Origin of the sequence: Cytophaga sp. FL35 (assembly GCF_014349235.1) — a bacterium.
In the GTDB taxonomy this organism is placed as follows: Bacteria; Bacteroidota; Bacteroidia; order Flavobacteriales; family Flavobacteriaceae; genus Euzebyella.
The window spans coordinates 1-57,671 of sequence record NZ_JACSOH010000016.1 but is presented as its reverse complement, the minus strand read 5'-3'; the positions used below and the strand labels follow the sequence as shown (position 1 = coordinate 57,671).

Here is a 57,671-nt window from a genome sequence, read left to right as displayed (position 1 = left end):
GAAACAACCACATTTCTTATCTCCAAAATTCCATTAAAAGATGAATTTGGCAAGGCCAATGGTATTGTAGGAATAAGCCATGATATTACAAGGCTCAAACAAAATGAGGCTAAGTTAAAAGACTTGGTAAATGTGGCCTCCCTTCAAAATAAGAAATTAGTTAATTTTGCGCATATAGTTTCGCACAACCTTCGTTCCCATACGGCCAATTTTTCCATGTTGTTAGAATTTCTGGTGGATGAAAAAGATGAAGAAGAGAAACAGAATATTATAGGAATGCTTACCAATGCCTCCAACAATTTAATGGAGACATTGGAAAACCTTAATGAAGTGGTTGCCATCAATACCAATGTAGGTCTTGAAAAAAAGCCAATTGTTTTAAGGGAGAAAATTGAAGTGGTAGAGCAAAACTTATCAGCATTTCTACAAGGCCATAATGCTACTATTATCAATAATGTTCCATTAGATGCAATCATTAAAGTGGTACCGGCTTATATAGAAAGTATTTTAATGAATTTTATTACCAATGCGGTCAAATATAGTGACCCAAAAAGACCTCCACTGGTAAAATTAAGTTGCCGTAAAACTGCCGGTGCTACAATTTTGTCCATAGAGGATAACGGCTTAGGTATTGATTTGAAAAAATATGGCGACAAGTTATTTGGAATGTATAAGACCTTCCATAACCACAAGGATTCGAGAGGAATAGGCCTATACATAACCAAAAACCAAATTGAGTCCATGAACGGCCGTGTAGTAGTCTGTAGTGAAGTAGGTACTGGCACTACATTCAACATTTATTTTAATGAAGAAGATTGATAGCATTTATATTATTGATGATGACCCAATAACGGTCTTTGGCATGCAAAAAATGCTAAGTCTTGCGGTGGATTGCCCACAAGTAGAATCCTTTGTAAATGGTAAAACTGCTATTGAAGAAATCAAAAAAAACCATGAAAGTACCGGTAAACTACCAGAGGTCATCTTTTTGGACCTCAACATGCCCATTATGGACGGATGGCAATTTTTAGATGAATTTTTAAAAATACCAACTTCCGAAAAAATAAGGGTAAATATCATCACCTCCTCCATAGACCTCCACGATAAGGAAAAGTGGGAACTGTATCAGAAAAAGACCCACCACGTTATTGATTACAACGAAAAACCGCTTTACAAAGCCGAAGTAGCCAGAATTACGAAAAAGGCATAGTACACCAATTCCTTTGGTGGCACAATAACGTAACTTTAACTACACTTCTATCAACTTGTTATAAAGAAGAAAAGGCTTTTGATTAATTTTGTGGCATGATAAATCAAAGGCCACTTACCAAAATCCCATTTCTAACCAGTCTCACTATTATAGCTTCTATTTTTTATATTTCGTGTGAATCTGAAAAAGAAGATAATAGCAAGGAGTACGAAACTCATTTTGAAGCTTCCCAAGGTACAGAAACAGCAACCTACCTTCAGGTTATAGATTTCTATATTCAATTAGCCAAGGAATTTCCAGAAATTAATATGCAAACCGTTGGTCAAACAGACAGCGGTTACCCCCTTCACATAATTACCTACAACCCGGATGGGGACTTTAATTTCCAAAAAATAAACGATAAAAAAACAATTGTACTTATCAATAATGGTATACACCCTGGTGAAAGCGATGGTATTGACGCCACGATGTTATTGTACAGAGATTTGGCTATTGGCAAACTAAAAGCTCCGGAAAGAACGGTATTGGTCACCATTCCAATATATAATATTGGTGGGGCGCTTAACAGAAACTCTACCACTAGGGTAAACCAAAACGGTCCCGTTTCCTATGGTTTTAGAGGAAACACGCTTAATTATGACCTTAATCGTGATTTTATAAAAGCGGACACCAAAAACACGAGATCTTTCTACGAGATTTTTCATTTGGTAAATCCCGATATTTTTATCGACAATCATGTTAGTAATGGGGCCGATTATCAATACACACTAACACATCTATTCACCCAACATAACAAATTAGGCGGTGAACTGGGAGATTACCAACAACAAAAACTTATGCCGGAATTGGAATTAAAACTTAAAAAGGACGATTGGGACATTACACCTTACGTAAACGTTTTTAATAAAGTGCCGGAGAATGGTTTTTCGCAGTTTATGGATTATCCCCGCTATTCCACGGGTTATACCACCCTTTGGAACGTTTTTGGACTCATGGTAGAAACACATATGCTCAAACCCTACAAACAAAGGGTAGAAGGCACCTACGCCCTTATGAAAAATACCATGGATATAGCTGAGGAGAATTTTGATCAAATTAAACAACTACGAACGGAAGCTTTGCACCGTCATAACAACTGGGACTACTACCCTACTCAGTGGGCGGTTGACACCACGAGGGCAACAGAAATAGCATTTTTAGGTTTTGAGGCGGATACGCTAACGAGTGAGATAACGAACTTACCAAGACTTAAGTACGATAGAAATAGACCATTTGAAAAAATGGTAGATTATCAGAATTTTTACAAACCCGTTGATTCCGTAAAGGTTCCAGAGTCCTATATATTGAAAAGAGGATGGTCTAAAGTGACAGAACTCCTTGATTTGAACAATATAGACTATACTACCTTACCAAAAGATACTATCATTACCGTAGAAAGCTATTCCATATCAAGTTTTTCTACCCGAAACACTCCGTATGAAGGACACTATCTACATGACGATACAAAATTGAAGACCTCCACCAAAAAGGTAAAATTTCAGCAGGGCGATATTTATATTCCTACTGACCAGAAAGGAATAAGATATCTTTTGGAGGTTTTGGAACCCACCACTACGGATTCCTTTTTTAATTGGAATTTCTTCGATTCCGTTTTACAACAGAAAGAAGGTTTTTCCCCTTACGTTTTTGAGGACTTGGCATTAAAAATTTTAGAAGAGAACCCAGCATTGCAAGACAGCCTTTCTGCCAAAAAAGAAAACGATCCTACATTTGCTCAAAATTGGTACGCACAGCTAGATTACGTTTATAAGAATTCAAAATATTACGAACAGGCACATAACCAATATCCGGTATACAGGGTACTAAAAAAAGAATAGGAAATTAATCCCCGAACAGGAGTTTAATATTGGGATACGAATTTTGTAGGGCCTTTTGAATTTTCTGTGGGCCCTTCCATTTAACCTTAAAGATACCTTCCTTTTTTTCAGGCTTTAATTTGCCATCGTATTCGGTTTTCATGGCGTACCAATGAACTTCCTTCAACGTATATTTGCCATTGTTGCTAAAAACGTGATAGGTAGTTCTTAGGAAGTTTTCAATTCGCAAATCCTTAACTCCGGTTTCTTCCATAACCTCCCTAACGGCACAATCTTCTATAGACTCCCCCTTGTCCAGCTTGCCTTTTGGCAAATCCCACTTTTCATTCCTGTAAATAAAAAGAACTTCGCCCATTTTATTGGTTACAACGCCTCCGGCTGCAACTACCAATGGTATCTCTTTGGTAAATTTCTTTAGAATCTCTTCATGGTTGGGGTGATAGATATATGCTGCTTCAAGCTTTTTTTTCTTAAGTGCCTTAATGGCAGACTGTATAGAACTTTCGTTGAGGGGAAAATATTCTCCATTACCTGTTTCGGAGAGCTTATTTGTTAGAATCAACGGTAATTCGTTCACAAAAACTTTATACATTTGCGCTATGGTTTTAGACAAAAACACCGCTAAAAAAACAGCCGAGCTTCTGTTGCAAATTAATGCAATAAAGTTGAAACCGGAAAATCCTTTTACATGGGCTTCCGGATGGAAATCTCCCATCTATTGTGACAACAGAATTTTATTGTCCTATCCTGCCATTCGCAACTATATTAAGGAAGAAATGGCTAAACAAGTTGAAAGCCTGTACGGAAAACCTGATATTATTGCCGGCGTTGCCACTGGCGCCATCGGCATTGGTTCCCTAGTTGCAGATGTTTTAGGTCTTCCTTTCATTTATGTACGCCCTGAACCGAAAAAGCACGGTAGACAGAATCAAATTGAAGGAAAGCTTGAAAGTGACCAAACGGTAGTTGTGATAGAAGATTTGATCAGTACCGGCAAAAGTAGCTTAAATGCTATTGAAGCTTTAAAAGCTTCAGGCGCCAATATCAAAGGAATGATTGCGGTTTTCACCTATGGTTTTCAGGTTGCTGATGAAAATTTCGCTGAAAAAGCAATTGAATTATATACACTTAGTGATTATGAACATTTAATTCAACAAGCTTCGGAAACGCATTTCATAAAAGAAGAACAATTAAATACGCTAAGGGAATGGCGAACTAATCCTTCCCAATGGAAAATATAGACAAATGCATATAGAAACTCCAAACACAATTGTACCTAAAGGGGATAAAGAAGTATTTGAATTTCTTACCGATTTGAAAAACTTTGAAAAATTAATGCCTGAAAACATTGATAAATTTCAAGTGATTAATGAGGATAGGTTTCTATTTGCGCTTAAAGGCATGCCAGAAATCGTGCTTCAAAGAAAGCAACAAACTCCAAACAGTCAAATTGTATTAGGGGCCGCTAGCGACAAGTTACCATTTACACTTACGGCCAATATAGCTTCAATTTCTTATGAATCAAGTGAGGTAAGCCTAAGTTTTGAGGGTGAATTCAACGCAATGATGGCTATGATGATTAAAAAGCCTATCACTAATTTTATGGGTACCCTATCTGAAAATTTAGGTAAAATATAATTCTTTCAATAAAGCAGTTTCACTTCTTTAAGACCAAATTCCTTGAGAATATGGTCTTCTAGTTCTATTTGTAGCTTCCCCTGAGGAGACACTCCTCTGATAAAGCCCATAAACATTTGGTCTTCTACATTTTTAAAAGTAGAAGGTTTATTTAACCGAAAAAGAAGCTGGGTATATTCATTCCATATTTCTTGGGGACCATCATTTTCAAATTTTTGAAAATACTTTTTTAATTGTTTCACCACGGAAAAGAGAAGTTCCTCAAGCTCCAAAGTTTTACCCAACAACAATTTTAATGAAGATGCGTTTACTAAAGAACCAAACTTGGTTTGGTTTACGTTCAGTCCAATTCCTAAGATTGCCAATTTTAATTGGGGTCCGGATAGTTGAGATTCAACGAGAATTCCACATATTTTGAAACTGCCTGACAGAATGTCGTTTGGCCATTTTATTCTTAAATCAGGCACACCAATAGATTTCAAAGTTGAATGAACGGCTAAGGAAACAATGACATTTAATAAAAATAAAGTATCTGAAGCCAGCCTCAAATCACTTTTCAAAACACTGAATGTTAGGTTTTTACCAGATTCAACCTGCCAAGAAGAGCCCATTTGGCCTTTACCCTTGGTTTGGTTGTTAGCCGTAACCACGGTAAAATCCGTAAGTACTGTATGGAGCGCCATTTCCTTTAAATAGTCATTAGTGGACTCCGTGGCATTAAGTTTGATTAAATGCATAAACTATGGTTTTCGGTAAATTATACGTCTATTGTACGAAAAACTGAACCGTAAAGAGCAAAAAAATAAATAACTTTGTAGAAACTAAAATTTTTGAATGCAAGAAAGCAAAGCCAGTGCAGATGAATTGATTGCAGTAATCCTACAGGGGATTGAAGAAGTCAAAGGACAGGATATTAGTTTACTCGACTTAAGAGATATAGAAAATACAGTTTGTGACTACTTTATTATATGTAACGGTACTTCTAACACACATGTGAACGCAATAGTAGGGTCTATCCGAAAAACCGTAAGCAAAGCTATTAAAGACAAACCTTGGCATGTAGAAGGAGAAGATAATGCCGAGTGGATTCTTATGGACTATGTGAACGTTGTTGTGCATGTTTTCCAAAAACAAATTAGGGAGTTTTATGACATAGAAGGACTTTGGGGAGATGCCAAAGTTACCTCTGTAGAAAGTAGTTTAAACCAGTAAAAGAGAAGAATGGCCAAAGATAATAACAGTACGAACCCTAAGAAACCTAAATTCAGCTCATGGTGGATTTACGGTATAATAGCGGTATTTTTAATAGGTTTTCAATTTTTGGGTAGTGGTAATTTTGCCAGTACAAAGAAGACCACCACATCTGAGTTACAAGAGTATTTAAGAAATGGTGATGTAAAGGAAATTATGATCATCACCAATACAAGACAGGCAAAGGTCTTCTTAACAGAAGAAGCTTTAGCCAAAGATGTGCATAAAGAGGTAAACGACCAGCCCTTTCTACCCTCTACGGGGGCTACGCCACAATATGTCTTGGATTATGGCGATCTTCAGAATTTTGAGAACGAAATCAAAAACATTAAGAAGGAAAATAATTTAGATACTATTGTTGACTATGATACGGACAACAATTATCTAATGGACCTTCTACTTGGTATCCTACCTTTTGTTTTGATTATTGGTATATGGATATATCTAATGCGAAGAATGTCTGGCGGAGGTGCTGGAGGTGCTGGAGGTCAGATATTTAACATTGGAAAATCAAAAGCCAAACTTTTTGACGAAAAGACAGATACCAGAACGTCCTTTAAGGATGTTGCCGGTCTGGAAGGCGCAAAAGAAGAGGTAGAAGAAATAGTAGAGTTCTTAAAGAACCCGGACAAATACACGTCTCTAGGGGGTAAAATTCCTAAAGGAGCCTTACTCGTAGGACCTCCAGGAACCGGTAAGACGCTCTTGGCAAAAGCAGTTGCCGGAGAGGCCAAAGTACCGTTCTTCTCGCTGTCAGGTTCAGATTTCGTTGAAATGTTTGTTGGGGTGGGTGCCTCTCGTGTACGTGACCTTTTTAAACAAGCCAAAGATAAATCGCCTGCAATAATCTTTATTGATGAAATTGATGCGATTGGTAGGGCCCGTGGTAAAAATAATTTTACAGGGAGCAATGATGAACGTGAAAACACTTTGAACCAGCTATTAACGGAGATGGATGGTTTTGGAACCAATACCAATGTAATTGTATTGGCCGCTACCAACCGTGCAGATGTTTTGGACAAGGCTTTAATGCGTGCCGGTCGTTTTGACAGACAAATTTATGTGGATTTGCCCGATATTAGGGAGCGTAAAGAAATTTTCGAGGTTCATTTAAGACCAATTAAAACTGCAGAAGCGCTAGACCTAGAATTTTTGGCGCGACAAACACCCGGTTTCTCTGGGGCGGATATTGCGAATGTTTGTAATGAAGCTGCTCTAATTGCCGCTAGAAAAGAAAGAAAAGCGGTAACCAAACAAGACTTCTTGGATGCTGTTGATAGAATCGTAGGCGGCCTTGAGAAGAAAAACAAAATAATAACTCCAGGTGAGAAAAAAACCATTGCCTTTCATGAAGCAGGTCATGCTACGGTAAGCTGGATGCTTGAACACGCAGCCCCATTGGTCAAGGTTACGATTGTTCCAAGAGGTCAGTCGCTGGGAGCGGCATGGTACTTGCCAGAGGAACGTTTGATCGTTCGTCCAGAACAGATGCTTGATGAGATGTGCGCCACAATGGGAGGTCGTGCAGCAGAAAAGGTGATTTTTGATAAAATATCTACTGGAGCACTAAGTGATTTGGAAAAAGTGACCAAACAGGCAAGAGCCATGGTAACCATTTATGGTCTCAATGATGAAATAGGTAACCTTACCTATTACGATTCTTCCGGTCAGGATTCCTACGGTTTCAGCAAACCTTACAGTGAGGATACTGCTAAAAAAATAGATGAAGAAATCTCTAAAATCATTGAAGAGCAATACCAGCGTGCTATAACGGTACTTACGGAGAACAAGGATAAGTTGACAACCTTGGCAGAAAGACTTTTGGACAAAGAAGTAATCTTCAAAGAAGACCTGGAGAAGATTTTTGGAAAGCGTCCTTTTGATAAAGAGTTTGACGAAAAAGGTCAAGAAAAACTGGGAGACGTCAGTACTTCAGATTCAGAAATATCCGGAACTTTAGCGCAAGAGGGAGAAGAAAAATAATTCATTTAAATTAACGTTTTCTTTATCTTCGGGAAACGAAATTTTATACAGAGGTTAAAAGACTAAATGGGGCTATTTGACAAATTATTCGGCGGTGGCAACAAAAAGAAGGTTTCTAAGGAAACTGCGGAAACTAGAGGAGCCCATATGCCGGACTTGAACATTCCCGTTGATGAAAAATTTACCATCCACTTTAAAAAGAACGGTGGTAAATTTCTCTATTGTGATTCTTTTTCCGAAATATCACAGGCTTTAAAGAATATCATCAATGAAAATAGTTGGCAAGACCAATCTTTCTTTGCCTTAAGCCCCACCTTAAAAGAGAAGTTCTCAAAAGAAAAGGTAAGGTTTACTGATAAAAGCTCACAAAGTGATGTTTTCTTTACTACATGTGAGCATTTGGTGGCACAGAATGGATCCATTCTAGTTTGCTCTAATCAATTGATGGACAAAAAGCTTAATGAGATTCCCTATAACGTTATTGTATTCGCTACTACTAGCCAACTGGTGGAATCCATAGGGGAAGGGCTAAAAGTCATTAAGAAAAAATATGCAGGAAGTATACCTGCCAATATTACCACCTTAAAACATTTTCAGGCAACCGAGGAAAATTCAGATGATTTTCTAACTTACGGGAGTAGTTCCAAAAATCTGTATCTTTTACTTTTGGAAGACCTGTAAATTATGAGGGAAATTTTAAGGCGTTCCTTAACCGGCGCTGTTTATATTGTTTTATTATTATCCGTTGTCTTTCTAAGCTCAGATGCTTTTGATTTTCTTTTCATGGTATTTGGACTGGCCTGTCTCAATGAATACAAAAAATTAGTTGGCTTAAAAGGATTACATACATACTTTGCCTATCTAGTGCTTTGGTGGGCATTTATATATTTTGTCACTGATATGTGGCCCATATACACCTTACTTCTTTGTACGTTGGCCACTAACTTCGCCCTTTTATTTTATCTTTTTTATAAAAAAGAACGACTTTTCAACACACTTCAAAAATGGCTTATAGGGCTATTTTATATTGGTGGTGGTTTTATTTTCCTTACAATGATTCCTTATACCAATGATGACTTTGTGAAGTTCCTTATAATAGGTATTTTTATCTTGATTTGGGTGAACGACTCATTTGCCTATATAACGGGCAGAGCTTTTGGTCGCCATAAATTATTTAGTAGAGTTTCTCCAAAAAAAACAGTTGAGGGTGCATTGGGAGGATTGCTTTTTGCCATGGGAACCGCTTACTTTTTGGGAAAATATGAACCTATAATTACCCCGGCGCAATGGGTGTTGATAGCAGTCGTTATTGTAGTTGCAGGTAGCCTAGGGGATTTGGTGGAATCAAAATTAAAACGGGCTGCTGGCGTAAAAGACAGTGGGGCCCTATTGCCAGGACACGGTGGTATGCTTGACCGATTGGATAGTTTGGTCTTTGCGGCGCCTTTTGCTTTTTTAACTTTAAAGATTATTGACTATGTTTCATAGAGAGGGTCAGAAAATTATATTGATCACTTTTTTTATTGTCTGCGCCATTATTCTGGCATCTCAATTTTATGTAGACCTGTTATGGCTACGGTGGATATTGCAAATTGCTGCGGTCATTTTTCTTATTCTCATTTTACAATTTTTTAGGAACCCTATGAGGAGGGCCAATAAAACTTTCGATGAAATTTTAGCTCCCGTTGACGGTAAGGTAGTTGTTATTGAAGAAGTAGAAGAAACTGAATACTTTAAGGACAAGAGAAGGCAAGTATCTATATTTATGTCCCCAACCAATGTACATGTAACTCGCTATCCTGCTAGCGGAAGTGTAAAATTTTCCAAATATCACCCTGGTAAATATCTTGTGGCGTGGCACCCCAAATCAAGTACGGAAAATGAACGTACAACAGTAGTTATAAGGACCCCCAAGTTTGGGGATATCCTATATAGGCAGATAGCCGGTGCGTTGGCAAGAAGAATCGTTAATTACGCTGAAGAAGGTGAAAGTGTACAACAAGGGGAAGACGCCGGCTTTATAAAATTTGGCTCTAGAGTCGACTTGTTTTTACCACTTGACTGTGCTGTTACCGTTAAACTGAATCAAAAAGTGGTTGGTGCAAAAACTTGTATAGCTGCAGTTGTAAAAAAGGATGAAGAAGGAGAAATTACATACTGATTTTGCCAAGGCCGTTGAATTCATCAATAGCTACACAGATCCTTTACCGGCAGATTTGTTGCTAAAACTCTACGCCTATTATAAGATTGCCAATAAAAACTTTCGAAGTCCGGACAGTAAAGTTCCCCTAATCAATGCCTTTAAGGCGAATGCCCTTATCCAAGCAAAAAATATGAAGTGTGAAGAGGCAATGAAAGCTTATATTAAATTGGTAAATACCGAAGTACGCAAAATTTAAGTAAATCATTCATATAAATCCTCGATATCTGCCTTACAAATATCAAGTACCAATTGTGACATTTTTTCCGTAACCCCTTTAAAAAACCGTTCGCCCTTCTCAGCGGTCGCCTTTTCCGGATTACCTACGCCCGTATCTTCGCTCACTTGAGACCATTTTCTTTCCGCCCAGGCCCAACCTTCATTAAGTCCTTTAATCTTCCATTTTTTGGCAATCCCCCTACCCCATTTTTCTTTGCCCAATACCAAATCCGGTCGCAAATAAAGCATTAAACTAGTTTCCATCTCATCTGCGTGATCACCTTCCTCCTCAAAATATGACCCCTTATCTATGACCGATGGAAAAAAGCAAAAGCTGATGAACATTTTCGGAAATTTCAAGCCTAACTCCCGTACCAACGGCTTAAAATTATTACCTCCATGTCCATTAAAAATTAGAAGCTTATGAATACCCTGTCTATTCAGCACCTCTACAATATCGGTAAGGATTGCCATTTGAGTACTTGGATTTAGGTTGATATCCAAATAAATATCAGACTGACCCGTATTTACACCAAAAGGAATAATAGGCAATACAATAGGATTCCCTCCTTTTTCATGTGCCAATCGAGCCATTTCGGCTACCATATGCTCGGCTTGAAAATTATCCGTGGCATAGGGCAGATGATAGTTATGGGCTTCAGTAGCTCCCCATGGCAAAATGGCCATATCAAACTTAGCATCCTTAAGATATTCCCAATTGGATTCAGCTAAAATATAGGGTCTCATAAATTGAATTTAGTTAAAGAAACAAGATTGCATATTGCCAAAACCTACAAAACCAAATCCTTTGAGATAGTTGGCCCTTCAAAGTACGTAAAGTAGATGGTGAGGAAAAGGGTAATTATGAAATAAAGGGCAACCATTAGGCTGCCAAAAGGTACATATAGGTCTAAGCCAAACCAATCGCCAATTAAATAAATATAGGTAAGCCCTACGATAGACCGTACAGACTCGATTACCACAGCAACTGGATTGCGGTCCATAAGGCTTGTATAACCATAGATTCCCACAAAGACGAAAGCTCCAAAGATTAGCAATCCATCTACACCAATATGGGTATAGTTATAAAACATAAACCACAACATCAGTAATGTGGCTATCAACTGAAAAATAATGTAACCATTTAACCATACGGAAGTTTCGGTTTTATAGCGTTCAAAATTATAGACGTCCTCAATAATTTCAATAGGATATAAGTCCTTTACATCACTAGGGCGCCAACCTGTGGGCATTATCCAAATTTTAAATTTATCTGTAATATTTTTAGTTCGCCAAGCATCTTGAACCAATCGCCAAAAGTGCTGAAAGTTTATAAGAATAGGATTCCAGGTCCTGGCCGGTTTCAATACTCCATATTGAGGTGGTACATCTTCCAATTCTTCTTGAAAGGTTCCAAACCATCTATCCCATACACAAAGTATTTGACCTAAATTTTTATCAATATATTGAGGATTTATGGCATGATGTACCCTATGCTGGCTAGGCGTTACAAGAACATATTCCAGCCACCCTAATTTTCCAATATGCTGTGTATGGTACCAAAACTGGGCAAACAAATGTACTGGTGCAAGAATGCCTATAACCTCATTTGGCACCCCCAAAAGAGCGGCAGGCACTAAAAACAAACCAAAGAAACCCAATATATTTGAGATGGGTTGCCTTAGGGCACAGGCCAAATTAAACTCTTCGCTACTGTGGTGAATTACGTGTTGGTTCCAGAAAAAATTCACCTTATGGCTTAACAGATGATTCAAATAACCTGCTAGGTCTATGGCAATAAATGCAACCAACCAAACCAGCCAAGACTGCTCTATATTAACCAAGGATAAATGCTCTACCAAAAACGGATAGGAAACTAAAATTAAACCTAACCCAAGGGTATCCTTAATAATATTGGTAAAGCCGGAGCTTATACTTGAAACAGAATCCAAGACATTATGCTTTTGATCTTTTATGAGGTAACCATACCCAATTTCTATTAGCAGAAGAACTACAAAAAATGGAATGGCATACAAGAGAGCGCTTGCATAGGTTTCCATAGTTTCCAAAATTTTACATTCAAGATAATAAAATAACTAGAAATATGACTTAATCTTCCGTGTGTCGTAAAATATAGCCCTTATTGTGAATGTTTTCTATTTTAATTGTAGGATCACGGTCTAAATACTTTCTAAGTCTAGTGATAAAAACGTTCAAACTCTTTTTATTAAAATAATCGTTTTTGCCCCAAATCTTGATTAAAATATCCTTGTGATTGGAAAGTTTATTTTTTCGTTTCAACAAAAAAGAAAGCAACTCACATTCTTTTACGGTAAGCGTAGTTTTTTCTTCTTTGTAAAACAGTTCTTGGTTGATGGAATTAAAACTAAAATTACCAATTTGAATTAGTTCTGGAGCATTTTTATTTTCCTCCGAAGGCGTTAGTCTATTTAATAAATTTTCTATTCTTATGACCAACTCTTCTTCATCAATGGGCTTTTTAAGATAATCTACGGCACCTAAGTAGAAACCTTTTAGTACATCTACCTTAAGCGACTTTGCGGAAAGGAAAATAAATGGAAAATTAGGGAAGTCATTTTTAATCTTCTCAGCAAGACTAAAACCATCCATTTTGGGCATCATAATATCAAATACCCCTAAATCAAAAGATGAACTTTGGGTATGCTTTAAACCCTCTTCCCCGTTCTTGGCCCAAGTAACGTCAAAATTTTTCATTTTTAAATACTCAGAAAGTAAGTACCCCAAGGCCTCGTCATCTTCCACTAATAAAATTTTTCTTTTCTTGTCCATTATTCTAAAATAGGAATTACCACTGTAACCTTGGCTCCTTGCCCTCTCTCACTATCTACTAAAACCTTGCCTTTGTGCCGCTTTATTACTTTGTACACGTAACTCATCCCTAATCCATGGCCTTTTACCGTATGTAGATTGCCATTGGTACCACGATAAAACTTTTTAAACACGTTTTTTCTTTCCTCGCTGGACATTCCCCTTCCATTGTCCGTAACTTCAATAAATAACTTACAATTTTCAGTATGTGCCTTTAATTTAATTATTGGGTCCTCGGCATATTTTTTAGCGTTATCGAGGATGTTGTTAATAGCATTTTCGAGATGAAATACTTCTGCGTTCAAAAGAAAAGATTCCCCCTTAATTTCATAACCAAATTGCGCATTTTCTATGGATACCAAAGTTTTAAAATTAGAGCATATACTCTCTAAATTTGGTTTAAAATCTACCGGAACCAATTCCATGACGGCCTTTCCGGATTCCAAACTTGCCAACTGCAAAACCTTATCTATATGTGTAGATAACCGTTCTACTTGTTGTCTAACAATTGAAAGTACAGGTTTTTGCTTTTGGGAAGCTGTTTCATCCAACAGTTTGGTGGCCAAACCAATGGAGAAAACAGGTGTTTTTAATTCATGTGTTAGATTATTAATGAATTCATTGGTAGTGGTAATAATATTACTTTGCCAATAATAAGTTCGTAACACCCAAATGATGGTAGCACAGATACCCAAAAGAAACAAGATACTGGGAAGCGTTAGGCCATTAAGTTTTGCCAAAAAATAGTTATTAAGATTCTGAAAGTAAAGTTCTAACACAATTGGAGCATCAAAAGTTTCCTTAAAATATCCTTCTAACAGTATAGGATAGTGATCTAAATCTTCAGTAGTTTTTGGTAAAGAAGGAGAATTTAATGCGTACTCCGTACCTTTTATTTGCAAATTGTATTCAAATTCCGATTCAATTCCCTGATTAAAAAGTTGTTCTTCTATAAAATCCCTCAGAAAATGATTGGCAACTTTTTCCAAACTATCGGCGCTTACCTTAAAAAACGAAGTGTCCTTTTCAATGGCATTACGTACCAAATAAGTCAATTTATTATCTACTTCCAAACCACTTTTAATAACTGTTGAGGTCTTCTCAATTTTAGACTCAAATTGTACCTTGGCCAGATTTAGTCCTATTCTTAGGTATTGATATTGTACAACGGCCAATCCAATAATGGATGCAATGAACAGTATTATATAAAAGTATCTCTTTTTCAAAATCTCTACTAATTAACCAAAACAATTAGGTTGTTTAACCCACTTTAATATTTCATTAAGCACCTTAAACTTTCATTAAGCTTTCTTACTATCTGCTTAAATCTTATTATGGACCATTTCTTCTAAGTTTACCAATGTAAATGATTTAATCATGAGTTCAGTTAATGTGTAAAAACATTTTTCAGAGCCAACTCCTCACCAACGGGGAGTTGGTTTTTTTCTAACCAACCTTTAATTACCTGACCAATGTTACTAAAATCAATTCTTTTTGGCCTTCTATTTACTGCAGCCACTTTCCCATTACAAGCCCAAGGCTGCGTAGCTATCAGACATTTTTCCTCATGTGTTGGAAATAGTCTAGAGAACAATCTAATGAATAAAGGTGATTTTCAAATCGGTACCAATTATAGATATTTTAAATCCTTTAGACATTTTAGGGGCACCGAGGAAGAACCAGATCGCTTAAGCAATAATACTGAAGTAATCAACCACTCCCATTCTTGGGATTTCTTTGCTACCTATGCCATTAGCAACAGATTGTTCACCAGTTTGACTATCCCTACAGTAATCAATACTCGATCATCATTGTATGAGCATGGCAGGGAAGAAAGGAATACAACGTATTCCAGAGGGATTGCAGATATCAGATTTGGTTTTGGATATTGGCTTTTTGATCTTGAAAAAAACCCAAATGGCAACCTAGCTATAGGCTTGGGCGTAAAATTACCGACGGGAGATTTTAATGCTTCCGATATTTTTTACAACGTTGGGCAGGACGGGGGGCCACAAACGAGACCTGTTGACCAATCTATTCAGCCAGGTGACGGAGGATTTGGTATCACGCTCGATTTTCAATTATACCAAAAACTTGCAAACAATCTGTTTAGTTACGCAAGCGGATTTTATCTCATTAACCCGAGGGAAACCAACGGCACGCGAACCTTTAGGGAAACCCTTAGTCCTATTTTGCAGAACGAAGCCATTATGGCCGTGCCTGATCAGTATTCGGCTCGAGTAGGAGTTAGTTATACCATCTCGCCTACAATTTCCTCTTCTCTGGGAGGAAGATTCGATTGTGTTCCAGTAAAGGATTTAATTGGTGGAAATGAAGGTTTTAGAAGACCTGGAAACGTTCTTTCCATCGATCCGGGCCTGAGCTATATGAAAAGTAACTTCACGATAAACCTCAATGTTCCATTTGCCGTTAGGCGTGACAGACCCCAAAGTATTACCGATAAACAAACAGAGGAACTTACGGGCGAACCACGAAATGGAGATGCCGCCTTTTCAGATTACGTAGTGAACTTAGGTATCTCCTATCGATTTTCCAATAACAAGATCAAGCTTAATCCTGAATTAAAAAACACCTTTAGCCAAGAATAAATGAAATAGGAGACAAATGCAATTAGAAAAAAATAAAAATAGATACCTACAAATCTCCATTGGATTGGTCTACTTATGGTTTGGTGCACTTAAATTTTTCTCCAAGCTTAGCCCCGCAGAAGACTTGGCAATAGACACCATTAGTCAACTTACTCATTTTATAATTCCTATGGAGATGTCAATTATTCTTTTGGCCCTATGGGAAACAGGAGCTGGTCTGTGTTTGCTCTTTAATCTGTTTAAAAAGAACACTATTAGAATTACGGCAGTCCATATGATATTGACATTCTCACCCCTAATTTTCTTTCCGCAGTTAATATTTGATGAGAACTTGTTTTCATTAACGCTATTGGGTCAATACATCATTAAAAATATAGTCATTCTAGCTGCACTAGGGGTGCTTTGGTCAGAAGTTAGGGAAGAAGAAAAAAACCTTTTTCCAGAGACAAGAAAAGAAAAGGAAGAGTATTCCGTTTTTGGCTTGATCAAACTTTTTAAACTAAGATAGCTGTCATTAATTGGGACCTACCATAATATGGGCCCTAAATGTACCGGGATCCATTAACCAAGGCATACCTTTGTCATGAGGTTTGGTAGGCAGTCCCGTGGAAGCTGCAGTAGCGAAAGGTGTATATATGACGTACCTGAATTTACCATCCAAAAGTTCGCCTGTTTCCCTGTTATAAGCTTCGTTAGTACCAAAATAAACGTACATCATGCTTGGCACAATAGGCATTTGCCATTTTCCAGCGGCTACCTCTGCCCCTTGAATTTCACGTTTTTCCTTAGTATTCTTCCCCTCAGCGGTCAATTCTCTACCTCGTCTCATGAACGGCTCCAATTCCTTGGAATAGCATGCAACGCTTATTCCTTCATTATGTGGATTATCCGCCAAACATATCATATTATTCGTCCCCTCCCGAAGTACTGTTAAACTTCCACCTTCATCATAACCATAGACCATGGCGCCCGTCTTTTCACTCTCAGGCAAGGGTGCAGTGGCCGTTTTAATTTGAATTTCAGGATTTACTATGTTTATTTCTTGACCATAATCAATAGCACAAGTCAATATACAGATGAAAGTTATAAAAGGTTTCATGGCATTGGTTTTTTTAAAGATACGTAAAACGCGAAAACATTTTGTAAAGTCCTATAAACGCAGAAACCCCTTGACGAAATGACGCGGGGGAAATGTCAAACCGTACTATCGGGGTTTCCATCAACTTAAGAAGAACAAGTCTTAACAAATAAGACTTGGGGCTACAACTTAAACTCTACAAACAATTCAACCAATTGAACTTGGTACAAATGTACTTAAAGATTCGTTATAAATGAATACATATTCATTTATATTGTTAAAAATTATGCTTTAATGGCGTCCCAGCAGATAATGAAGGTCTGTCTAACAATTTCCGGGGTAAGTTTTATTCCTCTGTAGCTCAAATGTCTGGCCAAATTATCTACATAACCGTACATAAGAGGGATAAGAATATCGTCGCTTAAATTTTTAACAATCAATTCTTCCCTCCCAGCTTCAAGAAGTCCGCGTATGTGGTCAACAAAAAGACCATCTATTTTCTTAGTATCCTCATCCAACAAAGGCGAATATCTAAATTCATGCATAAAGGCCACCTCGGCTGTGTTCGAGGTGCGAAATTCAAGTACGTTGGACCAAATGGTAAACAACTGTTGTTTGATCGGTAAGTGTTCTACTGCCGGAAGAATGGACAATGTACCTTCTGAAATAAGGCGTTTATAAAGCTCATTGAACAGCTGTTCTTTACTATTAAAATAGATATAAAGGGTTCCACTGGCAACTTGAGCTTTTTCGGCAATGGCAGACATGGTAATCTTATTAAGGCCTAGTTCCCCTGTTAGCTCAATTGCAGCATTAAAAATAGCTTCCTTTTTCTTATTATCCTTTAGTCTCACACGACTAAAATAGGGAATTAACTGAATATAGATTCGGTTTTAGGAGTAATGACAAGTTTTATAGATACAATACATTATCCAATACTTAGTAGACATAAGGTAACGTAGAAATCACGGATTTCAGGGATGTACATATCTTTCGCCCCAATTAATTTTGCGTTATTCCGTTATTTGTCAAACCAAACCATAATTTTCATATATGCTATTTCTCTTTGGTGTTCGTACATCCGTTCTTAAAGAAGATTATCTAAAAAACACCACATGTCCCCATTGTAAATCAAAGGATTCTATTAAGCTGATAGTAAAAGGAAACTATTTCCACTTTTTTTGGATTCCAATTTTACCGTTGAACAAGACAATCACTGCCGAATGCGACCATTGCCGTAGACATTTTAAAAAGAAAGAGTTTACAGAAGACATGGAACATAGCAAAAATGTATTGCTGCGTGTATCACCAGCCAAAAGACCTCTCTGGCAGGGTTGCGGCTGTCTTGTACTTACGGTACTTTTTACCATTGTAATGTCTCTATCACTCTATGGAGTTTACACAAGATCCAAGGATACCAAAGAAAAAACCATTATTCAAGACCCAAATTACAACATGTTGATTTCGGATTTTAAAACATTGAACGATAAAACACTGGTTACTGAAAACGATTCCATTTCCGGTCTTCTAAGAAATTGCATTAACAATGAAATCGTAAGCGGTATTACCACAAAGAACATCGCCTATTTTTCCAAGAGTAAAGGTGAAAAGCTATTGATACTTTTAAAAATCAAGGATATTAAGAATATTACTCCCAAGTATCGAAAAGATATTTTAGATGTGATAGAGGACTGTTTAAAACAAACCCAACTGAACACTACGTTCAAAAAACATTACATTGGTATTGAAGGAAGATGGAACACCGTTTTGGTTCGTACACCAACAGAGGAAAACGTAACTGGTAGATTTGCGGACAAAAAGCTACTTCTACCCTTTTACAATGAGCAAGACCAATAAAAACCGTTGCAAACCACATTTCCTATTTAAAGGAAATACAACTTACAACGGTCCATCTATAATGCTATAAAGTTGCTATCCCAAACTGGCCAAACTTTTTTCCAAGGTTTCAATTTTAGCCTCGGCATCAGCTTGTTTCTTACGCTCATTGGCAATTACCTGTTCTGGCGCATTATTTACAAAACGTTCGTTTTCCAGTTTCTTTTGAACCGATTTTAAGAATCCACGAGTGTATTTTAATTCCTCTTGTATTTTCTTTACTTCGGCCTCTACATCTATAGCTCCTGAAATAGGTATAAAATACTCATTATTTTTCACCCTAAATGATAATGAGCCATCTACGGCGTTCTCTACGTAAGTTACCTCAGAAACATTGGTAAGTTTTTGAATGACCACATCCCATTTTGGGGAAATGCTGCCCTCATTTAAAACGGACAATTGCAACTCTTCCTTATTTGGTATGTTTTTTTCCTTACGAATGTTGCGTACCCCTGAAACCACCTCTGAAGCAAATTCAAATTCGTGTATCAAATTTTGATTTACCTTCACAGAACTAGGCCACTTTGCTACAACCAAGGCTTCTTCTGGAGTTCTTTCCGCAATATGCTGCCAAACCTCCTCCGTTAAAAATGGCATGAAAGGGTGCAACAATTTTAGGTTATCCTCAAAAAGTTCGATTACCGCATCAAAGGTGGCCGTATCTATTGGCTTTTGGTAGTCTGGCTTAATTATCTCCAACAACCATGAACTATAATCGTCCCAAACAAGCTTATAAATAGCCATTAGGGCATCAGAAATTCGATACTTGGAAAAATGGTCTTCAATCTCTGCCAAGGTCTGATTGAATTTGGCCTTATACCATTCAATTCCTATATGCGAGGATACAGGTTGAGCGATATCTGCCACCTCCCAACTTTTCAATAATCTAAATCCGTTCCAAATTTTGTTGGCAAAGTTTTTTCCTTGCTGGCATAAATCCTCATCGAACATTAAATCATTTCCGGCAGCAGAACTTAATAACAAACCTACCCTAACCCCATCTGCCCCATAATTTTCAATCAACTTTAGGGCATCGGGTGAATTACCCAAGGATTTGGACATTTTTCTTCGCTGCTTATCCCGAACCAAGCCCGTAAAGTACACATTCTTAAAAGGTCTCTCATCCCTATATTCATAACCGGAAATAATCATTCTGGCTACCCAAAAGAAAATTATATCCGGTCCAGTAACCAAATCACTGGTAGGATAGTAATAGTTCACCTCCTTGTTATCAGGCTCTAAAATTCCATTGAAAACACTTATAGGCCACAACCACGATGAGAACCAAGTATCAAGAGCGTCTTCATCTTGCTTTAAGTCCTCTAGGGCCAATGACCTATTCCCAGATTTGTCCTGTGCCAATTGTAGTGCTTCCTCTCTGGTTTCCGCCACCACAAAATCATCTTGGCCATCTCCATAATAATATGCAGGAATTTGTTGCCCCCACCAAAGCTGTCTGGAGATATTCCAATCACGAATATTTTCCATCCAATGGCGGTAGGTGTTCTCAAATTTTTTAGGGAAAAATTTTACCTCATCGGTCTCAAGTACAGCTTTTAAGGCAGGTTTTACCAAATCTTCCATTTTTAGGAACCATTGATCGCTCAAACGTGGCTCAATGACAGCCTTGGTCCTTTCTGAGGTACCTACCTTGTTTACATAGTTTTCCTTCTTAACCAAAAAACCATTTTCTTCCAGTTCTTTGCTTATTTCCTTTCTAACCACAAAACGATCTTTTCCTTCATAATGTAACCCGAAGGAATTTAAGGTTGCGTTGGCATTAAAAATATCTATGGTTTCCAGGCCATGTTTTTCCCCAAGGGCTTTGTCGTTTATATCATGGGCCGGAGTTATTTTTAAACATCCCGTACCAAATTCAATATCCACATACTCATCTTCAATGATGGGAATAACCCTATTGCAAATAGGCACCACTACCTTTTTTCCTTTCAAGTGGGAGTACCTTTCATCATTGGGGTTGATACAAATAGCCGTATCGCCTAAAATGGTTTCTGGACGTGTTGTTGCAATGGTAACCGTTTCTTCACTACCTTCAATCGGGTATGACAAATAGTACAATAGACCTTGGCGTTCCTCATAAATAACTTCTTCATCAGAAAGTGTGGTCAAGGCCTCTGGGTCCCAATTGACCATACGATGTCCGCGATAAATCAATCCTTTATTGAACAAATCAACAAACACTTTGATAACGGATTGATACATATCCTCATCCATGGTGAACTTGGTACGGTTCCAATCACATGAACATCCTAATTTCTTCAATTGCTCTAGAATAACCCCTCCATATTCGTTGGTCCAGTCCCAAGCGTGCTTTAAAAACTCATCCCGTGTCAAGTCAGACTTTTCAATGCCTTCCGCTTTTAGTTTGGCAACCACCTTTGCTTCCGTAGCAATGGAAGCATGGTCCATACCCGGTACCCAACAGGCGTTTTTACCCATGAGTCTTGCCCTTCTGATAAGCACGTCCTGCAATGTATTGTTCAGCATATGCCCCATATGCAGAACCCCTGTTACGTTTGGCGGTGGAATAACGATAGTATATGGTTCTCTTTCATCTGGGGTTGAAAAAAAATAGTTATTCTGCATCCAGTAGTCATACCAATGATTTTCCGCCTTGCGGGGGTCGTATTTTGATGGGATATCCATATTTTGGAATGGTTTTTGACAAGTATGTGTCGGTCCAAAAACAAAAGACCGCCAATGAAGTTTCTGTGTTAATTAATAATGGCAAAAATGCCACTTTATAAATACGAAACAAAAATAAGTAACGTTAACAGATAACAAAAGAATTTTGGAGGTTCATCTGAAAAGATTTATTTTTGAGATTCCCTAAATTTAACAAGATGAAAAAAATAGTACTCGTATTATTTGTTGGCCTACTGGGTTTTACATTAACCGCCCAGGAAAAAGCCGCTAAAATTGAATTTAAGACGGAGACCGTAGATTACGGAGAAATCACCAAAGGTTCAGATGGTGTTCGTGTGTTTGAGTTTACCAACACCGGCAAAGCTCCTTTGATTATAAGTAAAGTAAGTTCTAGCTGTGGGTGTACCATCCCTAAAAAGCCAGAAGAGCCTATTTTACCTGGTAAGACCGGTGAAATTCAGGTTAAATACGATACCAATCGTGTTGGGCCTATTAGAAAAGCTATTACCGTAATTTCAAACGCAGATACACCTACCAAGGTGTTAAAGATAAAAGGAGAAGTTAAAGCCTCAGAAGGCAAATAAAACCTCCACTTAAAGAAAATTGAGAAACCTCGGTCTACGCCGGGGTTTTTTTATTGGAATAATTTGGTAAGTTTAAAAGTGAACAACAAATCTGAATTATAACGATCCACCAATAATTTGATTCTTTTACCCTCTTTTTCATTTACCATCTTTACCACATCTTGCAGTTGGTATTTATGAACCCTTTTACCGTTTACGGCCAAAATGACATCTCCCTGTCGCAATCCCGCTTCATGAGCAGGACTTCCTGCCCTAATAGCCGAAATGACAATCTCAGGCACCAAGCTTAATTTTGTCTTATTCTCAAAGATGAGCTGTACATCTCCAAATTGTTTTTCATCCTCCTTGACAATACCCCTATTGTCTGCAATACTCTCCGCAATATAGCGCATACCGTTGTGCTGTAGATTCAAACCGCTCAAGTTATAATAAAAGGGCTCCTTAAAAAATTTGTTCCTTTTAAAGGCCATTTGATTTTTAGAATAATCAAAAACGATATCAAATCTTTTCAAAATCTCTCCCCCAAGACTTCCATTTCTATTACCAAAACTATTTATTTCGCTATAAGATAACTCATCAGGAAAGGCTGCTTTAGCATCGGAGATCAAAAAATCTCCTAAGCTTATACCCTTAATTTTTGTCCGTTTCCCATACACTAACCCATTAAGCCCCTTGCCCAAAAAAACATCAAAATGTTTTTCAGGTACCTTGATATGCTCATTCTCAAATAGCCAAACAGCGTCACTACTACCCGTATCTACCAACATGGTAACCGGCAACCCTTTGATTCCGTCCAAAAATAAGGTGCTTTGTACGTAAGCTTTTTTATTTCTGATGGCCAATGGCATGGTTTCCATTTTTTTTGATTTCTTGTATTCATACTTCTCTGGGTCAAAAAATCTGATGATTCTCTTTGCGTAGCTTATATCCACAACAAAATCCCTAAACAACTCATAGCCCATTATGCCGTGTATAGTAATACCTAAGGAAGGTGAAAGGTTGATTCCTTTATCCATGACCACGTACAACTTCTGACTTTGGTTTACTATATGGTCAATTTTAAAGGTATTGCCCGAAGAACTTAAAGCCTTAATAGGCTCCCCATGACCTACTCCCCGTATGGTAATTTCCGTCACATTATTGATCTGTACAGAATCCTTGTTACTGATATTAAAGAGTATGGGTTGGCTAACTCCGGAATCCAAAAGAAAATGAAGCTTTGTACCGTTTACTTCAACGGGAACCACAATGAGATTGTTTACCAACTGAAATTTTAGCTTCTGAAAGCTTTTATCCTGTGGTAATTTAAAGTGCTGACTACAAACCAGCAAAGGTGCTAGCAGTAACAACAATGTCATATTTAGGCTCCAAGTCTTCAATTTTCCTAATATTAATCGCCCTACCTCTAACAATTTAGGAATTTTAAGCCAAATATGCTTGATTTTTAACAATTTACAGAAATTGAATTGAGATGGTAGAATTTAGTTTTATCCGATTGGTTTTAGCATTTTTGTGTAAAATTTAGATTTATGCCAAAAGTGTCCCAGAAGGGAATCTCCATGCCAGAATCCCCTATTAGAAAATTAGTTCCATATGCCGAAGCAGCCAAAAAGAGAGGAATTAATGTAATACATCTCAACATAGGTCAGCCAGATATAAAAACGCCACAAGTGGCTTTGGACGCGGTAAAGAACCACAATTTGGAAGTTGTAGAATACAGCAGAACGGAAGGTTCAGAAGAATATAGAACCAAATTAGCCGCCTATTATGCAAAGTATAACATTCATGTGGATGCCAATGACATAATTGTGACCACCGGTGGATCAGAGGCTCTTTCTTTTACCATTGGCAGCATTACTGATTTTGGGGATGAAATTATCATTCCAGAACCGTTTTATGCCAACTATAATGGATTTTCTACGGCCGCAGGAGTAAATGTAGTGCCCATTATCTCAAAGATTGATGATAATTTTGCTCTTCCGTCCATTGAGGAATTTGAAAAACTTATTACCAAAAAAACCAAGGCAATTCTAATTTGTAATCCGGGGAACCCTACCGGTTACCTTTATACCCCCGAAGAAATTGCCAAATTAGCGGCCATTGTTAAAAAGCATGAAATTTTTCTTATTGCAGACGAGGTGTATAGGGAGTTTACCTATGACAATCGTTCACATTATTCTATTTTACAGGAGCCTGGCTTAGAGGAAAATGCCATAGTTGTTGATTCCGTTTCCAAAAGATACAGTATGTGCGGCGCACGAATAGGCTGCATGGTTAGCAAGAACAAGGAACTTATAAAGACAGCTATAAAGTTTGCACAAGCACGATTATCACCTCCAACCTTTGCCCAAATTGCAAGCGAAGCAGCATTGGAAACGCCTCAAAGTTATTTTGATGAGGTAAAAGAAGAATATGTAGGCAGACGAAATCTATTGATTCGTGAACTGGAAAAAATAGAGGGTGTTACCATTGGAAGACCTCAGGGAGCCTTTTATTGCATTGCACAATTGCCTATAGAAGATTCAGACCATTTTGCCCAATGGCTCTTAAACGATTTTTCAATAAACGGCGAAACGGTCATGGTTGCACCTGCTGCAGGTTTTTACGCTAGCGAAGGCTACGGGAAAAATCAAGTGAGAATTGCCTACGTTCTGGAAAAAGAAAGCCTTAAAAGGGCAGTCGGCATACTAAAGGAAGCTTTGAAGAGTTATAAAGGCTAATGAACATACAATCAAATTTTTCGCTTAAAGCCTACAATACCTTTGGAATAGACGCCAAAGCCAGTTACTTTCTGGAAATTAACAGTATAGAGGATTTAAGAAAGGCTTTTCAACTAGATACTTACCCAAAAAAATTTATTATTAGCGGAGGAAGCAATATGCTGATAACGCAACATATAGATGCACTTGTTCTTCATATCAATATAAAAGGAATAGAAGTAGTGCAGGAAACGGATGAAGAGGTAATCCTAAAAATCATGGCGGGGGAAAATTGGCACCAAATGGTCATGTACACCTTGGATAAAGGTTATGGAGGTTTGGAAAATATGTCATTAATTCCAGGGAATACGGGTACCGCCCCCATTCAGAACATTGGTGCTTACGGAGTTGAACTAAAAGATATTTTTGTTCGTTGCGAAGCCATGGACGTAGAAACGCAAACCTTAAAAACATTTACAAAGGAAGATTGCAAATTTGGTTATAGGGATTCCATTTTTAAAAACGAGGTAAAGGGCAAATATGTAATTACCTCCGTCACTCTTCAACTTACAAAAAGAAACCACAAAAAAAATACCTCATACGGTGCAATAGAAGCGAAGCTAAAGGAGAATAACATTATAGACCCTAGTATTAAAGATATTTCCAATGCGGTTATTGCTATTAGACAGGAAAAACTTCCAGACCCAAAAGTTTTGGGTAACAGTGGTAGTTTTTTTAAGAACCCGGTTTTAGATAGAGAAAATTTTACCTCTTTTATTGAGAAGAATCCCCATGCTCCCTTTTACAAGATATCGGAATCAGAATATAAAATACCTGCGGGATGGCTTATTGAACAATGCGGGTTCAAGGGTAAAAGATTTGATGATGCCGGGGTACATAAAAATCAAGCCCTTGTTTTGGTCAATCACGGCAACGCCACAGGAGAGGAAATATTGAAACTGGCCTTTAGAATTATTAAGGAGGTTAAAGAGGTTTTTGGTATAGACATTGTTCCAGAAGTGAACATCATAAAATAACCCCTGAAGAAAATCTCCAGGGGTTATACCAAACCAAACTAACCAAAAATTAAATGTGCAGTTACCAAGTGCACATTTATTCATTAAAATTTTTGCAAAACACTTATATAAAAATCAATTTTATAATTTAGCGTTTTAACATATACGGGCTAAACTACCACATTGGATGCCGATAATCAAATTTTTTTTTGAGACCTTCCAAAATTTATGAGCACCTTACTAGAAAAACACATTGTTGAATTGCTCCAAGAACGCAATGAAAAAGCCATTTCCCTTCTCTACGAACATTATGGAGACACACTGTTAGGTGTTGCAAATAAGGTAGTTAGAAACGAAGAATTAGCGCAAGATGTATTGCAGGAAAGCTTCGTAAAGATTTGGAAAAAATCAGATTCATATGACGCATCAAAGGCAAAACTTTTTACATGGCTTTTTAGGATTACACGAAATACGGCCATAGATAAGTTACGTAGCGTGAATACAAAAAGCGATAAGGAAATCCAAATTGATGTTTCAGACGTATATAATTTAGGCGTCGATAGCACCAGACCGGAGTTTATGGACGTACGTGAGAATCTTGACAAGATAGAACCAAAATACCAGATTGTGTTAGATGCCCTGTTTTTTCAAGGAATGACCCAACAAGAGGCCAGTGATGAATTGGACATTCCGTTAGGAACCATTAAATCACGGTTAAAAATAGGTCTAAGGGAGTTGAGAAAGATATATGGCCCAACACTTATTCTGGTTTTATCGATGAACCTGATACCATAAGACATGAAAGATAAAATAAAACAATTTTTAGATTCGGATACTTTGGAGAAGTACCTCATTGGCACTGCAAGCCAAGAGGAAATCTTGCAAACGGAACGTTACATAGCCATGCACCCTGAAGTTAGGGATGCCTACAATGAGCTACAGGAAAATTTAGAGGCCTATGCCAAACTTTACGCCATAAAAGCTCCTGCTGAACTTAAGGATCAAATTCTTAACAAAGTTCGTAGGGAGCATGTAGGTCGTAAAAAATATTATAGATTGGCCATTGCTGCCAGTGTGGCGGTTTTACTTTCTTTTGGCGCCAGCTTCTTCTTTTGGGACCAAAACCAAAGTTTACAAGAGGAGAACACCATTGTAAATAATAAAATAGATGACCTGGAAGAAACCATGAGGCAGCAATTGGAAGACGTTAGAAATCAATTTATAGTTCTCCAAAACCCACAGACAAAAAAGGTTTCGGTTAAAGGAAATAAGAAGGCAAAGGAATTAAAGGCAGTCGCCTATATCAACCCCGTAAAGAGGCTTTCATACATCAACGTTAGCAAATTACCCAATTTACCGGAAGACCAATGTTATCAAATGTGGGCCGAGGTAAATGGAGAAATGGTGAACCTAGGAATCATACATGAGGCAGATAGCCAAGAAAAACTTTTAGCCCTTCCCTACGCAGACAAGGCCATTAGTTACATCACTATTGAACCAAAAGGCGGAAACCAGACACCAACAGTAGAAAATATTGTTGCCAATCTAGCCTATTAAAAATCAACTATAGACACTTTTATTTCTCAAGCCTCGAAACTTTTGTTTCGGGGCTTATTTTGTATCTTTGCACAAAAGAAATAATATGAAGTTGCTATTATTGACTGTTGGATTAATGGCGGTGGCCTTTGCTGGCATAGCTATTAAAATATGGGCCAAGAAAGACGGTAAATTTGCAGGCACCTGCGCCAGCCAAAGCCCATTCCTGAACAAGGAAGGAGAAGCATGCGGCATGTGCGGTAAGATGCCAGAGGAGCAGGAATGCCGCAAAGACAATAATCAAGAATTTCAGACACAGCTATAACTTTCCCAAAAAAACGCTTCCCATTTGGCAGAAACAAATGACACACAAGCCACTATAAAAAAGGCGCTAGCAGGAAGCCAAATTGCATTTAGTAATTTACTTGATACGTTTTGGAACGGTGTTTATGGCTTTCAACTAAAACGCACAGAAAACGAGAACGATGCCGAGGACATTACCATACAAACGTTCTCCAAAGCTTTTGATAAACTCCATACCTACGATAGTAAATACGAATTTAAAACATGGCTTATAGCCATTTCCAAAAACATTCATGTAGACCTTATACGAAAGCGAAAAAAAAGCCTTGAGACAGGTGAAAACCAGGAGTCTGTAAAAAAAGTGCTGGATGATGCGCCTACCGCGGAAGATGTTCTAATAACGGAACAAAATCTAGCAACCCTACTTTCTCATATTAAAAAGCTTAAACCCCACTACCAAGAGGTAATCAACCTTAGGTATTTTAAAGAATTGAGTTATGCGGAAATAGCGGAACAACTCAATGAACCTATCAACAACGTTAAAGTAAAGATTTTGCGGGCCAAAAAACTCTTGGCACAGGTAATCAAGGGTAAAGCATAGCTTAAAAGGAATGCCTTGTCCATCCAATTCATCAAGCATTTTTATCGGAATCGACTTCTCAACAGCTAGCTTCTTCCAGTGCTAGAAAACCTTTAATTGTTCGTATATTTGTACAAAATAAAAGAGCGTATGAGTACAGATACCGTAGCAAGTGTAGCACCTCCAAAAGGGAAACCAAAATGGCTTAGGGTCAAGCTTCCAACCGGAAAGAAATACACACAGCTTAGAGGTTTGGTAGACAAATATGACCTACACACCATTTGCACTTCTGGGAGTTGTCCAAATATGGGGGAATGCTGGGGAGAAGGTACTGCCACATTCATGATTTTGGGGAATATTTGTACCCGTTCTTGTGGTTTTTGCGGTGTTAAGACCGGTAGGCCTACCACCGTAGATTGGGCAGAACCGGAGAAAGTGGCCCGTTCCATTAAAATTATGGGCATTAAGCATGCCGTTATCACATCGGTGGATAGAGATGATTTAAAAGACATGGGGTCCATCATTTGGGCAGAGACCGTAAAGGCAGTTCGTAGAATGAACCCTTCCACTACACTTGAAACGTTAATTCCAGATTTTCAAGGCATAGAAACTCATTTGGATAGAATTGTGGAGGTGGCTCCAGAAGTAGTCTCGCACAATATGGAAACGGTAAAAAGGCTTACTAGAGAAGTGCGTATACAAGCCAAATACGAGCGCAGCCTTGAAGTATTAAGGTATCTTCGCGAAAGTGGTGTAAACAGGACCAAATCCGGGATTATGCTAGGTTTGGGAGAATTGGAAGAAGAGGTTATTGAGACTATGGAAGATTTGAGAAATGCCAAAGTGGATGTAGTTACCATTGGTCAGTACCTTCAACCTTCAAAAAGACATTTGCCCGTTAAAGAATTCATACTTCCAGAACAATTTAAAAAATATGAGGAAATAGGGTTGAAAATGGGCTTTAGACATGTGGAAAGTGGTGCCTTGGTAAGGTCATCTTACAAAGCTCATAAACACATAGACTAATTTTAAGCCAAACGGATACCAAAGTTTTCCTCCCAAATACATCATGAGAACTACCAAAATAGGCATTAATGGTTTTGGCCGAATTGGTCGTACCTTATTCAGATTATTAAATGAGCATCCAGAATTGGAGGTCATGGCCATCAACGATCTTGCAGATGCCAGAACCTTATCACATTTACTAAAGTTTGACAGTATCCATGGTGTTTTTAGTGCCCAGGTAGATTACCGGGATCAAAAGATATTGGTGGACGAAAAGGAAATCCATTTGTTTAATTGTTCTGAACCAAAGGATATAATTTGGTCCAATTTTGCTGTGGATATAGTAGTAGAAAGCACAGGTAAGTTCAAGACTAAAGATCAGTTAAAGGCCCATTTAACAAATGGGGCCAAAAAAGTAATTTTATCAGCTCCGCCAGCGGATGAAAATATTCCTATGGTGGTCATGGGGGTAAACGAGGAAATGCTGCAATCTGGCGATTCTGTAATTTCCAACGCTTCCTGCACAACGAACAATGCGGCTCCTATGATCAAAGTGATAGATGAACTTTGTGGTATTGAACAGGCCTACATTACCACCATACATTCATATACCAGTGACCAAAGTCTGCATGATCAACCACATAAAGACCTTAGAAGAGCCCGCGCGGCAGGTCAATCCATTGTTCCAACCACAACCGGTGCCGCCAAAGCACTCACCAAAATTTTCCCCCATTTGGCAAATGTCATAGGAGGATGCGGGATTAGAGTACCCGTACCCAATGGCTCTTTAACAGATATCACCTTTAATGTAAAAAGAGAAACTTCCATTGAAGAAGTAAATACATCATTCAAAAAAAATTCGCTTAGTGGATTGAAAAACATACTTTTATATAGCGAACATCCATTAGTTTCCATTGACATAAACAATAGTTATCATTCTTGTACGTTTGATTCTGAGATGACCTCCGTAATAGGAAAGATGGTAAAAATAATCGGTTGGTATGACAACGAGACCGGTTATAGTAGTAGGATTATAGATTTAATTCAGTTGTTGAGACGCAAAAATTACGTTTGAAGTTCGACTTAATAAATAGAAACAATTATAACGTTTTAGTATTTTTTGCCCTGCTCCTATCTTCTATGGGGTGCGTGGCCCAGGAGGCTATTATACAGAAACAGGATACGGTAGAGCTGTTGGACCCAAAAATTCATTTTGAAAGGGCGAGGGAGTATAGTAATCGTAATGAAACCGATCTTGCTTTAGAAGAACTTGAAAAAGCTTCAAAATCTGCAGAAGAAAGGGAAGACGTAAAAGCTCTTATAGATAGCTACCAAGCCCATGCCCTTCTTTATTTAAAACTTTATAAAGAGGAAACTACCTATTTTTTTTGGGATCGGGCAAAGGCACTTCTAAAGGATATTGAATATCCTTCCGGAGATGCCATGCAAAAATACATTGAGGCCATTTTACTCTTTCACGATGGCAAAAATTTTCAGGCCATTTTTTTGTTAAATGAAGCCAAACAGCTAAATAACGACCGTAATTTCTTTAACAATATACTTTTAGCTGAAGCTCAGATTTATATGAAGCTTGAAAAGTATGAGAGTGCGGCAAAGAACTTTAATTCCCTTATTGTAAATACCGATATTTACGAAAGTGACTTTTTGGCTACCCGAGCCTTTTTAGGTTTGGCAGAGCTGAATTTTAAGACCAACAAATGGGAAGAAGCGGCAAAGAACGGTGAGGAAGCTCTCAAAATAGCTAAAAGGAATGCCTTCTCACAAGAGATTTGGGAAGCAAACGAAATGCTTAGCAGAATTTATGAGTCTTTAGGTAAATATAATCTGTCACTAGCGAACAACAAAAATCTACTTTATATACGTGACTCGCTGTTCAACATTGCTAAAATGAAAACGGAGAGTAAAACGGCCGAAAAAATTCAGTTTGATTTTATGAGTGACGAAATCAGGCGTCAAGAGCAGAAAATCGAAGAATTGAACGAATCCAAGAACCAATCGGATATTGCGGCTATTCTTACCTCTGCCCTCCTCATAATAATTACGCTTTTGGCAGTTTCCTTATTTAGGAACAATCAAATAAAACTAAAGACCAACGACCTTCTACAAACAAAAAATACAGAACTCAAGGCAGCCAGAGATGCGGCGGTCACCGCCATGGAAGCTAAAACCAACTTCCTTTCAACTGTAAGCCACGAGTTGAGAACGCCTTTGTATGCCGTAACCGGTCTTACGCATCTGCTGCTGGAAGAAAACCCCAGCGAGAACCAAAAAGAACATTTAAAGGCCTTAAAATTTTCGGGAGACTATTTACTTAATTTCATCAATGATATTTTACAAATAAATAAAATTGATGCTGATAAACTGGAGCCGCTCCATGTGGAGTTCAATCTTAAAAAGGTACTTCAAGAAACTATTGACTCACTTCACCAAAGTGCTCAAAACAACAAAACCAAACTCATTCTTGAATATGATGAAAGCATTCCTTCCCATTTACTTAGTGACCCTATAAAACTATCGCAAATATTCATCAACTTGGTGGGTAACGCCCTTAAGTTTACTAAAAATGGAGAGGTGAAGGTAATGGCCAAAATGCTAAATAAGGACGAGGAAAATGTACGTTTGTATTTTGAGGTACAAGATAACGGCATTGGCATCTCCAAAGATCAACAGGAGAATATTTTTGAAGGTTTTGAACAAGGGTCCATCCAAATTAATCGTGAGTATGGTGGTTCTGGTCTTGGTTTAACCATTGTAAAAAGCTTATTAGGTTTATTTGACAGTAAAATTCAACTAGAAAGCGAATTAGGTAAAGGGAGTCGCTTCTTTTTTGAGTTGGATGTGAAGAGTAAGGATGCCTTGGTAGATGAGGTTTCATTTGAATTGACAGAGGAAGATTTTGATTTCAAAGGACTTCACATTCTCATCGTTGAAGACAATAAAATCAATCAGGTAATCACAAAGAAAATGCTTACCAAAAAAGAAATCACCAGTGATATTGCCAATCACGGTGGGGAAGCCATTGATTTTGCCAAGGAAAATACCTATGATGCCATTTTAATGGATATTCATATGCCTGGAATTGGCGGGGAAGAGGCCACTATTGAAATCAGGAAGTTTGATCAAAAAACACCCATTGTGGCTTTGACCGCAATTTCTTTGGATGACAGTTTGGAAAGCTTTTATGCCGCTGGTTGCAATGATGTAATCACTAAACCGTTTAAACCCGAAGTTTTTTATCAAAAAATTGGGGAGAACATTTTTAACAACAAGAATCTTAAGAATTCTGTTGTATAACCGTTGTAATCTCTTTTAGGAGCACACCTTCATCCTCTTCATAAAACTTGTGTTCCACAGAAATGTACCAAAGATTGGCTACCTTATCTTTTAATCTAACATAATCCTTTTCAGTAGTAAGGACGAATTCCTTCGAGTTCAATTCGCTTATTTCATCCCCAGAAAAATAATGATGGTCGGCATAGCGAAGATGCTCAAATGCAAGGCCATGCTCCTTTAAATAACTTACCAAGGGTTTGGGGTTGGCAATGCCGGTAACCAGAGTTATATCTTTAAAGTTAATCTCTTGTAAGGAAATTTCATTTTTGCCCAACAACATCCTACCATATTCAAAATAACAAAATAGAACAACCTGATTGGCCTTTGGTTTCAGTTTGCCCTTAATTTCGTTCCGGTTTTCTAAGCTTAGGTTTTTTGGGCACTTGGTCACTACAATCAATTGCGCCCTATGGGCCTGGTTCTTTGCATCCCTTAAATCGCCAGTTGGCAAATACCAGTCATCTACATACAAATTGTCATAAGGAGTTAGCAAGACATAAAAGTGGCATCTCACCTTTCTATGCTGAAAAGCATCATCCAATAATATGACTTCGGGCGAAATTAACGATTGCAACATACCTATCCCGTTTTGTCTATCAGCATCGACAGCCACAGAAATATCCTGGAATTTTGAATGAATCTGAAATGGCTCATCCCCCACTTCCTCAACTGTTGTGTTTTTATCCGCCAATAAAAATCCAGAGGATTTTCTTTTATAACCCCGGCTCAACAACGCTACACTATACTGATCCCTTAAACCCTTAATTATCAACTCGGCCATAGGAGTTTTTCCTGTACCCCCAACACTCAGATTACCAATACAAATTGTAGGTGTAGAAAATTCCTTAGAAGAAAGCCACCCCCTATCATAAAAATAATTGCGTACATATACCACTAAGGCATAAATAAGGGAAACTGGGTAAAGGATTTTTCTAAGCAGTTGCATTTTGGCGAAATTATAATATTTTATCTTTAGACGATAGAATTTGAATAATGACAATAAAAGAAATAATCTCAATCCTAGAAGAATTGGCGCCTTTGGGCAATGCTGAAGATTTTGATAATGTAGGTTTGTTGGTGGGTGACAAAAACAAGACGGTTAGTGGAGTGCTAGTAACCTTGGACACCTTGGAAAATGTCGTAGATGAAGCCATAGAAAACAAATGCAATCTTATTGTAAGCTTTCACCCGATTATATTTAGTGGTCTTAAAAAACTTACGGGCTCCAATTATGTAGAAAGGGTGGTTCTAAAAGCAATTAAGAACGATGTTGCCATATATAGCATGCACACAGCCTTGGACAACGTGCAACAAGGGGTAAATGCCAAGATTTGTGAAGTGTTAGGTCTAGAAGACCCAAAAATTCTTATCCCTAAAAAAAATTCCTTACAGAAATTGACCACCTATGTGCCTAAAGTGCATACACAGGATATTCTTGAAGCTCTTTTTAAAGCAGGGGCGGGACATATAGGCAACTACAGTAATTGTAGTTTTAGCGTAAACGGTCTAGGAAGTTACGAAGCCAAGGAGGGTGCTAACCCAACAATTGGCAAAATAGGCCAAACCCACTACGAGGAGGAAACCATGGTAAGTGTGGTATTTCCGTCCATTGTAAAAAATAATGTAGTAAGCGCACTCATGCAGGCCCATCCCTATGAGGAAGTTGCCTATGATATTTTCATCATGGAAAATACCAATCAACATGTAGGAATGGGGATGATCGGTTCTTTGGATACAGCAATAGAGGAAGAGGTCTTTTTACAGTTTGTAAAAAACCAAATGAATGCCAAAGTGGTAAGACACTCAGCCCTAAGAGGCAAGAAGGTAAAGAAAGTCGCCGTTTTGGGCGGTAGTGGGGCCTTTGCCATAAATGCCGCCAAGGCTGCCGGGGCAGATGTGTATATTACGGCCGATGTTAAATACCATGAGTTTTATCAAGCTGAAAACCAGTTGGTGATTGCAGATATTGGCCACTATGAGACCGAACAGTTTACAAAAAATTTATTAGTTGACTATCTTACAAAAAAAATTCCTAATTTTGCAGTCCGTTTATCGGAAAGTAAAACCAATCCCATCAAGTATTTATAAAAATTTATGGCAAAAAAAGAAGACGCTACAGTAGAACAAAAACTTAGGGCTTTGTATGACCTGCAATTGATCGATTCAAGGGTGGATGAAATACGCAACGTTCGAGGAGAGTTGCCACTGGAAGTTGAGGATTTGGAAGATGAAGTAACTGGACTAAAAACCAGGATAGACAAATTAAAAACTGATGTTGAAACCATCAACTTTGAAATTGGTGCTAAGAAAAACTTGATCGAGGAAGCCAAAGCATTGATCAAAAAATATGGCGAACAACAGAAAAATGTTCGTAATAGTAGAGAATTCAACTCTATAAGCAAGGAATTGGAGTACCAAGAACTTGAAATTCAATTGGCCGAAAAGAACATCAAGGAATTTAAGGCGCAGATTGAACAAAAGAAGGTGGTTATTTCTGAGACTAAAGAGCGTCTTTCTGAGCGTGAGGCACACCTAAAGCATAAAAAAGGTGAATTGGATGCTATTCTTGCGGAAACCGAAAAGGAAGAGCAAGCACTTTTGGAAGAATCAGAAAAGTACCAAAACAATATAGAGGAACGCTTGGTAAAGGCATATGCCCGTATCCGTAACAATGTTAAGAACGGTCTTGCAGTTGTTCCTATTGAAAGAGGTGCTTCCGGTGGTTCTTTCTTTACCATTCCTCCGCAGGTACAAGTAGAGATCGCTTCTCGCAAAAAAATCATCACGGATGAGCACAGTGGTAGAATTTTGGTAGATCCCGTTCTAGCAGAAGAAGAGCAAGAAAAAATGCAAAAGCTTTTTACGAAACTTTAATTCGTAAAAAATAGATAATAAAAAAACCGCTCCTTGAGAGCGGTTTTTTTATTCCTAGACCATATATAGATTATAGAAGAGACAAAATCTTTTCCTCTACTTCTATACTGTCCCATTTCTCTTCAATTTCAGGCATTTTCATAACTTCCTGCATTATCCTTTCTTGGGCATCCCCTTCTGCGAGAGCTTCCGCATAGGGTCTGGATGAAAATGTGACCCTACTATAAGCAGGAACCCATTTTTCCGGATGCTTGGAGGCAAAATGCTTTTCTATCCTTTTCTGTAACAGAAATTTTGGGTCGGCCGTTTTGCTGCTCATTTCAATGAAATTACGGTAACTCAATTCCGCAATGGCATCGGCATTGGGCTTTCGCTTTTCTTGGTAATTTTTAAAAATAGCATGCCAATCATCTCCATGAACTTTAATAAGCTCGTTTAGAACAAAAATATCCTCAAAACCGGCATTCATTCCTTGACCATAAAAAGGCACTATGGCATGGGCAGAATCGCCCACCAAAGCCACCTTGTCCCAATAGGTCCAAGGATAACACTTCATGGTTACCAAAGCACTGGTTGGATTTTTGAAAAAATCACCTAAAAGGTCATCAATCACTTGTCTTACGTTTGGAAAATATTCTTTAAAGAAGTTTTTCGCATCCTCCTCGGTCTGCAGGCTTTCAAAAGAAATTTCACCTTCAAAAGGTAAAAACAAGGTGCATGTAAAACTTCCGTCCAAATTGGGCATAGCAATTAACATGAACTTTCCTCGGGGCCAAATATGAAAAGAATGTTTATCCAATTGATGGGTTCCATCCGCATTGGGAGGTATGGAAAGTTCCTTGTAACCTACATCTATAAAATCTTGGGAATAGTCAAATCTACTGCGTCTTTGCATTTTATGGCGAACACGGGAGAAAGCTCCATCACAACCAAAAATAAGATCATATTTATATTCTTTCCACTCCCCTTTTTCACTTTCACCTGTGAAAATTTTTGCTTCCGGAAGGTCTACATCCCAAACCTTTTCCTCAAAGCGAAACTCCACTCCCTGTTCTTCTGCAAGGTCAATCATTTTTTTGTTGAGCACCCCTCTTGAAATAGACCAAATGGCTTCCCCTTCCTTCCCATACTTTTGAAAATATAAAGGCTGGTCAATAACGTGCATGGCTCGCTTATCCAAAGGAATGGCAATTTTCCGTATTTCATCATCAATACCTACATGTTCCAAGGCGTTCCAACCTCTATTGCTCATGGCCAAATTAATGGAACGGCCGGAAAAGGTTATATTTCTAATATCGGGTCTACGATCAAAAACAGTAATACCATGCCCTAATTTTTTAAGATAAATTGCCAATAACGATCCTACAAGTCCGGAACCAATTATGGCAATGTTTTTAGGAGTTTGAGTCATAAATATGTAAATGCCGCCCTTTTTAAGAACAAGGGTATCTAAAGCTTACGTAATTAAATAGTATTGAAAACTTTTTAATCGTACGGCTGAAAGCCTTTTCATGACTAGCTGACGTACGGAGCTGAGCGATTAAATAAATCAATAAAAACAAATATAGTGCTAAAAAGCGGTTCATATAAAATTTGAAAGGGTCAACCGTATAGTCGTTTACCTATTTACTTGCAATTGAAACTAAGGCTGTACAAAATGAAAACACTAAGATTACTTTTGGGCGATCAGCTCAACCACAAACATAGTTGGTTCCAAAAAGTGGATGAAGAAGTAGTTTACCTAATGGCAGAAATGCGCCAAGAAACGGACTATGTAAAACACCATATTCAAAAGGTAGTAGCCTTTTTTAGTGCCATGCGCTATTTTAAAGATGAAATGTCCGACAAAGGACATCAATTCATCTATTTTAAATTAACGGACGATAACAATCCACAAAAGTTGGATGACATCATAAAAAAAGCTCTAAAACAAACGAAGGCAGAAAAATTTGAATACTTACTTCCGGATGAATATCGCCTGGATGAGCAGCTTACATCCATTTGCAATAAGTTAGATATTGACACCAACTGTGAGGACACAGAACATTTCTACACCAGCAGATACGAGGTAAAGAACTTTTTTTCCAATAGAAAAACTTTGGTCATGGAAAGTTTCTACCGGATGATGCGCAAAAAACATGGTGTAATGATGAATAATGACCAACCGGAAGGCGGCAAATGGAACTTTGACCAGAGTAACAGAAAAAAGTGGAACGGAGCGCCTGAAATTCCGCACGAAAGAGGATTTAGAAAGGATGTTTCGGACATTGTCGGCGATTTGGAGAAGGCAGAGGTATCAACATTTGGGAATATTGAACCTGAAAATTTCAATTGGCCCATTACGAGAGCAGATGGCCTATCAGTGTTAAATTATTTTTGCAAAAACTTACTAGAACACTTTGGGTACTATCAAGATGCCATGCATACAACGGAGAAATTTCTTTTCCACTCTCGCCTATCCTTTGTCATGAACAGTAAATTACTTTCCCCTAAAGAAGTAATAGATAAAGTGCTCGATTTCTATTATGAACATAAAAATCAAATAGACATTAGCCAAGTAGAAGGATTTGTGAGACAGATTTTGGGATGGCGGGAATATATGCGTGGCATTTATTGGAAGGAGATGCCAGAGTACGCCCAACTCAACCAATTGGAAAACAAGAACAAATTACCGGACTTTTATTGGACAGCAAACACTAAAATGAACTGCCTCAAAAACAGTATTCAACAAAGTCTGGATGAGGCTTATGCACACCATATACAACGTTTGATGATTACCGGAAACTATGCTTTGCTAACCATGGTTGACCCGCAAGAGGTAGATGATTGGTATCTGGGCATATATATAGATGCGATTGAATGGGTAGAAATTACCAATACCAGGGGTATGAGTCAATTTGCAGACGGAGGCATTGTAGGCACCAAACCCTATGTAAGCAGCGCCAACTACATCAATAAAATGAGTAATTATTGTAAGGAATGCTCCTACTCCCACACTAAAAAACTAGGTAAAAAGGCCTGCCCCTTTAACGCGTTGTATTGGAATTTCTTGGATGAAAAAAGAGCACATTTTAAGGATAACAACCGCATGGCCATGATGATGAACTTGCTGAATAAAAAAGATAACAAAGAACTATTGGAATTAAAGAAACGAGCACAAGAGGTAATTGACCATCCTGAGCGATTTTAAAGTCTTAGTATTTATTTAACGGACGCATGTAAGCCATTTACAATGAACAAAACGTATATAATTTAAACTTCCGCGAGAGCGTCTATATATATCCAAAAAAAGTCCTTCACAATTCAATTGCGAAGGACTTTTTTATTAGTTGATATTTCCGGTTCACTCTAAAATACCGTCCACAATACCGTACTCTATGGATTCTTGAGCGTTCATCCAATAATCCCTATCAAAATCTTTGAGTACTTTTTCATAGTCTTGACCACAATTATCGGCCAAAATTTTAGCACTCAATTCTTTTGTTTTAATTATTTCCTTTGCCTGAATCTCAATATTGGAAGCTTGGCCTCTTGCCCCACCACTGGGCTGATGAATCATAACCTGTGCATGTGGCTGTATAAAACGTCTTCCCTTTTTCCCTACAGAAAGCAAAATAGAGCCCATACTTGCAGCCAAACCGGTACAAATAGTTGAAACCGGACTTTTTAATGATTTTATAGTGTCATACATGGCAAAACCAGAAGTTACGTATCCACCAGGGCTATTGATAAAGAGCTGTATCTCCTTATTATTCTGCATGTCAAGGTACATTAAGCGATCAATTACGTGCTTGGCAGAATCGTCATCTACCATGCCCCATAGGAATACTTTTCTTTCTTCCAATAATTTTTCATCTATAGCTTCTTGTACTTTTCCTTTTTTAGAACTCATTTTATCTTTTTTGATATAGTCAAAATTACGCAATTTATTTCAATGCCTAACCAGCACTTTTTCCTCATAATAGCAAAAAACAGCTACCGGCATACCACCCAATACTTAGTTACAAAATACTGTATCTTTGAAAAAAACCAATGATTATGAAAAACTTTTTTATCCTTTCTTTTATGGCCTCCGTCTTAGCTATTTCTTGTAAAGAAGCTCCTAAAAAGGAGGTTGAAGCCCCGGCCAAGGAACTATCGATACTTGAAAAAATTGCGTATGCCAACGGTTATGAAAATTGGAAAAACGTGCAAGAACTAAAATTTACGTTTAATGTGGATAGAGATACTACCCACTATGAAAGATCTTGGCTCTGGAAACCGAAAGCCAATGAAGTGACTGCCATTGCAGGTGATGAAAGCCTTACCTACAATCGCAATGATATGGATAGCCTTGCCTACGAAAAAAATGGTGGTTTTATAAATGACAAATATTGGCTCATGGCACCTATAAACATTCTTTGGGACCAAAATAGCATTACTTCGGAACATTCAAAAAATGTAGAAGCCCCTATCAGTAAAAAGAATATGCAAAAGCTAACCGTTCTTTATGGGCAAGAAGGAGGTTACACTCCTGGAGATGCCTATGATTTCTATTTTACGGACGATTTTATGGTAAAGGAATGGGTCTTTAGAAAGGGCAATCAAGAAGAGCCTTCCATGACCACTACTTGGGAAGACTATCAAGATAAAGGCGGATTAAAACTGGCACACATGCACCAAAATGAGGAAGGGAACTTTAAACTTTATTTTACAGGGGTAGAGGTCAATTAGAAGACCTTTTTCTTTTCTGGAGAATAATGGTGGAAAGCAATATAGCGCTTGAACAGACCAATAAAACAATAAAGCAGGTAAACAAGGAAGAGGTATCCGCAATAAAACCTATAATAGGTGGTGCCGCCAAAAATCCGGCATAACCTGTTCCTGCTATAAAGGAAACACCTTTGGAGGAATCAACGCCCTTTACATTGCCTCCAATCCTAAAAACCTCGGGCACAATAACCGAGAATCCAAGTCCGCTTAGGGCAAATCCCGCAATAGCCATATGTGTTTGAGTCGTAAGCACCAAACCGTACCCAAGCATCACCATAATGGAGGCCAATGCCACCATTTTTATCGAACCCAATTTAGAACTGATGCCATCGCCCAAAAATCTACCTACGGTCATGGTCACCTGAAAACCTAAAAAACCAGCTCCCCACAAAAATTCCGGTGCTAAACTCACTTCCTTTAAGTATAGACCGCTCCAATCCACTATAGCACCCTCGCTCCCCATTGAAAAAAATGAGATAAACCCAAGCAATAACAAAGGTTTGAACAAGGACCAACTAAAGCCATCATTTTCTTCAATGGGAGCTACCACATTCTTATAACGATTAAAAAAAGCCATATTGACCACCAAAACCAATAAAATAGCAAGAAACATATGTAAAGGAGGATTGCCCAAGGGACCTATCAGAAAACTACCCAGGCCGGCCAAAACACCGCCCAAACTGAAAAAACCATGGGAGGCGGACATGAATTTTTCCTTATCTTCTTTTTCTATCTCAGTAACCAAGGTGTTCATAGAAATATCCGTGAATCCGTTACAAATACCAAAAAGAAACAACGAAGCTGCTAGAGAATAATAATTAGGGGCAAGTAACGGCAAAATTGCGGTAAGACAACTAAGAAGTACTCCTGCCCTAGTGGCCTTCCCAACACCCATTTTATCAATAACTTTAGAGGCAAAGGGAAATATGGTAAAAACTCCGAGTGCCAGAAAAAAAAGAGCTATACCTAATTCAGATTTGTCTATCCCCAATTGATCCTTCACGGTAGGAATATAAATAGCCCATGTTCCAAAAAGAATATTGATACTGGCAAAAACCCATGAAGGGCCAAAATAGCGGGGGTTGGTAAGTATTAATAAAAGTGATCTCATAGTAGGCTATCAAATAAACCACCGAATATAGTGGATTATATCACAGGAAATCCTCTAAATTCTAATGAAAATTTAGCCTTAATCACAAGCAAATCAAATTAACACCCTGACAAACAATTACTTACAAAATAAACTAAAAAACGTAAGTATTTTCTGAAAATTTTAAGAATCTGTTAAATTAATATCAATAATTTTATACTTTCTATCAAACATTTTTAATTCTTATAGAGACAACCTATTTAAAAAAGTTGCTAGTCCATGAAACTCAAATTAACATCCGTTAATGTGATAATAATTTCTTTGGTTTTGTTTCTCATTACCAATGTAATTATATGGACTTCCGCATCTTATAGAATTGACACTTTCACTACCAATATTCTTGAGTTGGAACAAGTGCGGGCAACCAATAGAATTGACCGCGCTCAGAACCAATTTTTGAATCTTTATGACATCAGTAAAAAGAACATTTCCATGATACGTAATATGGTACAATTGGAAATGATCAATGAGGATGAGATGGAACTTATTGCCTTTAAAATGTCCAAATTCATTGAAATGGACCCCAACTATTTTCAGGCGAGAATTATTGATTCCACTGGTATGGAACTCATTAAAGTAGAAATTGTTGAAAATGGGGTAAGGATAGTTCCTGATAAAGAACTGCAGTCCAAAACCAATAGGTACTATATTCAGGAAGCACTTAAGCTTAATGAAGGAGAATTGTATGTCTCCAAACTAGACTTAAATATGGAAAACGGGGAGATTGAAAAACCTTATAGACCTACTGTTCGGTTTTTAACCCCATTATTTGTAAAGGGTGAAAAAATAGGAATTATTGGATTGAACCTCAACATTAAAAATTGGTTTGATTCTTTTACCGGTAAAAACATCGGCTTATTAAATGGCGATAATGTGATATTTTTTGATGAACAAAAGCAACTTTACCAACCCTTTGATGAAGATTTAAATGTTCTTGATAAACATGAACATGCCAAGTTTTATCATAAAAAACTAAGCCTGGAAGGTAACCAATCTTGGACATTATACACTAGGGCCAACACAGATTTGGTGGACGCTAGATTGGCACAATTTAAGAAAACAACTTATCGTAACTGTCTTCTACTGTCCTTAGGCGTTCTATTTCTTTTGATAATTACCTATACGCTACTAAAAAAGAATTCAAAGATTTCAGCACTCAATAAAAACATTGAGTCTCAACTGAGAGAGCGAGACACCTTGATCAAGGAAATTCATCACAGGGTAAAAAACAATTTACAGGTAGTAGCAAGCCTTCTCAGCTTGCAATCCAGTTTTATTGAAGACGAAAGCATAAAAGTACTTTTTAGATATAGCCAGTACCGTATCAACTCCATGGGCATGGTTCATGAAATGTTGTATAAAAGTGGCGACCTTAGTAGAATTGACTATAAGGAATACGTTTCGGAGTTGGTGAATGCTCTAATTCAGTCCATGAAGGGCAGAGGCAGCAATATCAAGTTAAAAACGGAAATCGATAATATTCACCTAAACCTTGACACCTCCATTCCCTTAGGTTTAATTGTCAATGAAATTGTAACCAACTCATTAAAGTATGGTTTTGCTAATGAGAACGAAGGAACAATTTTTATAAAACTTGAAAGAATCGAAAGTTCCAGTCATAATTATAAACTGATTATTAGCGACGATGGCGTTGGTTTCCCAGATACCATCAATTTCAGAAATACCAAATCCCTTGGACTTAAATTAATTCACAAATTGACCTTGCAGTTAAGGGGTAATATTGAAAAGGACAATACTAAAAAAGGAACCTATTATATTATTACATTTAAAGAGATAGAACAAATTTCATAGAAAGCAGAAAGGCAATACAAAATTTGAACCAATAAAATGATGATGATATGGATTTAAAAGTACTTATTGTAGAGGATAATTTTATTATTCAGATGTTTTTAGAATCTGGCATAGAGTCAATGGGCCACAGGGTAGTTGGTGCCGTGGACAACGGTATTGACGCACTTGATTTGATCGAAACAAAAAACCCAAATCTTATACTTTTGGACATTGGTCTGGCCGGCAAACTAAGTGGCATAGAGGTAGGTGAACAAATAAAGGAAAAGTATCATATTCCATTCGTATACCTAACGGGCAATTCAGACAAGCCTACTTTGGAAAAGGCTTCGCATACAAAACCACTTCACATCATAAAAAAACCTATTGATGAGGACAAACTGCGCAATGAAATACATCATATAATTGAAAAAATGGGTGCGCCAATCGATATGTAATCAGTTTTTTAGAATGCCTTCCTTAAGAATCTGTCCAAACCTATACATATCCTCAAAGGAGCAATAAAATGGAGCTGGCGCCAACCGAATGACATTGGGTTCCCTCCAGTCTGTAATTACCCCATTTTCCATGAGGTATTCGAAAAGTTGCCTTCCTTGTCCATGTAAGAAAACGGATAGCTGACACCCCCTATCTTCCGGGGTGATGATTTCAAAGGACCCGGTGGTTTCCTCATCAATTACCTTTAAGATAAATTCCAAATAGGACACAATAAGATTTCGTTTTTCAATAAGGGTGGCCATCCCAACCTCTTCAAACATTTCTAAGGATGCCAAATAAGGTGCCAGTGATAGAACCGGAGGATTGCTCAATTGCCAAGAATCTGCAGTTCCGGTGGGTTCAAATTCCGGCTTCATTAAAAACCTAGTTTCCTTTTTTGTGCCCCACCAGCCTTCAAACCGCGGAATGTCCTGATTCTTCAGATGGCTTTGATGAACAAATATTCCCGAAGCGTTTCCAGGGCCACTGTTCATATATTTATAACTGCACCAAGCGGCAAAATCCACTTCCCAATCGTGCAATTCAAGTTCTATATTACCGGCCGCATGGGCCAAATCCCAACCTACGTAAGCGCCCACCTTTTTCCCAGCCTTTGTAATGGCCTCCATGTCAAAAACCTGACCGTTGTAATAGTTGACACCTCCAATTAGGACCAAGGCCAACTCCTCTCCTACCTCTTCAATTTTAGAAAGTACATCTTCGGTCCTCCAAAAATGTTCACCTTCGCGTTTTTTTATCTCAACAAGGGTCTCATCAGGATCAAAACCATGGTGTCTCACTTGACTTTGAAGCATATACTGATCGGATGGAAACGCCTTTTCTTCACAAATTATCTTGGTTCTTTTCCCAACAGGTCTATAAAAGGAAACCATTAATAAGTGAAGATTTACCGTCAAGGTGTTCATTACGCAAACCTCTTCTTCCCTAGCACCTACCACTTTGGCCATAGGTTTGGCTAAGCGCTCATGGTAGTCCCACCACGGTTTTTCGGCATGAAAGTGGCCCTCTACCGCCAAATTGGCCCAATCTTCCATTATATCGTTCACGAAGGAAGGAGCATTCTTTGGTTGCAGGCCCAGGGAGTTTCCAGTAAAGTAAATTACCTGCTTACCCTTTACTTTTGGAAAATGAAATCGCTCACGGTATTTAGAAAGACGGTCTTCATTATCCAAGGATTGGGCAAAGCCCAAGGTATTTTCAAACTGCATAAAAAGAGGTTTTTTCAAAAGTACGACTTCATCCCCAATCAAAAGGAATCTTCCTCCCTTGGCAAGCGCATTTCAATAATGTGCTTTTTAAACCCTGCCTTCTCATAAGCCTTGACCGCTGGAAGGTTATCGCTGTACACCGTGAGCCTAACCTCCTTAATCCCCTTTTGGTAGGACCATTCCTTTAACCCCTCTACTATTTGCGCGTTCAAGCCCTTGCCACGGTGATCAGGGTGCGTATACATAAAACCCAAATACCCATAATCCTTATGATCTAGATAATGCCTAGCCAACCGTAATCTCACATAGCCGGAAGCTACTAAAGTGCCCTCCCACTCAATGACCATAACCTCGGATTCATCACCTAAAATCAACTCTTTTAGGTCATAGTAACTTATTTCTCCTTTTTGTATAGTTGGGTCAAAAGGTCTTTCGGCCTTGATAATTTCCTGTTCAAAGGAAAATAAAGAATCTAGGTCGGACACTTTTGCCGTCCGTAGGGAATACTCGCTCATAATAGTCATATTGCATTTCCTAACAAGATTACAAAGTACTTTATATTTGCACAAAATTTAAAGCATGCATTTTTTATCTGCTGTACTAGAGAATTACATACAGGATAATTCTCAAGAGGAACCAAAATTATTGCAGGAACTCACTCGCGAGACGCATTTAAAAATTCTTAGGCCCAGAATGCTTACCGGTCATTTTCAGGGTAGGGTTCTAAGTATGCTTTCTAAAATAATAGCGCCCAAGAATATTCTCGAAATTGGCACCTATACAGGCTACTCGGCACTTTGTTTGGCAGAGGGCATGCAAAAAAACGGAATGCTCCATACCATTGACATCAATGAAGAACTGGAGCCTATTCAAAAAAAGTACTTTCAAAAAAGTGCTTGGGCTTCCCAAATAGTTCAACATACTGGAGACGCCAAGGAAATCATTCCAAATTTAGACGTAGTTTTTGACCTTGTTTTTATTGATGCAGAAAAAAAGGACTATCCCGATTATTTTGAAAGGGTGCTGAAAAAAACGACTTCTGGCAGTATTATACTTTCAGATAACGTGCTTTGGTCCGGCAAGGTAATAGAACCCTTGGAGAAAAAAGATAAAGTGACGCCTATACTCTTGGAGTACAATAAAATGCTGAAGGAAGATTCTAGGGTAGAAACGGTCTTACTTCCCATTAGGGACGGTTTAACCCTAACGAGGGTCCTATAAGCCTTACATACAGATAATGGAAAAAAATGGCGGAAACAATTCCTACGGTAGCGCCTACCAAAATATCTATAGGAAAGTGAACGCCAACAAAAATCCTGCTCATTACAAAGAGCAAGGGCCAAATATAGAACAACCAACTCCATTTAAAACGATCTCTTAAAAACAAGACCACCAAAGTGGTAATGGAAAAGGAACTTGCAGAATGCCCACTAAAAAAACTATACGTTGTTGGGTTCTTTAAAATGCGTATCAAAGTATTAATTTCCGTATTGTTGTTAGGCCTTAGACGCGCTACGGAGTGTTTGGTCAAATCCGTTAGCGTATCCACAAAAAAGGATAGCAACAAGATGGTAACGATTACGAAAATCGCTTCCCGTTTGGGATACTTTTTAAAGATTAAATAGATAAAAAGCAGAAAGAGGGGAATCCAAGTACTGAAATTGGTAATGGTAGTCCAAAAGGCATCATATTCATCAATGCCCAGGTTGTTTAAGTAGATAAAGGTTTGTCTGTCCCATTCTAGAATTCTTTCTAGCAAGACTAACTTCTTTTAATGGTTCCGGTTACTTCGTCCACACTTTTTTTAACCTGGTCTACCTCTTTTTTAATGTCAGTTCCAATACCATCGGTAAGATTGCTTTTTACATCATCAATATCATTTTTGATGTCGTTTACAAAGCTGGTATCTATTCCTTGCTTTTCGGCACTTTTCTGAATCTCCCTTTTAATATCTTCCGTGGCATCCTTCAATTGACGCATACCACTACCCAGACCTTTGGCAATCCCCGGAATCTTATCCGCTCCAAAGACCATGACTACGATGAACATGATAAAGAATATCTCACCGCCGCTAATAAATAATAAATGCATACCGTACATACAGCAAATATAGTGAAGATTAGGTTCGAAACTAAAAAGACCTGTCAGGATTTTTAGCAAGCAACTTAATTTGCTTTAGCCTAACAGGTCTTCTATATAAACAGGGATAGTGATTACTTCCCTTTGATATTTTCCTTCATTTTATCAAAGTCCGAAGGTCCGTTCTGGGCCGGCCATGAATTGTTAGTGGTATCGATATCCGCAGTTTCCATTTTTGGATCTACCACAATACCCGTCAATTCTGTTTGTGAGGAAATAACAACGCTTACCTCCTTATCACTTTTTCTCCAAATTTCAGGCGGATAGGTTATATTTTTGGTACTACCGTCGGCATAGGTATACTCCACTATCAATGGCATTGGAATGCCTCCCGGTTTATCAAAAGTAACCTCATAGAAATACTTTGGTTCCTTTACCGCAGCTCTTTCGCTCTCGGTCATATTATCCATCATAAATTCCTTGAGGGATTTAGAATTATCCGAAGGAGCTTTCCCTTTTAAGTTGGGATCGGCATCTTCACTGTCTTCCTCTGCCAAATATACCAATGGAGGTAAATCTGCTTCGGTAATGTTTCTGGCTGCCATATATTCCTGCATTTTCTTGCTAGGCTTATCAGAAACATAGTATTTCTTGATTCCTTTTACACCTATATCCACATAATCCGTAGTATAGAACCAAGCTCTCCAATACCAATCCAAATCTACTGCAGAGGCATCCTCCATAGTTCTAAAGAAATCTTCAGGGGTTGGGTGCTTGAATTTCCAACGTTGGGAATACGTCTTAAAAGCATGATCAAAAAGCTCACGTCCCATGACCGTTTCACGAAGAATATTCAAAGCGGTAGCCGGCTTCCCGTAGGCATTGGGTCCTAATTGGTAAACGTTCTCCGGGTTGCTCATAATTGGGGCAATGGTACTTTGGTCCCCACTCATATAAGGTACAATTTTAGAAGGCTCTCCCCTTCTAGATGGATACGTGCTGTTAGGAGCAATCGCTTCTGGATACGCTTCACCAAATTCCTGTTCTGCCATAAATTGCATAAAAGTGTCCAAACCTTCATCCATCCAACCCCATTGTCGCTCATCGGAGTTAACGATCATAGGAAAGAAGTTATGACCCACTTCATGGATAATAACACTGATCATACCGTATTTAACACGATCGGAATACGAACCGTCCTCATTAGGCCTTCCGTAGTTCCAACAAATCATAGGATACTCCATTCCTTGGTTTTTGGCGTGTACCGAAATAGCCTTAGGATAAGGATAATCAAATGTATGTGCAGAATACGAACGTAACGTATGGGCAACGGCTTTGGTAGAATACTCTTCCCAAAGTGGATTCCCTTCTTTTGGGTACATAGAAACGGCCATGACATCTCGATTGCCCAATTTAACGGCCTGCATATCCCAAATAAACTTTCTGGAAGTGGCAAAACCGTAATCACGAACGTTCTCTGCCTTAAATTTCCATGTTTTCTTTTTAGTACTGAAGTTTTTCTCAGCGGCCTCAGCCTCTTCTTGGGTTACAATAATTACCGGCTTGTCATACGACTTTTTGGCTTTCTCATAACGCTTCATCATCTCTTTGGAGAATACTTCCTTTCTATTTTGAAGTGTTCCCGTGGCATCCAACACATGGTCTGCAGGAACCGTTATGTTCACTTCATAATCCCCAAAAGGAAGTGCAAACTCCCCACTACCCCAAAATTGGTGGTTTTGCCAGCCTTCTACATCACTATAAACGGCCATTCTTGGAAAGAACTGGGCAATTACGTAAGCCCTATTGCCATCCTCTGGAAAATATTCAAATCCGGAACGGGCCCTGTTTACGGTATGATCAGGAATGTTGTAGTTCCATTTGATGGAAAAGGAAATTTGCTCCTTGCTTTTTAAAGGTTGCGGAATGTTCACCCGCATCATGGTCTGGTTTATGGTATAAGACAGGTCTTTGCCATTGGCATCCTTCACAAATTCAATGTTAAAACCACCATCAAAAGGTTCTGTGATATACTTTTGGACAAAGGAACCGGCCTGTTCTGCCATAGGCACACCACCACCGTCCCTAAGAGGGGATTTAGACGTTTTTGCACGCACATTTTGGTCCAATTGCACCCATAGGTACTCTAAGTCATCAGGGGAATTATTGGTGTACGTAATGGTTTCCTCTCCATAAATCTTAGCGTTCTTGTCATCCAGTTCTATGTCCATTACATAATCTGCTTGTTGCTGATAGTAATCGGGACCAGGGGCTCCTGACGCCGAACGGTAATTATTGGGAGTGGCAAACTCCTCGTACATTTGTTTGAACTTGCTTTGGTTGTAGTGTCCCGGTTCTCTTTCCTTTTTTTGTTCCTCTTGAGCTGTCGCCAAAGCTGCGAACAGGAAAAGAGCGGACAAAAAGTGATACTTGAATCTAGTCATTTGCTTCTTTAGTTATTAATCTGTGAAAAATAAAATTTTTTAAGGAATCGTTAATCTAATGTTACAAGTTTAACATTCCTTTAGGATGCGATTTGATAAGTACGAAACTTTTCTTGGTATCTTTTATCTTTATGTGAACCACGTTTTGTTGATCATCGAACAAATCCGTGAGCATCTCATTTTCGATTTGTACAGATTGTGTCTTATTTAAATCCACTTTAGGCACTTCCAGATAAAGCACCACCACATCTGCATCGTATTTCTTCCCTATAAAGTCATATTCCACCGGTGAACCATTTACCGATACCACAAACTTGGAGCGCAGGTATTTTTCAATGTAGGCATTGGCCATTTTGTTTTCTTCTTCAGAGGCCAATTTTGCCTCCAAGTCATACCTGGCCATAAGGAGCCGGTCCAAATCATCAATAAAAACCCTACTGGTAATCTGTAAAGCTTGATCCTTTTCGGAATAATTCACGTTGGTTACGCTCACATAAAATTTATGTACTATGGAAAATGCCAATAAAGGGAGTACGAAAAGGGGAATAAAGCGGACTATCATTCGCATACCTGTGCTATTTAGGTGCAAATTTAAACAAAACCTATGCCATAATACGGATTTCTATAGCCCGTTGTTGTCGCGGTAGGTGGCACTCCGTTTTTTGAGGTATTCCCATATCTTGAGTCGGTCATGGGTATCTACGGTTGCTTGAAAAACGGGATCTACCTCACAGAAATACATAAAGTCATCTATTTTTTCTTTCGGAATTTTAAATTGCTTTACGTAGACAGAATCTGGGTAAAATGCCTTCACCCTATTGGTCCTTGCATAGGTTGCATTTCGTTTCACCCTGTTCTTCAACATTTTTGTGCGACCGGAAATTCCATTCAAGATAGGATTTAAGGGCAAAAAGCCGCCCCCGGTGGTTGCCTCGTTCAGCAACCGTTCCGCTTGGGTAGGAAATATGGCATAGGCATTTGGCAGTCCTAAGGTGGAAGCCGTTACCACAGGTTCAATTGTTAACCTGTTTAAATCCTTGTCCATAGCGCCCGAAAGATTATAGGGCATGACCACCACTTCTTCAAGTTCGGTAATCCCTTCTTCCAGCGGAACAAGTAACAATTTGGAATCCAACACATTTAAGGTTACCTTGATTTCCTTCTTTTTATACTGTACAGCGGAAAACACCAAAGTATCGTTCAAGCTTACCGGAATGGAAAAAAAACCTTGTAAATCGGTTATGGTAGCTCTTTGGGTTGTGGTATTGAGCACATGGGTGGCAGCCACATCGCCATCTTTACTGTAGACCCTGCCTTCCAACTTTTTTTGAAAAAGGTCTTGGGAATAAATCTTAGGAAGGAAAAGAAGAAATAAGATCAAAAAAGATATTCGTTTTAGAGAAAAAGAAAAAGCCAGCGGTTGCTTACAACCTGCTTTTCCCATCATCGGCCAAAACGGATGCTTTAATTTATTCATCTACCTGCTTACGGTACGCCTTACTTTCAGTGACCAAAAAATCTATCAGCTCAAATTCATTTTGCTTCAATAGCAAATTGTATTCGGGAGCACGCGTATCTACATAACTTAAAAAGTCCAATATTTGATCTTGCGAAAGTTTTAAGTCCACCACAAAGAACTCATCATCATACACTTGCCTAAGCACTTCGCTCATTTTTAATCTAGGTCGCTCCACATCGTCCTTTTGGGCCGCTTTTGCCAAGGCCTTGAAGATGTTTACAAAATTGAGTCCGTTTTCCATACCTCGTTCAGACTGGCTTAAAGCGGTATTCTCTACTTCGGTAGAACGGTCTATCTCATATTCTATCTCCTTGAATTCTTGGTTCTTTACAGCTAAAAAACGTTCTTGGTTTTCCGGGCTCACCACTACTTCGTCCAGTTCCGTAATCTTTTCCTTTACTTCCACCACCAGTCTACCGTTATCGATCATGGCTTGAGTGAGCTTTACTACCTTTAGCTGGTAATTAACGGCGGAAAAAGCCAATTCATCCCCCACTTTCGCTTCAATGGCAAATTGTCCGCCATCGTTGGAAATTACCGCATCTTCCGTTGTAATATTGATGACATTCTCGTTGGGTACGGGTACATTTCTGTATAGCACGGTACCTCTCACCATTGCCCTATCTTCCTCTTGGGCTTGTGCGAAAAGGGATAAAAAAAGTATAAAAATTAAGGTAGGGATATTCCTCATTGGGTTGTTTTATTACATAATTTAGAAATGGATAAGTGTATTTTACAAAGTGCTTATCCTCGCATTATTTTGAAAATAAAGGTCGGTTAAAATTACCGGAATCAACTTAAAAAGTTCATAAAGAAACTACATGTTAAGGTCTTATAAAAAAACCGGTCTCTAAACTTTTGTTAATTCGTTCTGTGCCTACATGTAGGTCGAAACCTGACTCTTGTAGGAAAAACTTTAACCCGTTCAACTGTGCTTCGTGGTAGTTCATCCTTAAATATTAGCAAACTAAGCGGATAATTTTATTTTTGTTGACCCTAATAGCTTAAATCTTGATCTATGCTGAATAGAATTGCGTTACCACTTCTTTTTATGGGTCTCTTGACCACCACTTTGGCTACTGCCCAAGTAAAGATTGGAGACGACCCCCAGAACATTAATGCCACTTCCTTGTTGGAATTGCAGAGCAATGACAAGGTTTTGGTAATTACCCGTGTAGATGCAGCCCAAATGGCCACCATTGTGCCCACCCGAGGTGCCTTGGTCTATAATACCACGGAAAATTGTGTATTCTATTACGATGGCTCCCAGTGGGTGAACCTTTGCGAAGGTGGTGCAGCGGCAGGTAACCTTACGGCGGATCCCGTTATATATGAATTTCCAACAATAGCGATTAGCGAAACGACCCAAGGTACACATTTTGAAGTTTTAGAAGGTAGCATAAATACCGATCATATTGCAGACAATAGTATTAACGGACTTGATATTCAAAACGGGTCTATAGGTAATTCGAAATTAGCCCCCGCTGCCGTAAATAGAGAAAATATCTTTGAGAATGCAGTAGATAGTGTGGCATTGGATGGAGACAATATTAACTTGTCAATGTTCCAAAACAACTTAGGTTTTATCACCAATGCACAAATTGTGGATCCAAATGTAAATAACAGTATTGAGATTAGAACTGATGGCGCATTTTATGATGATCCTGATGATGATGCCACTAATGAAATTCAAAGTCTTTCGCTTAATGGCCAAATTTTAAGTCTTTCAGGAGCCAATAGTATAGTTTTACCTGGCGCAAATGGTACCGAAACTAACATTATTAGTACAACTACTACGCAAGTATCAGGTGACGGTTCCCTTGCGACTCCTTATCAAATAAATGTTACCGGGGTTGACACAGCTGTGGATAATGAACTTATTACCAATGCCGTTCTTAATGCCTCGAATGAATTGGTGATTACGGAAGCAGGAAATAATATAACCGTAGACCTTAGTTCTTTGGATGGTGGTACAGGTACCACTCAAAATGCTGCTCAAGTACCCGTAGCTGCCACACCCACCAATTACACGGCGGCTACGGCCGATGTGGAAGCCCACCTAGCTGGTATAGATGCTCAATTAGCAAACGGAACGGGTAGCCATAACACCGCTTTAAATATTGCAAATGATAGTCTAAATATTACCGACGGTAACGGCACATTGAGTGTTTCATTAGCCGGTATAGGAAATGCCAATACAAACTTTAGTGTAGCAAATGATAGCTTGGTAATTAGTGATAATAGTGGAGATTTAAAAGTTGCCCTCTCTGAAATAGCTGCAGCCACAGGCGGAAGTAACAATACTGCATTTGCAGTCGTAAATGATAGTCTCAGCATAACAGATGGTGATGGTACGTTAAGCGTTCCTATCGATTCTTTAGCTCCAAGAAGAACGCCCAAATCCATCTTATTTGCAGATACAGACGGTACCCCTACAACAACCGAGGACAATACAAACCCCAACGATGATTTTGGACTAATTTGGGACACCAACGCAAGACCAGTTAGTTCAAACACTTATGGTGCTCTGTATGTTGGTAGACAAGCAGGAAGTCCTGCCCCTGGTAATAATTCAAAAGTTGTTATAAGTGAGCGAATCGGCCCATCACATCCACAACAAGGACTGTCCTATCCATTACAATTGCAAAACGAAAACGGTACTGATACGGGTGGTGGCGCCGCAGGTATACTTTTTGCCGTTGAATCACTTGGAAGTTTTGGTAAAGGTGGTTTGGTGTATGAGCGGACCGGACCTTGGGGCATTGGTGATTTCCATTTCTTACAAAATCAAGTTGGCGATAACTCAATCCCCGCTCTTACCGATCAAGCCTTTACCATAAAAAATAATGGGGACATTCAACTATACGGAAATCTTATTGCTCAAAATGGAGCTGGAAGCCCGGGTAATGTTCTTACCATAAACCCATCAGGAGCAACCGTTTGGGGAACTGGGGGAGGTATACCCACAGGAGGAACTGCAGACCAAGTATTGCTAACCGATGGAACTACCCCAGCGTGGACTACACTGAATGGAACGCAGGTAGACCTTCAGAATGCATTGGATATCGACTCAGACGGAACAAACGAAACCACCATAGAAGAAGCGATTGCAAAGCTGAATGCTAGAACAGGTAGTGTTCCTACAGGAGGAACGGCAGACCAAGTATTGCTAACCGATGGAACTACCCCAGGGTGGACAACGCTTAATGGAACTCAGGTAGACCTTCAGAATGCATTGGATATCGACTCAGACGGAACAAACGAAACCACGGTCGAAGAAGCTATTGGGAAGCTAGCCGCTGTAAGTGGAGGACAGAATCTTGGTAACACCAACTTACAGCAAACCGCCAGCACAGATAGAAAGTATGATTTAAATAATGGAGCGATATACTTTGAAGGTACTGGTAATGTGGGTATTGGAAATTTTGATTTTGATAATTTGGATAACACTATTCCTAATCAAGCGGAAGATAAGTTTCATGTAATAGGCCAAATAAGAGCCCAAAGAGGTTTTGCGGCAAATGGTGGTTCCAACAACGAACCAAGTTATAGTTTCTTTACCAATGGTGATACTGATACCGGGATGTTCAGGGCAACTGATGATGAAATTGGTTTTTCCACAGGAGGGACTGAAGCAATTAGGATAGACGACAATCAGAATGTCGGTATTGGAGAAAATAATCCACAAGAAAAACTACACGTTCAAGGAAGTATTCGAATAGATAATGGAAATATTATTGCTCGTAACGGGGTAGGCACAAATGGTCAAATATTGGCCACTACCACCACCGGTACCGAATGGGTAAATTCTGAAATCGCCGCTAAGGGAAAAGTATTGGCAGGAGTCAAAACCGTAAACTTTCCCGATATGGGCGGAACAAATTATGTTGTTCAGACTACTGTCATGGATAATGGGATTCCTTTACCTACAATGATTCAGGTAACAGACCAAACTGCTACAAGCATTACAGTTGAAATATATCAATTCGTACCGGGATCCCCTGATGACCCGGGAACTCCTGGAATTAACGAAAGTACCCCTAGTGACTTTCAACCTGTAGATTTAGATTGGTTTTATACAATAATAAGACCTTAATAAGTTGAGCTTTATTCGGAAAAAATGAAAAACACCCTGTACATACCTTTTCTGCTCTTAAGTGCCGGTCTTTGTGCGCAAACCGCCTTGTACAATACTGGCAACCTGCGTATTCACGAAGGCGGGGAAATGGGCTTTCATACCGATCTAATCAATGACGGCTCTTTTGATGAAAACCAAGGTCTGGCCGGTTTTTATAGTACAGATAGCCGCTCTATCAACGGTAGCCTCCCCCCTACTTTTCAGGATGTGGAGTTTCTCACCCAGACGGGTACTTTTTTAAACAATCCCGTAAATGTGAGCAACAATGCCAATTTTATTTCCGGAGATGTCATTACCATCCCGGCGCAACCCGGCATTACCCTTAACTTTTTAGATACAGCGTTCCCTTCCGGGGAAAACAATGCCAGTAAGGTCAACGGGTATTCCAGTGTGAGCGGTCAGCAAGACTTTACCTTTCCGGTAGGCGATTCAGAACAGTTACGTCAACTAAGTTTAAATTCCGAAGGAATCAACAATTTGGCAAAAGCGGCCTATTTTTTTGAAGATCCTAACAGCCCCAGTGAATTTCCGGCTTTTAGCACCAATAGCCGCGCCAACGGTATAGACGAAATAAGTACCACCGAATTTTGGAGACTGGAAGGTTCCGTGCCTTCCTCTGTACAACTAACTTGGAACAATCGCAGTGATATTGGTTCCTTAAGTGGGGATGTAGAAGAAATAGTGGTGGTAGGTTGGAGCAAGATTACCAACCAATGGGAAATGTTGGGCGGACCGGCCTCTGTGGGAGATTTGATCAACGGAGTGGCCATTTCCGGTTCCTTTGTACCAAATGATTATGAGATACTTACGTTTGGGGCTTTTGGGGAACCCAGAGATTTTTTAGATTTGGAGAATTACTTTGTTTCGCCCAATGGCGACGGAATCAATGATTTCTTGGAAATTCCAGAACTGGCGCTTTCCCCTAACAACCATATGATGATTTTTGACAGGCAAGGAAGCAAGGTGTTTGAAAAAACCAATTACACCAATGAATTCAACGGCCTATCCAACCAAAATAACTTTGTCATCAATCGTGAGGGCGGATTGCCTTCCGGGGTGTATTTCTACATCGTGTCTTTGGACGATTTAAATTTGGAGTTTCAAGGGTTTTTGTACCTAGCAAACGACTAAAAAAATAACCAAGACCACAGTGATGATTGCTCCCCAGCTCCGATGTACAATCGGATTCACCACCATGGCTTGGCCATTCCTAACTAAATTCTCCTTTTCAATCTGTAGGTTGTCATAGGCTTAGGGTACACATAGAGCGTAGCTCCATTTCATGTAGGCAACCCCTGACTACCTTTTTATATTTCAAATCTTATCGATTCACATACAAGTAACCGGATACTGATTTATGCTCATTGTTATTGACATACTTAATAATGTAGAAGTAAACACCTACCGGTAATTCCTCTTCTTTATTAATGGTCACTCTTCCATTGGACACTCCTTTAAAGGCCCTGTCTACGTTATTATAACCTTCAGTTTCAAAAACCTTTACGCCCCATCTATTGTATACTTCTACCGTATTGTTCGGGAAGCTTTCAATATTATTGATGATAAAACGTCCGTCATTTATGCCCGGGGCCACCAAATCGGTTTCTATATCAATATCACAAGGGGTTCCTGCAGGTGGAGTTCCTCCTCTATTGCTACAAGGATTCAATGGATCAGTTCCATCCTGAACTTCTTGACCATCAGGAATTAAATCCCCATCGGTATCTTCCAGTGAAGGGTCGGTACCTAAGTTAGACTCCTCCGCTGTGGTAAGACCATCGGCATCGCAATCACTGTCATCAAGAGCAGTTCCTCCAATAGAATCGCAATCATCCAAAGGATTTGTTCCGTCCAACACTTCTTGCTCGTCATTGATGCCATCCCCATCGGTATCGGCATTTAAAGGATCGGTTCCCAAGGTCACCTCTTCCCCATCCAATAAACCATCATTGTCCGTATCCGGATTGTTCGGGTCCGTACCCAAACCAGCTTCTTCCGTGTTGGTCAAACTATCGGCATCGCAATCACTTGAGCCAAGAGGCATACCGTCAGTTGAATCACAATCATCCAAAGGATTGGTTCCGTCCAACACTTCTTGTCCGTCGTTGATACCATCCCCATCGGAATCTGGATTATTAGGGTCGGTGCCAAGAGTAATCTCTTCGTTATTGTTCAATCCGTCACCATCGGTATCTACAGAAAGGGTAACAATTCCCGTATTACTGTTTCCTGCAATATCGGTGGCTGTGATATCAATTACATCCTGATCACCAAGGGATGGGAAGCTACCACTGATTGGAGTAGCACTACCGGTATCAAGACTCCAATTTCCAGAGCTGTCCGTTGTTACTTGGTAAGTAACATCTGTAGTTCCGTCACTATTGGTGTCCAATTCAATGGTCAATTGTTCATTGGCATCTCCTAGACCGGTTAAAATAGGTGTAATGTCTATAGTGCTAAAACTATCTACCTCTGGAGTGTTATTGTCCAAGGTAATTGGGTCGTTATCAGTGGCCGGGTTGCCGGCTACGTCGGTCACGTCCGCGGTCACTGTAACGGTACCGTTGTCCAATCCGGAGATATCGGCATCCGTGGCCGTCCAAGTGTTACCAGAAACGGTAGCCGTAGTGGTAACGGTGTTGGTA

General features: G+C 38.8%; 56 protein-coding genes (1 of these 56 running past the window's edge). 33 read left to right on the top strand and 23 right to left on the bottom strand.

From position 1 onward, the window contains the following. The 3 genes from BIZ36_RS13645 to BIZ36_RS13635 form a co-directional block, all read left to right on the top strand. Positions 1–819, top strand: partial view of a PAS domain-containing sensor histidine kinase gene (locus BIZ36_RS13645; protein WP_187458466.1) — the final stretch only. Its footprint begins 1,026 nt before the window's first position; 819 of the gene's 1,845 nt are visible here — the last part of the coding sequence; its start codon lies off the left edge, out of view; its stop codon occupies positions 817–819. Then, positions 806–1,210 carry a response regulator gene (locus BIZ36_RS13640; RefSeq protein WP_187458465.1) on the top strand — a complete coding sequence of 135 codons (405 nt, stop codon included), beginning with the start codon at positions 806–808 and terminating at the stop codon, positions 1,208–1,210. Before BIZ36_RS13645 ends, BIZ36_RS13640 begins: the two co-directional genes overlap by 14 nt. A 95-nt stretch (positions 1,211–1,305) precedes the next feature. Beyond that, positions 1,306–3,087 carry a M14 family metallopeptidase gene (locus BIZ36_RS13635; RefSeq protein WP_222937395.1) on the top strand — a complete coding sequence of 594 codons (1,782 nt, stop codon included), beginning with the start codon at positions 1,306–1,308 and terminating at the stop codon, positions 3,085–3,087. 4 nt (positions 3,088–3,091) lie between these two features. On the opposite strand, the gene BIZ36_RS13630 is transcribed toward BIZ36_RS13635, so the two are convergent. Then, on the bottom strand, positions 3,092–3,679 hold the full coding sequence (locus tag BIZ36_RS13630) for an NUDIX hydrolase (RefSeq protein ID WP_187458464.1): 588 nt from the start codon (positions 3,677–3,679) through the stop codon (positions 3,092–3,094). Positions 3,680–3,686: 7 nt separating this feature from the next. On the opposite strand from BIZ36_RS13630, the gene pyrE reads away from it, so the two are divergent. Both pyrE and BIZ36_RS13620 read left to right on the top strand, forming a co-directional pair. Beyond that, positions 3,687–4,328, top strand: coding sequence for an orotate phosphoribosyltransferase (gene pyrE, locus BIZ36_RS13625; RefSeq protein WP_187458463.1), 642 nt, complete (start codon positions 3,687–3,689; stop codon positions 4,326–4,328). Positions 4,329–4,332: 4 nt separating this feature from the next. Further along, a complete protein-coding gene (locus BIZ36_RS13620; RefSeq protein WP_187458462.1) occupies positions 4,333–4,725 on the top strand; it encodes an SRPBCC family protein in 393 nt (130 codons plus the stop codon). Between the two features lie 5 nt (positions 4,726–4,730). Here the strand turns inward: BIZ36_RS13620 and BIZ36_RS13615 are convergent, their stop codons facing one another. Next, positions 4,731–5,462, bottom strand: coding sequence for a biotin--[acetyl-CoA-carboxylase] ligase (locus tag BIZ36_RS13615; RefSeq protein WP_187458461.1), 732 nt, complete (start codon positions 5,460–5,462; stop codon positions 4,731–4,733). A 97-nt stretch (positions 5,463–5,559) separates the two neighbouring features. On the opposite strand from BIZ36_RS13615, the gene rsfS reads away from it, so the two are divergent. From rsfS to BIZ36_RS13585, 6 genes are all read left to right on the top strand, one after another. Next, entirely contained in the window at positions 5,560–5,937 is a 378-nt protein-coding gene (rsfS, locus tag BIZ36_RS13610; RefSeq protein ID WP_187458460.1) for a ribosome silencing factor, read from the top strand. Positions 5,938–5,946: 9 nt separating this feature from the next. After that, positions 5,947–7,959: an ATP-dependent zinc metalloprotease FtsH gene (gene ftsH / locus BIZ36_RS13605; RefSeq protein ID WP_187458459.1), complete on the top strand. Its 2,013-nt coding sequence runs from the start codon at positions 5,947–5,949 to the stop codon at positions 7,957–7,959. Positions 7,960–8,025: 66 nt separating this feature from the next. Then, a complete protein-coding gene (locus BIZ36_RS13600; RefSeq protein WP_187458458.1) occupies positions 8,026–8,640 on the top strand; it encodes an LUD domain-containing protein in 615 nt (204 codons plus the stop codon). A gap of 3 nt (positions 8,641–8,643) precedes the next feature. Continuing rightward, a complete protein-coding gene (locus BIZ36_RS13595; protein ID WP_187458457.1) occupies positions 8,644–9,447 on the top strand; it encodes a phosphatidate cytidylyltransferase in 804 nt (267 codons plus the stop codon). Beyond that, positions 9,437–10,120, top strand: coding sequence for a phosphatidylserine decarboxylase family protein (locus BIZ36_RS13590; protein ID WP_187458456.1), 684 nt, complete (start codon positions 9,437–9,439; stop codon positions 10,118–10,120). The genes BIZ36_RS13595 and BIZ36_RS13590 overlap by 11 nt, the downstream gene beginning before the upstream one ends. Further along, on the top strand, positions 10,095–10,358 hold the full coding sequence (locus BIZ36_RS13585) for an acyl-CoA-binding protein (protein ID WP_187458455.1): 264 nt from the start codon (positions 10,095–10,097) through the stop codon (positions 10,356–10,358). The genes BIZ36_RS13590 and BIZ36_RS13585 overlap by 26 nt, the downstream gene beginning before the upstream one ends. Positions 10,359–10,363: 5 nt before the next feature. Here BIZ36_RS13585 and BIZ36_RS13580 read toward each other — a convergent pair whose 3' ends face one another. From BIZ36_RS13580 to BIZ36_RS13565, 4 genes are read right to left on the bottom strand one after another with little or no spacing between them, the layout of a single operon-like run. Continuing rightward, the gene (locus BIZ36_RS13580) at positions 10,364–11,125 is read right to left on the bottom strand and encodes a creatininase family protein (RefSeq protein ID WP_187458454.1); all 762 of its coding nucleotides are present in this window, start codon (positions 11,123–11,125) and stop codon (positions 10,364–10,366) included. A 44-nt stretch (positions 11,126–11,169) separates the two neighbouring features. Continuing rightward, positions 11,170–12,438, bottom strand: a complete 1,269-nt coding sequence (locus BIZ36_RS13575) for a sterol desaturase family protein (RefSeq protein WP_187458453.1) — start codon at positions 12,436–12,438, stop codon at positions 11,170–11,172. Positions 12,439–12,487: 49 nt separating this feature from the next. Beyond that, on the bottom strand, positions 12,488–13,189 hold the full coding sequence (locus tag BIZ36_RS13570; protein ID WP_187458452.1) for a response regulator transcription factor: 702 nt from the start codon (positions 13,187–13,189) through the stop codon (positions 12,488–12,490). Next, positions 13,189–14,454 (bottom strand): sensor histidine kinase, encoded by a 1,266-nt coding sequence (locus tag BIZ36_RS13565; protein WP_187458451.1) that lies wholly within the window; start codon positions 14,452–14,454, stop codon positions 13,189–13,191. Before BIZ36_RS13565 ends, BIZ36_RS13570 begins: the two co-directional genes overlap by 1 nt. A 246-nt stretch (positions 14,455–14,700) precedes the next feature. On the opposite strand from BIZ36_RS13565, the gene BIZ36_RS13560 reads away from it, so the two are divergent. After that, entirely contained in the window at positions 14,701–15,837 is a 1,137-nt protein-coding gene (locus BIZ36_RS13560) for a hypothetical protein (RefSeq protein WP_187458450.1), read from the top strand. A gap of 16 nt (positions 15,838–15,853) precedes the next feature. After that, positions 15,854–16,345, top strand: coding sequence for a doxx family protein (locus BIZ36_RS13555; protein ID WP_187458449.1), 492 nt, complete (start codon positions 15,854–15,856; stop codon positions 16,343–16,345). Between the two features lie 6 nt (positions 16,346–16,351). Here the strand turns inward: BIZ36_RS13555 and BIZ36_RS13550 are convergent, their stop codons facing one another. Next, positions 16,352–16,936, bottom strand: a complete 585-nt coding sequence (locus BIZ36_RS13550; RefSeq protein ID WP_187458448.1) for a hypothetical protein — start codon at positions 16,934–16,936, stop codon at positions 16,352–16,354. Positions 16,937–17,199: 263 nt separating this feature from the next. Beyond that, positions 17,200–17,769: a TetR/AcrR family transcriptional regulator gene (locus BIZ36_RS21315; protein WP_187458447.1), complete on the bottom strand. Its 570-nt coding sequence runs from the start codon at positions 17,767–17,769 to the stop codon at positions 17,200–17,202. A 199-nt stretch (positions 17,770–17,968) separates the two neighbouring features. Between BIZ36_RS21315 and BIZ36_RS13540 the strand changes: the two genes are divergently transcribed. Beyond that, positions 17,969–18,772, top strand: a complete 804-nt coding sequence (locus tag BIZ36_RS13540; RefSeq protein WP_187458446.1) for a zinc-ribbon domain-containing protein — start codon at positions 17,969–17,971, stop codon at positions 18,770–18,772. A gap of 75 nt (positions 18,773–18,847) precedes the next feature. On the opposite strand, the gene BIZ36_RS13535 is transcribed toward BIZ36_RS13540, so the two are convergent. Further along, positions 18,848–21,478: a valine--tRNA ligase gene (locus BIZ36_RS13535; protein WP_187458445.1), complete on the bottom strand. Its 2,631-nt coding sequence runs from the start codon at positions 21,476–21,478 to the stop codon at positions 18,848–18,850. Positions 21,479–21,675: 197 nt separating this feature from the next. Between BIZ36_RS13535 and BIZ36_RS13530 the strand changes: the two genes are divergently transcribed. Beyond that, on the top strand, positions 21,676–22,062 hold the full coding sequence (locus BIZ36_RS13530) for a DUF1573 domain-containing protein (protein ID WP_187458444.1): 387 nt from the start codon (positions 21,676–21,678) through the stop codon (positions 22,060–22,062). 50 nt (positions 22,063–22,112) lie between these two features. Here BIZ36_RS13530 and BIZ36_RS13525 read toward each other — a convergent pair whose 3' ends face one another. Continuing rightward, complete coding sequence (locus tag BIZ36_RS13525; protein ID WP_187458443.1) at positions 22,113–23,420, bottom strand: PDZ domain-containing protein; 1,308 nt, start codon at positions 23,418–23,420, stop codon at positions 22,113–22,115. Between the two features lie 171 nt (positions 23,421–23,591). On the opposite strand from BIZ36_RS13525, the gene BIZ36_RS13520 reads away from it, so the two are divergent. The 9 genes from BIZ36_RS13520 (at position 23,592) to BIZ36_RS13480 (ending at position 32,516) form a co-directional block, all read left to right on the top strand. Further along, positions 23,592–24,782, top strand: coding sequence for a pyridoxal phosphate-dependent aminotransferase (locus BIZ36_RS13520; protein ID WP_187458442.1), 1,191 nt, complete (start codon positions 23,592–23,594; stop codon positions 24,780–24,782). Further along, positions 24,782–25,798: a UDP-N-acetylmuramate dehydrogenase gene (gene murB, locus BIZ36_RS13515; RefSeq protein WP_187458441.1), complete on the top strand. Its 1,017-nt coding sequence runs from the start codon at positions 24,782–24,784 to the stop codon at positions 25,796–25,798. The genes BIZ36_RS13520 and murB overlap by 1 nt, the downstream gene beginning before the upstream one ends. Positions 25,799–26,005: 207 nt before the next feature. Continuing rightward, positions 26,006–26,572, top strand: a complete 567-nt coding sequence (locus BIZ36_RS13510) for an RNA polymerase sigma factor (protein WP_187458440.1) — start codon at positions 26,006–26,008, stop codon at positions 26,570–26,572. Positions 26,573–26,575: 3 nt separating this feature from the next. Beyond that, entirely contained in the window at positions 26,576–27,334 is a 759-nt protein-coding gene (locus BIZ36_RS13505) for an anti-sigma factor (RefSeq protein ID WP_187458439.1), read from the top strand. 85 nt (positions 27,335–27,419) lie between these two features. Continuing rightward, positions 27,420–27,638: a membrane or secreted protein gene (locus tag BIZ36_RS13500; RefSeq protein ID WP_187458438.1), complete on the top strand. Its 219-nt coding sequence runs from the start codon at positions 27,420–27,422 to the stop codon at positions 27,636–27,638. A 24-nt stretch (positions 27,639–27,662) separates the two neighbouring features. Next, positions 27,663–28,217 carry an RNA polymerase sigma factor gene (locus tag BIZ36_RS13495; protein ID WP_187458437.1) on the top strand — a complete coding sequence of 185 codons (555 nt, stop codon included), beginning with the start codon at positions 27,663–27,665 and terminating at the stop codon, positions 28,215–28,217. Between the two features lie 129 nt (positions 28,218–28,346). Next, positions 28,347–29,222 carry a lipoyl synthase gene (gene lipA / locus BIZ36_RS13490; RefSeq protein ID WP_187458436.1) on the top strand — a complete coding sequence of 292 codons (876 nt, stop codon included), beginning with the start codon at positions 28,347–28,349 and terminating at the stop codon, positions 29,220–29,222. 43 nt (positions 29,223–29,265) lie between these two features. Continuing rightward, the gene (gene gap / locus BIZ36_RS13485; protein ID WP_187458435.1) at positions 29,266–30,276 is read left to right on the top strand and encodes a type I glyceraldehyde-3-phosphate dehydrogenase; all 1,011 of its coding nucleotides are present in this window, start codon (positions 29,266–29,268) and stop codon (positions 30,274–30,276) included. Further along, a complete protein-coding gene (locus BIZ36_RS13480; protein WP_222937394.1) occupies positions 30,273–32,516 on the top strand; it encodes a tetratricopeptide repeat-containing hybrid sensor histidine kinase/response regulator in 2,244 nt (747 codons plus the stop codon). The genes gap and BIZ36_RS13480 overlap by 4 nt, the downstream gene beginning before the upstream one ends. On the opposite strand, the gene lpxK is transcribed toward BIZ36_RS13480, so the two are convergent. Beyond that, entirely contained in the window at positions 32,497–33,501 is a 1,005-nt protein-coding gene (lpxK, locus tag BIZ36_RS13475; protein ID WP_187458434.1) for a tetraacyldisaccharide 4'-kinase, read from the bottom strand. The two genes, BIZ36_RS13480 and lpxK, sit on opposite strands and share 20 nt — an antisense overlap. Positions 33,502–33,548: 47 nt before the next feature. Between lpxK and BIZ36_RS13470 the strand changes: the two genes are divergently transcribed. Both BIZ36_RS13470 and BIZ36_RS13465 read left to right on the top strand, forming a co-directional pair. Next, positions 33,549–34,643: a Nif3-like dinuclear metal center hexameric protein gene (locus BIZ36_RS13470; RefSeq protein ID WP_187458433.1), complete on the top strand. Its 1,095-nt coding sequence runs from the start codon at positions 33,549–33,551 to the stop codon at positions 34,641–34,643. Positions 34,644–34,649: 6 nt separating this feature from the next. Beyond that, on the top strand, positions 34,650–35,429 hold the full coding sequence (locus tag BIZ36_RS13465; protein ID WP_187458432.1) for a zinc ribbon domain-containing protein: 780 nt from the start codon (positions 34,650–34,652) through the stop codon (positions 35,427–35,429). A gap of 70 nt (positions 35,430–35,499) precedes the next feature. Here BIZ36_RS13465 and BIZ36_RS13460 read toward each other — a convergent pair whose 3' ends face one another. After that, on the bottom strand, positions 35,500–36,840 hold the full coding sequence (locus BIZ36_RS13460; protein ID WP_187458431.1) for an FAD-dependent oxidoreductase: 1,341 nt from the start codon (positions 36,838–36,840) through the stop codon (positions 35,500–35,502). Between the two features lie 246 nt (positions 36,841–37,086). Between BIZ36_RS13460 and BIZ36_RS13455 the strand changes: the two genes are divergently transcribed. Continuing rightward, a complete protein-coding gene (locus BIZ36_RS13455; protein ID WP_187458430.1) occupies positions 37,087–38,619 on the top strand; it encodes a cryptochrome/photolyase family protein in 1,533 nt (510 codons plus the stop codon). Positions 38,620–38,772: 153 nt separating this feature from the next. Here the strand turns inward: BIZ36_RS13455 and BIZ36_RS13450 are convergent, their stop codons facing one another. Next, complete coding sequence (locus BIZ36_RS13450; protein WP_187458429.1) at positions 38,773–39,321, bottom strand: ClpP family protease; 549 nt, start codon at positions 39,319–39,321, stop codon at positions 38,773–38,775. Positions 39,322–39,467: 146 nt separating this feature from the next. Between BIZ36_RS13450 and BIZ36_RS13445 the strand changes: the two genes are divergently transcribed. Beyond that, complete coding sequence (locus tag BIZ36_RS13445; RefSeq protein ID WP_187458428.1) at positions 39,468–40,142, top strand: hypothetical protein; 675 nt, start codon at positions 39,468–39,470, stop codon at positions 40,140–40,142. Here BIZ36_RS13445 and BIZ36_RS13440 read toward each other — a convergent pair. Beyond that, positions 40,135–41,292, bottom strand: coding sequence for an MFS transporter (locus BIZ36_RS13440; RefSeq protein WP_187458427.1), 1,158 nt, complete (start codon positions 41,290–41,292; stop codon positions 40,135–40,137). The genes BIZ36_RS13445 and BIZ36_RS13440 overlap by 8 nt on opposite strands. Positions 41,293–41,550: 258 nt before the next feature. On the opposite strand from BIZ36_RS13440, the gene BIZ36_RS13435 reads away from it, so the two are divergent. Both BIZ36_RS13435 and BIZ36_RS13430 read left to right on the top strand, forming a co-directional pair. Continuing rightward, a complete protein-coding gene (locus BIZ36_RS13435; protein WP_187458426.1) occupies positions 41,551–43,143 on the top strand; it encodes a sensor histidine kinase in 1,593 nt (530 codons plus the stop codon). Between the two features lie 47 nt (positions 43,144–43,190). Further along, positions 43,191–43,577, top strand: coding sequence for a response regulator (locus BIZ36_RS13430; RefSeq protein WP_187458425.1), 387 nt, complete (start codon positions 43,191–43,193; stop codon positions 43,575–43,577). Here the strand turns inward: BIZ36_RS13430 and kynU are convergent, their stop codons facing one another. Further along, entirely contained in the window at positions 43,578–44,846 is a 1,269-nt protein-coding gene (gene kynU, locus BIZ36_RS13425; RefSeq protein ID WP_187458424.1) for a kynureninase, read from the bottom strand. Positions 44,847–44,884: 38 nt separating this feature from the next. Further along, positions 44,885–45,361 (bottom strand): GNAT family N-acetyltransferase, encoded by a 477-nt coding sequence (locus BIZ36_RS13420; protein WP_187458423.1) that lies wholly within the window; start codon positions 45,359–45,361, stop codon positions 44,885–44,887. A 64-nt stretch (positions 45,362–45,425) separates the two neighbouring features. On the opposite strand from BIZ36_RS13420, the gene BIZ36_RS13415 reads away from it, so the two are divergent. Next, a complete protein-coding gene (locus BIZ36_RS13415; RefSeq protein WP_187458422.1) occupies positions 45,426–46,067 on the top strand; it encodes an O-methyltransferase in 642 nt (213 codons plus the stop codon). On the opposite strand, the gene BIZ36_RS13410 is transcribed toward BIZ36_RS13415, so the two are convergent. From BIZ36_RS13410 to BIZ36_RS13385, 6 genes are all read right to left on the bottom strand, one after another. Then, the gene (locus tag BIZ36_RS13410) at positions 46,033–46,605 is read right to left on the bottom strand and encodes a phosphatase PAP2 family protein (protein WP_187458421.1); all 573 of its coding nucleotides are present in this window, start codon (positions 46,603–46,605) and stop codon (positions 46,033–46,035) included. The two genes, BIZ36_RS13415 and BIZ36_RS13410, sit on opposite strands and share 35 nt — an antisense overlap. Positions 46,606–46,607: 2 nt before the next feature. Further along, positions 46,608–46,937 (bottom strand): Sec-independent protein translocase subunit TatA/TatB, encoded by a 330-nt coding sequence (locus BIZ36_RS13405; RefSeq protein ID WP_187458420.1) that lies wholly within the window; start codon positions 46,935–46,937, stop codon positions 46,608–46,610. Positions 46,938–47,059: 122 nt separating this feature from the next. Continuing rightward, positions 47,060–49,369 carry a M1 family metallopeptidase gene (locus tag BIZ36_RS13400; protein WP_187458419.1) on the bottom strand — a complete coding sequence of 770 codons (2,310 nt, stop codon included), beginning with the start codon at positions 49,367–49,369 and terminating at the stop codon, positions 47,060–47,062. Between the two features lie 61 nt (positions 49,370–49,430). Then, positions 49,431–49,937: a DUF6702 family protein gene (locus tag BIZ36_RS13395; protein WP_187458418.1), complete on the bottom strand. Its 507-nt coding sequence runs from the start codon at positions 49,935–49,937 to the stop codon at positions 49,431–49,433. 54 nt (positions 49,938–49,991) lie between these two features. Then, a complete protein-coding gene (locus BIZ36_RS13390) occupies positions 49,992–50,750 on the bottom strand; it encodes a carboxypeptidase-like regulatory domain-containing protein (RefSeq protein WP_222937393.1) in 759 nt (252 codons plus the stop codon). Between the two features lie 88 nt (positions 50,751–50,838). Beyond that, a complete protein-coding gene (locus BIZ36_RS13385; RefSeq protein WP_187458417.1) occupies positions 50,839–51,579 on the bottom strand; it encodes a BamP family beta-assembly machinery protein in 741 nt (246 codons plus the stop codon). 327 nt (positions 51,580–51,906) lie between these two features. Between BIZ36_RS13385 and BIZ36_RS13380 the strand changes: the two genes are divergently transcribed. Both BIZ36_RS13380 and BIZ36_RS13375 read left to right on the top strand, forming a co-directional pair. Continuing rightward, positions 51,907–54,984: a beta strand repeat-containing protein gene (locus tag BIZ36_RS13380; protein WP_187458416.1), complete on the top strand. Its 3,078-nt coding sequence runs from the start codon at positions 51,907–51,909 to the stop codon at positions 54,982–54,984. Between the two features lie 24 nt (positions 54,985–55,008). Next, the gene (locus BIZ36_RS13375; RefSeq protein ID WP_187458415.1) at positions 55,009–56,157 is read left to right on the top strand and encodes a T9SS type B sorting domain-containing protein; all 1,149 of its coding nucleotides are present in this window, start codon (positions 55,009–55,011) and stop codon (positions 56,155–56,157) included. A gap of 190 nt (positions 56,158–56,347) precedes the next feature. Here the strand turns inward: BIZ36_RS13375 and BIZ36_RS13370 are convergent. Beyond that, a partial coding sequence (locus BIZ36_RS13370; protein ID WP_187458414.1) for a T9SS type B sorting domain-containing protein occupies positions 56,348–57,671 on the bottom strand: 1,324 nt, incomplete at its 5' end.

What these genes read in the sequence shown, in the direction of transcription:
- BIZ36_RS13640 (WP_187458465.1), top strand. Translation starts at nt 806, where the DNA reads ATGAAGAAGATTGATAGCATTTATATTATTGATGATGACCCAATAACG.
- BIZ36_RS13635 (WP_222937395.1), top strand. Translation starts at nt 1,306, where the DNA reads ATGATAAATCAAAGGCCACTTACCAAAATCCCATTTCTAACCAGTCTC.
- BIZ36_RS13630 (WP_187458464.1), bottom strand. Translation starts at nt 3,679, where the DNA reads ATGTATAAAGTTTTTGTGAACGAATTACCGTTGATTCTAACAAATAAG.
- pyrE (WP_187458463.1), top strand. Translation starts at nt 3,687, where the DNA reads ATGGTTTTAGACAAAAACACCGCTAAAAAAACAGCCGAGCTTCTGTTG.
- BIZ36_RS13620 (WP_187458462.1), top strand. Translation starts at nt 4,333, where the DNA reads ATGCATATAGAAACTCCAAACACAATTGTACCTAAAGGGGATAAAGAA.
- BIZ36_RS13615 (WP_187458461.1), bottom strand. Translation starts at nt 5,462, where the DNA reads ATGCATTTAATCAAACTTAATGCCACGGAGTCCACTAATGACTATTTA.
- rsfS (WP_187458460.1), top strand. Translation starts at nt 5,560, where the DNA reads ATGCAAGAAAGCAAAGCCAGTGCAGATGAATTGATTGCAGTAATCCTA.
- ftsH (WP_187458459.1), top strand. Translation starts at nt 5,947, where the DNA reads ATGGCCAAAGATAATAACAGTACGAACCCTAAGAAACCTAAATTCAGC.
- BIZ36_RS13600 (WP_187458458.1), top strand. Translation starts at nt 8,026, where the DNA reads ATGGGGCTATTTGACAAATTATTCGGCGGTGGCAACAAAAAGAAGGTT.
- BIZ36_RS13595 (WP_187458457.1), top strand. Translation starts at nt 8,644, where the DNA reads ATGAGGGAAATTTTAAGGCGTTCCTTAACCGGCGCTGTTTATATTGTT.
- BIZ36_RS13590 (WP_187458456.1), top strand. Translation starts at nt 9,437, where the DNA reads ATGTTTCATAGAGAGGGTCAGAAAATTATATTGATCACTTTTTTTATT.
- BIZ36_RS13585 (WP_187458455.1), top strand. Translation starts at nt 10,095, where the DNA reads ATGAAGAAGGAGAAATTACATACTGATTTTGCCAAGGCCGTTGAATTC.
- BIZ36_RS13580 (WP_187458454.1), bottom strand. Translation starts at nt 11,125, where the DNA reads ATGAGACCCTATATTTTAGCTGAATCCAATTGGGAATATCTTAAGGAT.
- BIZ36_RS13575 (WP_187458453.1), bottom strand. Translation starts at nt 12,438, where the DNA reads ATGGAAACCTATGCAAGCGCTCTCTTGTATGCCATTCCATTTTTTGTA.
- BIZ36_RS13570 (WP_187458452.1), bottom strand. Translation starts at nt 13,189, where the DNA reads ATGGACAAGAAAAGAAAAATTTTATTAGTGGAAGATGACGAGGCCTTG.
- BIZ36_RS13560 (WP_187458450.1), top strand. Translation starts at nt 14,701, where the DNA reads ATGTTACTAAAATCAATTCTTTTTGGCCTTCTATTTACTGCAGCCACT.
- BIZ36_RS13555 (WP_187458449.1), top strand. Translation starts at nt 15,854, where the DNA reads ATGCAATTAGAAAAAAATAAAAATAGATACCTACAAATCTCCATTGGA.
- BIZ36_RS13550 (WP_187458448.1), bottom strand. Translation starts at nt 16,936, where the DNA reads ATGAAACCTTTTATAACTTTCATCTGTATATTGACTTGTGCTATTGAT.
- BIZ36_RS13540 (WP_187458446.1), top strand. Translation starts at nt 17,969, where the DNA reads ATGCTATTTCTCTTTGGTGTTCGTACATCCGTTCTTAAAGAAGATTAT.
- BIZ36_RS13535 (WP_187458445.1), bottom strand. Translation starts at nt 21,478, where the DNA reads ATGGATATCCCATCAAAATACGACCCCCGCAAGGCGGAAAATCATTGG.
- BIZ36_RS13530 (WP_187458444.1), top strand. Translation starts at nt 21,676, where the DNA reads ATGAAAAAAATAGTACTCGTATTATTTGTTGGCCTACTGGGTTTTACA.
- BIZ36_RS13525 (WP_187458443.1), bottom strand. Translation starts at nt 23,420, where the DNA reads ATGACATTGTTGTTACTGCTAGCACCTTTGCTGGTTTGTAGTCAGCAC.
- BIZ36_RS13520 (WP_187458442.1), top strand. Translation starts at nt 23,592, where the DNA reads ATGCCAAAAGTGTCCCAGAAGGGAATCTCCATGCCAGAATCCCCTATT.
- murB (WP_187458441.1), top strand. Translation starts at nt 24,782, where the DNA reads ATGAACATACAATCAAATTTTTCGCTTAAAGCCTACAATACCTTTGGA.
- BIZ36_RS13510 (WP_187458440.1), top strand. Translation starts at nt 26,006, where the DNA reads ATGAGCACCTTACTAGAAAAACACATTGTTGAATTGCTCCAAGAACGC.
- BIZ36_RS13505 (WP_187458439.1), top strand. Translation starts at nt 26,576, where the DNA reads ATGAAAGATAAAATAAAACAATTTTTAGATTCGGATACTTTGGAGAAG.
- BIZ36_RS13500 (WP_187458438.1), top strand. Translation starts at nt 27,420, where the DNA reads ATGAAGTTGCTATTATTGACTGTTGGATTAATGGCGGTGGCCTTTGCT.
- lipA (WP_187458436.1), top strand. Translation starts at nt 28,347, where the DNA reads ATGAGTACAGATACCGTAGCAAGTGTAGCACCTCCAAAAGGGAAACCA.
- gap (WP_187458435.1), top strand. Translation starts at nt 29,266, where the DNA reads ATGAGAACTACCAAAATAGGCATTAATGGTTTTGGCCGAATTGGTCGT.
- lpxK (WP_187458434.1), bottom strand. Translation starts at nt 33,501, where the DNA reads ATGCAACTGCTTAGAAAAATCCTTTACCCAGTTTCCCTTATTTATGCC.
- BIZ36_RS13470 (WP_187458433.1), top strand. Translation starts at nt 33,549, where the DNA reads ATGACAATAAAAGAAATAATCTCAATCCTAGAAGAATTGGCGCCTTTG.
- BIZ36_RS13465 (WP_187458432.1), top strand. Translation starts at nt 34,650, where the DNA reads ATGGCAAAAAAAGAAGACGCTACAGTAGAACAAAAACTTAGGGCTTTG.
- BIZ36_RS13460 (WP_187458431.1), bottom strand. Translation starts at nt 36,840, where the DNA reads ATGACTCAAACTCCTAAAAACATTGCCATAATTGGTTCCGGACTTGTA.
- BIZ36_RS13455 (WP_187458430.1), top strand. Translation starts at nt 37,087, where the DNA reads ATGAAAACACTAAGATTACTTTTGGGCGATCAGCTCAACCACAAACAT.
- BIZ36_RS13450 (WP_187458429.1), bottom strand. Translation starts at nt 39,321, where the DNA reads ATGAGTTCTAAAAAAGGAAAAGTACAAGAAGCTATAGATGAAAAATTA.
- BIZ36_RS13445 (WP_187458428.1), top strand. Translation starts at nt 39,468, where the DNA reads ATGAAAAACTTTTTTATCCTTTCTTTTATGGCCTCCGTCTTAGCTATT.
- BIZ36_RS13440 (WP_187458427.1), bottom strand. Translation starts at nt 41,292, where the DNA reads ATGAGATCACTTTTATTAATACTTACCAACCCCCGCTATTTTGGCCCT.
- BIZ36_RS13435 (WP_187458426.1), top strand. Translation starts at nt 41,551, where the DNA reads ATGAAACTCAAATTAACATCCGTTAATGTGATAATAATTTCTTTGGTT.
- BIZ36_RS13430 (WP_187458425.1), top strand. Translation starts at nt 43,191, where the DNA reads ATGGATTTAAAAGTACTTATTGTAGAGGATAATTTTATTATTCAGATG.
- kynU (WP_187458424.1), bottom strand. Translation starts at nt 44,846, where the DNA reads ATGCAGTTTGAAAATACCTTGGGCTTTGCCCAATCCTTGGATAATGAA.
- BIZ36_RS13420 (WP_187458423.1), bottom strand. Translation starts at nt 45,361, where the DNA reads ATGAGCGAGTATTCCCTACGGACGGCAAAAGTGTCCGACCTAGATTCT.
- BIZ36_RS13415 (WP_187458422.1), top strand. Translation starts at nt 45,426, where the DNA reads ATGCATTTTTTATCTGCTGTACTAGAGAATTACATACAGGATAATTCT.
- BIZ36_RS13405 (WP_187458420.1), bottom strand. Translation starts at nt 46,937, where the DNA reads ATGCATTTATTATTTATTAGCGGCGGTGAGATATTCTTTATCATGTTC.
- BIZ36_RS13400 (WP_187458419.1), bottom strand. Translation starts at nt 49,369, where the DNA reads ATGACTAGATTCAAGTATCACTTTTTGTCCGCTCTTTTCCTGTTCGCA.
- BIZ36_RS13395 (WP_187458418.1), bottom strand. Translation starts at nt 49,937, where the DNA reads ATGCGAATGATAGTCCGCTTTATTCCCCTTTTCGTACTCCCTTTATTG.
- BIZ36_RS13385 (WP_187458417.1), bottom strand. Translation starts at nt 51,579, where the DNA reads ATGAGGAATATCCCTACCTTAATTTTTATACTTTTTTTATCCCTTTTC.
- BIZ36_RS13380 (WP_187458416.1), top strand. Translation starts at nt 51,907, where the DNA reads ATGCTGAATAGAATTGCGTTACCACTTCTTTTTATGGGTCTCTTGACC.
- BIZ36_RS13375 (WP_187458415.1), top strand. Translation starts at nt 55,009, where the DNA reads ATGAAAAACACCCTGTACATACCTTTTCTGCTCTTAAGTGCCGGTCTT.